Annotated in this window: 52 protein-coding genes and 1 other RNA gene (2 of these 53 cut by a window edge); 23 read left to right on the top strand and 30 right to left on the bottom strand. The window is 66.0% G+C overall.

What is annotated here, in order from left to right:
- Positions 1-46 carry the end of a peptide chain release factor 2 gene (gene prfB, locus NNX37_RS00785; protein WP_255790121.1) on the top strand. 1,073 nt of this gene lie to the left of the window's left edge, so the window shows 46 of its 1,119 coding nt (coding positions 1,074-1,119); the start codon falls outside the window, past its left edge; it ends in the stop codon at positions 44-46.
- Positions 47-99: 53 nt separating this feature from the next.
- On the opposite strand, the gene NNX37_RS00780 is transcribed toward prfB, so the two are convergent.
- On the bottom strand, positions 100-2,286 hold the full coding sequence (locus tag NNX37_RS00780; protein WP_255790119.1) for an acyltransferase family protein: 2,187 nt from the start codon (positions 2,284-2,286) through the stop codon (positions 100-102).
- Between the two features lie 165 nt (positions 2,287-2,451).
- Between NNX37_RS00780 and ftsE the strand changes: the two genes are divergently transcribed.
- The 7 genes from ftsE to NNX37_RS00745 all read left to right on the top strand — a co-directional run bounded on the left by ftsE (position 2,452) and on the right by NNX37_RS00745 (position 7,735).
- Positions 2,452-3,201 carry a cell division ATP-binding protein FtsE gene (gene ftsE / locus NNX37_RS00775; protein WP_255790118.1) on the top strand — a complete coding sequence of 250 codons (750 nt, stop codon included), beginning with the start codon at positions 2,452-2,454 and terminating at the stop codon, positions 3,199-3,201.
- Positions 3,198-4,100, top strand: a complete 903-nt coding sequence (gene ftsX / locus NNX37_RS00770; RefSeq protein ID WP_255790116.1) for a permease-like cell division protein FtsX — start codon at positions 3,198-3,200, stop codon at positions 4,098-4,100. Before ftsE ends, ftsX begins: the two co-directional genes overlap by 4 nt.
- A gap of 62 nt (positions 4,101-4,162) precedes the next feature.
- On the top strand, positions 4,163-5,554 hold the full coding sequence (locus NNX37_RS00765; RefSeq protein ID WP_255790115.1) for a peptidoglycan DD-metalloendopeptidase family protein: 1,392 nt from the start codon (positions 4,163-4,165) through the stop codon (positions 5,552-5,554).
- 44 nt (positions 5,555-5,598) lie between these two features.
- The gene (smpB, locus tag NNX37_RS00760) at positions 5,599-6,072 is read left to right on the top strand and encodes an SsrA-binding protein SmpB (protein ID WP_229950528.1); all 474 of its coding nucleotides are present in this window, start codon (positions 5,599-5,601) and stop codon (positions 6,070-6,072) included.
- A complete protein-coding gene (locus NNX37_RS00755) occupies positions 6,069-6,428 on the top strand; it encodes a hypothetical protein (RefSeq protein ID WP_255790105.1) in 360 nt (119 codons plus the stop codon). Before smpB ends, NNX37_RS00755 begins: the two co-directional genes overlap by 4 nt.
- Positions 6,429-6,492: 64 nt before the next feature.
- Positions 6,493-6,864, top strand: a transfer-messenger RNA (tmRNA) gene (gene ssrA / locus NNX37_RS00750).
- Between the two features lie 238 nt (positions 6,865-7,102).
- A complete protein-coding gene (locus tag NNX37_RS00745) occupies positions 7,103-7,735 on the top strand; it encodes a uracil-DNA glycosylase family protein (protein WP_255790104.1) in 633 nt (210 codons plus the stop codon).
- 97 nt (positions 7,736-7,832) lie between these two features.
- Here NNX37_RS00745 and NNX37_RS00740 read toward each other — a convergent pair whose 3' ends face one another.
- Positions 7,833-8,195: a hypothetical protein gene (locus NNX37_RS00740; RefSeq protein WP_255790103.1), complete on the bottom strand. Its 363-nt coding sequence runs from the start codon at positions 8,193-8,195 to the stop codon at positions 7,833-7,835.
- A gap of 77 nt (positions 8,196-8,272) precedes the next feature.
- The gene (locus NNX37_RS00735) at positions 8,273-8,773 is read right to left on the bottom strand and encodes a DUF1269 domain-containing protein (RefSeq protein ID WP_255790102.1); all 501 of its coding nucleotides are present in this window, start codon (positions 8,771-8,773) and stop codon (positions 8,273-8,275) included.
- 200 nt (positions 8,774-8,973) lie between these two features.
- Here NNX37_RS00735 and NNX37_RS00730 point away from each other — a divergent pair, with 200 nt between their 5' ends.
- Positions 8,974-10,680 (top strand): alpha-glucosidase, encoded by a 1,707-nt coding sequence (locus NNX37_RS00730; protein WP_407079900.1) that lies wholly within the window; start codon positions 8,974-8,976, stop codon positions 10,678-10,680.
- A gap of 6 nt (positions 10,681-10,686) precedes the next feature.
- On the opposite strand, the gene NNX37_RS00725 is transcribed toward NNX37_RS00730, so the two are convergent.
- From NNX37_RS00725 to NNX37_RS00700, 6 genes are all read right to left on the bottom strand, one after another.
- The gene (locus NNX37_RS00725; protein WP_255790100.1) at positions 10,687-11,778 is read right to left on the bottom strand and encodes a carboxylate-amine ligase; all 1,092 of its coding nucleotides are present in this window, start codon (positions 11,776-11,778) and stop codon (positions 10,687-10,689) included.
- 67 nt (positions 11,779-11,845) lie between these two features.
- On the bottom strand, positions 11,846-12,628 hold the full coding sequence (locus NNX37_RS00720) for a class I SAM-dependent methyltransferase (protein ID WP_255790098.1): 783 nt from the start codon (positions 12,626-12,628) through the stop codon (positions 11,846-11,848).
- Positions 12,629-12,630: 2 nt separating this feature from the next.
- The gene (gene hisN / locus NNX37_RS00715) at positions 12,631-13,440 is read right to left on the bottom strand and encodes a histidinol-phosphatase (protein WP_255790096.1); all 810 of its coding nucleotides are present in this window, start codon (positions 13,438-13,440) and stop codon (positions 12,631-12,633) included.
- Between the two features lie 101 nt (positions 13,441-13,541).
- Positions 13,542-14,657 (bottom strand): ribosome small subunit-dependent GTPase A, encoded by a 1,116-nt coding sequence (gene rsgA, locus NNX37_RS00710; RefSeq protein ID WP_255790090.1) that lies wholly within the window; start codon positions 14,655-14,657, stop codon positions 13,542-13,544.
- Positions 14,654-15,976, bottom strand: coding sequence for a 3-phosphoshikimate 1-carboxyvinyltransferase (aroA, locus tag NNX37_RS00705; RefSeq protein WP_255790089.1), 1,323 nt, complete (start codon positions 15,974-15,976; stop codon positions 14,654-14,656). Before aroA ends, rsgA begins: the two co-directional genes overlap by 4 nt.
- A gap of 5 nt (positions 15,977-15,981) precedes the next feature.
- Positions 15,982-16,530: a DoxX family protein gene (locus NNX37_RS00700; RefSeq protein ID WP_255790087.1), complete on the bottom strand. Its 549-nt coding sequence runs from the start codon at positions 16,528-16,530 to the stop codon at positions 15,982-15,984.
- Positions 16,531-16,841: 311 nt separating this feature from the next.
- Here NNX37_RS00700 and NNX37_RS00695 point away from each other — a divergent pair, with 311 nt between their 5' ends.
- Positions 16,842-17,525, top strand: coding sequence for a sigma-70 family RNA polymerase sigma factor (locus NNX37_RS00695; protein WP_255790086.1), 684 nt, complete (start codon positions 16,842-16,844; stop codon positions 17,523-17,525).
- Positions 17,522-17,782 carry a mycothiol system anti-sigma-R factor gene (gene rsrA / locus NNX37_RS00690; RefSeq protein WP_255790082.1) on the top strand — a complete coding sequence of 87 codons (261 nt, stop codon included), beginning with the start codon at positions 17,522-17,524 and terminating at the stop codon, positions 17,780-17,782. The genes NNX37_RS00695 and rsrA overlap by 4 nt, the downstream gene beginning before the upstream one ends.
- Positions 17,783-17,892: 110 nt before the next feature.
- On the opposite strand, the gene NNX37_RS16590 is transcribed toward rsrA, so the two are convergent.
- Both NNX37_RS16590 and NNX37_RS00685 read right to left on the bottom strand, forming a co-directional pair.
- Positions 17,893-17,967 (bottom strand): 50S ribosomal protein bL37, encoded by a 75-nt coding sequence (locus tag NNX37_RS16590; RefSeq protein ID WP_104061284.1) that lies wholly within the window; start codon positions 17,965-17,967, stop codon positions 17,893-17,895.
- A 130-nt stretch (positions 17,968-18,097) separates the two neighbouring features.
- The gene (locus NNX37_RS00685) at positions 18,098-19,279 is read right to left on the bottom strand and encodes an acyl-CoA dehydrogenase family protein (RefSeq protein WP_255790887.1); all 1,182 of its coding nucleotides are present in this window, start codon (positions 19,277-19,279) and stop codon (positions 18,098-18,100) included.
- A gap of 264 nt (positions 19,280-19,543) precedes the next feature.
- On the opposite strand from NNX37_RS00685, the gene NNX37_RS00680 reads away from it, so the two are divergent.
- The gene (locus NNX37_RS00680; protein ID WP_255790080.1) at positions 19,544-20,050 is read left to right on the top strand and encodes a MarR family winged helix-turn-helix transcriptional regulator; all 507 of its coding nucleotides are present in this window, start codon (positions 19,544-19,546) and stop codon (positions 20,048-20,050) included.
- A gap of 21 nt (positions 20,051-20,071) precedes the next feature.
- Here NNX37_RS00680 and NNX37_RS00675 read toward each other — a convergent pair whose 3' ends face one another.
- The 10 genes from NNX37_RS00675 to NNX37_RS00630 all read right to left on the bottom strand — a co-directional run bounded on the left by NNX37_RS00675 (position 20,072) and on the right by NNX37_RS00630 (position 35,648).
- A complete protein-coding gene (locus NNX37_RS00675) occupies positions 20,072-20,851 on the bottom strand; it encodes an enoyl-CoA hydratase (protein ID WP_255790078.1) in 780 nt (259 codons plus the stop codon).
- Between the two features lie 72 nt (positions 20,852-20,923).
- On the bottom strand, positions 20,924-21,871 hold the full coding sequence (gene mmsB / locus NNX37_RS00670) for a 3-hydroxyisobutyrate dehydrogenase (RefSeq protein ID WP_255790077.1): 948 nt from the start codon (positions 21,869-21,871) through the stop codon (positions 20,924-20,926).
- The gene (locus NNX37_RS00665; RefSeq protein ID WP_255790075.1) at positions 21,864-22,946 is read right to left on the bottom strand and encodes an enoyl-CoA hydratase/isomerase family protein; all 1,083 of its coding nucleotides are present in this window, start codon (positions 22,944-22,946) and stop codon (positions 21,864-21,866) included. The genes mmsB and NNX37_RS00665 overlap by 8 nt, the downstream gene beginning before the upstream one ends.
- Positions 22,946-24,445, bottom strand: coding sequence for a CoA-acylating methylmalonate-semialdehyde dehydrogenase (locus tag NNX37_RS00660; RefSeq protein ID WP_255790074.1), 1,500 nt, complete (start codon positions 24,443-24,445; stop codon positions 22,946-22,948). The genes NNX37_RS00665 and NNX37_RS00660 overlap by 1 nt, the downstream gene beginning before the upstream one ends.
- Positions 24,446-24,691: 246 nt before the next feature.
- Positions 24,692-26,476 (bottom strand): ABC transporter ATP-binding protein, encoded by a 1,785-nt coding sequence (locus NNX37_RS00655; RefSeq protein ID WP_255790072.1) that lies wholly within the window; start codon positions 26,474-26,476, stop codon positions 24,692-24,694.
- Entirely contained in the window at positions 26,473-27,516 is a 1,044-nt protein-coding gene (locus tag NNX37_RS00650) for an ABC transporter permease (RefSeq protein ID WP_255790071.1), read from the bottom strand. The genes NNX37_RS00655 and NNX37_RS00650 overlap by 4 nt, the downstream gene beginning before the upstream one ends.
- Positions 27,517-27,527: 11 nt before the next feature.
- The gene (locus NNX37_RS00645) at positions 27,528-29,033 is read right to left on the bottom strand and encodes an ABC transporter permease (RefSeq protein WP_255790069.1); all 1,506 of its coding nucleotides are present in this window, start codon (positions 29,031-29,033) and stop codon (positions 27,528-27,530) included.
- A gap of 138 nt (positions 29,034-29,171) precedes the next feature.
- On the bottom strand, positions 29,172-30,932 hold the full coding sequence (locus tag NNX37_RS00640) for an ABC transporter family substrate-binding protein (RefSeq protein ID WP_255790065.1): 1,761 nt from the start codon (positions 30,930-30,932) through the stop codon (positions 29,172-29,174).
- A 252-nt stretch (positions 30,933-31,184) separates the two neighbouring features.
- Entirely contained in the window at positions 31,185-31,784 is a 600-nt protein-coding gene (locus NNX37_RS00635; protein WP_255790064.1) for a GDSL-type esterase/lipase family protein, read from the bottom strand.
- Between the two features lie 63 nt (positions 31,785-31,847).
- Positions 31,848-35,648 (bottom strand): multifunctional oxoglutarate decarboxylase/oxoglutarate dehydrogenase thiamine pyrophosphate-binding subunit/dihydrolipoyllysine-residue succinyltransferase subunit, encoded by a 3,801-nt coding sequence (locus NNX37_RS00630; protein ID WP_255790062.1) that lies wholly within the window; start codon positions 35,646-35,648, stop codon positions 31,848-31,850.
- Between the two features lie 488 nt (positions 35,649-36,136).
- Between NNX37_RS00630 and NNX37_RS00625 the strand changes: the two genes are divergently transcribed.
- The 5 genes from NNX37_RS00625 (at position 36,137) to NNX37_RS00605 (ending at position 41,376) form a co-directional block, all read left to right on the top strand.
- A complete protein-coding gene (locus NNX37_RS00625) occupies positions 36,137-37,528 on the top strand; it encodes a hemolysin family protein (protein WP_255790061.1) in 1,392 nt (463 codons plus the stop codon).
- On the top strand, positions 37,525-38,589 hold the full coding sequence (locus NNX37_RS00620) for a hemolysin family protein (RefSeq protein WP_255790060.1): 1,065 nt from the start codon (positions 37,525-37,527) through the stop codon (positions 38,587-38,589). The genes NNX37_RS00625 and NNX37_RS00620 overlap by 4 nt, the downstream gene beginning before the upstream one ends.
- Before the next feature lie 96 nt (positions 38,590-38,685).
- Positions 38,686-39,675 (top strand): metal ABC transporter solute-binding protein, Zn/Mn family, encoded by a 990-nt coding sequence (locus NNX37_RS00615; protein WP_255790059.1) that lies wholly within the window; start codon positions 38,686-38,688, stop codon positions 39,673-39,675.
- Positions 39,672-40,502, top strand: a complete 831-nt coding sequence (locus NNX37_RS00610) for a metal ABC transporter ATP-binding protein (protein WP_407079899.1) — start codon at positions 39,672-39,674, stop codon at positions 40,500-40,502. The genes NNX37_RS00615 and NNX37_RS00610 overlap by 4 nt, the downstream gene beginning before the upstream one ends.
- On the top strand, positions 40,489-41,376 hold the full coding sequence (locus tag NNX37_RS00605) for a metal ABC transporter permease (protein WP_255790057.1): 888 nt from the start codon (positions 40,489-40,491) through the stop codon (positions 41,374-41,376). The genes NNX37_RS00610 and NNX37_RS00605 overlap by 14 nt, the downstream gene beginning before the upstream one ends.
- Here NNX37_RS00605 and NNX37_RS00600 read toward each other — a convergent pair.
- A complete protein-coding gene (locus tag NNX37_RS00600) occupies positions 41,373-41,804 on the bottom strand; it encodes a Fur family transcriptional regulator (protein WP_255790056.1) in 432 nt (143 codons plus the stop codon). The genes NNX37_RS00605 and NNX37_RS00600 overlap by 4 nt on opposite strands.
- Positions 41,805-41,934: 130 nt before the next feature.
- On the opposite strand from NNX37_RS00600, the gene NNX37_RS00595 reads away from it, so the two are divergent.
- The 3 genes from NNX37_RS00595 to NNX37_RS00585 all read left to right on the top strand — a co-directional run bounded on the left by NNX37_RS00595 (position 41,935) and on the right by NNX37_RS00585 (position 43,982).
- Positions 41,935-42,594, top strand: a complete 660-nt coding sequence (locus NNX37_RS00595) for an MBL fold metallo-hydrolase (protein ID WP_255790055.1) — start codon at positions 41,935-41,937, stop codon at positions 42,592-42,594.
- On the top strand, positions 42,594-43,460 hold the full coding sequence (locus tag NNX37_RS00590; RefSeq protein WP_255790054.1) for a sulfurtransferase: 867 nt from the start codon (positions 42,594-42,596) through the stop codon (positions 43,458-43,460). Before NNX37_RS00595 ends, NNX37_RS00590 begins: the two co-directional genes overlap by 1 nt.
- A gap of 93 nt (positions 43,461-43,553) precedes the next feature.
- Positions 43,554-43,982, top strand: a complete 429-nt coding sequence (locus NNX37_RS00585; RefSeq protein ID WP_255790053.1) for an HIT family protein — start codon at positions 43,554-43,556, stop codon at positions 43,980-43,982.
- On the opposite strand, the gene hrpA is transcribed toward NNX37_RS00585, so the two are convergent.
- Complete coding sequence (gene hrpA / locus NNX37_RS00580; protein ID WP_255790052.1) at positions 43,979-47,887, bottom strand: ATP-dependent RNA helicase HrpA; 3,909 nt, start codon at positions 47,885-47,887, stop codon at positions 43,979-43,981. The genes NNX37_RS00585 and hrpA overlap by 4 nt on opposite strands.
- A gap of 13 nt (positions 47,888-47,900) precedes the next feature.
- Positions 47,901-48,899 carry a helix-turn-helix transcriptional regulator gene (locus NNX37_RS00575; protein WP_255790051.1) on the bottom strand — a complete coding sequence of 333 codons (999 nt, stop codon included), beginning with the start codon at positions 48,897-48,899 and terminating at the stop codon, positions 47,901-47,903.
- Between the two features lie 219 nt (positions 48,900-49,118).
- On the opposite strand from NNX37_RS00575, the gene fabG reads away from it, so the two are divergent.
- Both fabG and NNX37_RS00565 read left to right on the top strand, forming a co-directional pair.
- Positions 49,119-49,892, top strand: a complete 774-nt coding sequence (gene fabG / locus NNX37_RS00570; RefSeq protein ID WP_255790050.1) for a 3-oxoacyl-ACP reductase FabG — start codon at positions 49,119-49,121, stop codon at positions 49,890-49,892.
- A 2-nt stretch (positions 49,893-49,894) separates the two neighbouring features.
- Positions 49,895-50,347 carry a MaoC family dehydratase gene (locus NNX37_RS00565; RefSeq protein ID WP_255790049.1) on the top strand — a complete coding sequence of 151 codons (453 nt, stop codon included), beginning with the start codon at positions 49,895-49,897 and terminating at the stop codon, positions 50,345-50,347.
- Between the two features lie 131 nt (positions 50,348-50,478).
- Here NNX37_RS00565 and NNX37_RS00560 read toward each other — a convergent pair whose 3' ends face one another.
- The 6 genes from NNX37_RS00560 to NNX37_RS00535 form a co-directional block, all read right to left on the bottom strand.
- On the bottom strand, positions 50,479-51,756 hold the full coding sequence (locus NNX37_RS00560) for an ABC transporter substrate-binding protein (protein ID WP_255790047.1): 1,278 nt from the start codon (positions 51,754-51,756) through the stop codon (positions 50,479-50,481).
- The gene (locus NNX37_RS00555) at positions 51,756-52,883 is read right to left on the bottom strand and encodes a branched-chain amino acid ABC transporter permease (RefSeq protein ID WP_255790046.1); all 1,128 of its coding nucleotides are present in this window, start codon (positions 52,881-52,883) and stop codon (positions 51,756-51,758) included. The genes NNX37_RS00560 and NNX37_RS00555 overlap by 1 nt, the downstream gene beginning before the upstream one ends.
- Positions 52,880-53,758 carry a branched-chain amino acid ABC transporter permease gene (locus tag NNX37_RS00550; protein ID WP_255790045.1) on the bottom strand — a complete coding sequence of 293 codons (879 nt, stop codon included), beginning with the start codon at positions 53,756-53,758 and terminating at the stop codon, positions 52,880-52,882. The genes NNX37_RS00555 and NNX37_RS00550 overlap by 4 nt, the downstream gene beginning before the upstream one ends.
- Complete coding sequence (locus tag NNX37_RS00545) at positions 53,758-54,522, bottom strand: ABC transporter ATP-binding protein (protein WP_255790044.1); 765 nt, start codon at positions 54,520-54,522, stop codon at positions 53,758-53,760. Before NNX37_RS00545 ends, NNX37_RS00550 begins: the two co-directional genes overlap by 1 nt.
- Positions 54,519-55,304, bottom strand: coding sequence for an ABC transporter ATP-binding protein (locus NNX37_RS00540; RefSeq protein WP_255790043.1), 786 nt, complete (start codon positions 55,302-55,304; stop codon positions 54,519-54,521). The genes NNX37_RS00545 and NNX37_RS00540 overlap by 4 nt, the downstream gene beginning before the upstream one ends.
- A gap of 103 nt (positions 55,305-55,407) precedes the next feature.
- On the bottom strand, positions 55,408-55,986 hold the full coding sequence (locus NNX37_RS00535) for a TetR/AcrR family transcriptional regulator (RefSeq protein WP_255790041.1): 579 nt from the start codon (positions 55,984-55,986) through the stop codon (positions 55,408-55,410).
- A 172-nt stretch (positions 55,987-56,158) separates the two neighbouring features.
- Between NNX37_RS00535 and NNX37_RS00530 the strand changes: the two genes are divergently transcribed.
- A protein-coding gene (locus NNX37_RS00530; RefSeq protein ID WP_255790040.1) for a DUF6176 family protein crosses the window boundary here: on the top strand, positions 56,159-56,330 show its 5' portion. It continues 332 nt past the right edge of the window; the window shows 172 of its 504 coding nt (coding positions 1-172); its start codon is at positions 56,159-56,161; the stop codon falls past the right edge of the window.

Below are 56,330 nucleotides of genomic sequence, written 5' to 3'. Positions count from 1 at the left end.
CGGCATCCGCTGGCGCGCGCACGGCAGCGTCTCGGCCCGCAAGTAGGCTGCCCGGCCCGCCGGACCGCACTGCCCGGCCCGCCGGACCGCACTGCCCGGCTAGAAGCCCAGCTTCTCCCGCAGCGGCAGGACCAGGGTCCGGGCGAAGGTATTCGTCATGTGGTTGTCCCGGTAGGCCAGGACGTTACCGATGACGGCCGGGCACCGCTCGTCGCCGCAGAAATAGTCCGTCAGATCGACGGTTCGGCTCCCGTCCAGCTGTTCGGCCGCTTCAACCAGGGGATCGTCCTGCCCGGCAAGGTCGGAGCGGAGCACGAAGCAGTCGTCCGCGCTGTCCTTTTCCACCACGCAGTCGGGGATGCTGGACTTCGGATAGGGAATGTCGGCGATGACGCCGATCCGGATGCCTGCGTCCTCCAGCGGCTCGAGCACCTCCAGATAGCCGTCCACGGCGCGGCGCCCGGAGTCCCAGCTCCAGCCGAGGGCGTGCTCGTAGCTGTCCGGCCGCATGGCCGACGTCACTACGAGTTCGGGTTTGATATCCAGGATGTCCCGGACCGTTTCGAGGTTCTGGGCGGCGCATGGCGCGTAGACATAGGTGTCGCTGTGCAGCGGTTCGGCATTGAACGGGCATCCGTTGCGGGTCAGGACATAGAGGCGGTAGCCGCCGTCCCTTGCAACAGCATCCAGCGGGGCCATGTACTGCGCCGCATGGGAATCACCCACCAGGACCATTGCCCGCGTCGCTTCGGGATCGCCGAACACACATTCCTCGTAGGATGTTTTCGCCGGATCGTAGGACGTGCAGGCTCTGTCGATATCCGGGACGTCCGCCAGCGCGGCCGCGGGTGCCGGCCGCAGCGGCTGATCCCCGGGCACAGCTGCCGGGTCCCGGGGATCGAAAGCCATGGCGCCGGGATAGGAGCCGGAATCGTAGTCCGCGGTCAGGTCAGTGATTTTCTGCTGGACCACTCCGTACGGCACGGCGGCAACGGCGATCGGAACCGTGATCAGGACCGCCGCCAGTGCATAAGTGCCGCGGTGCGTCCCCTTCTTCGCTCCGTGACGGCCCGCAGACCCGGTCTTATCCCGTAACCGGCGGAACGGTTTCTCGATGAACCGCGTGGACAGCACGGCCAAAAGGACGCTCGAGACGATGATTGCTGCGCCTTCCAAGAGTCCAGGCGTGTGTCCGAGGAAATACACGGTGAACACGGTGACCGGCCAATGCCACAGGTACAGGGAATAGGAAATGTCCCCGACGTACGCCACCGGACGCAGTGACTGCCACCAGCCGGCCGAGATCCACGGTGCGGCGGCGGCATCACCGCCCTGGCCGGCGATCAGGCACAGCGCAGCTCCTGCGGTGGGCACCAGCGCCACCCAACCGGGAAAGGACATCGCGGTGGAGAAACCGGCCGCGGCAGCGAAAATCACCAGGATTCCGGTCCATCCGAAGGCCGTGGAAAGCTGCCGCGGCAGGGTTCCTCCGGCGGCCGCGAGTGCAAGGATTCCGCCGAGGCCGAGTTCCCAGACCCTGGTGGTGGTGAAGAAGTAGGCCAGGCCGGGGTCCGACGTCGAGAACTGTACTGAATGGGCGAAGGACACCACGGAGAAGCCGCAGACCACCGCCAGTGCGGTAGCGGGCAGGCCTGCGCGGATTCCGAGGGCACGGACGGCGGCGGCGGCGCCGAGCAGGAGCACGGGCATCACCAGGTAGAACTGTTCCTCCACCGCGAGGGACCAGTAATGCTGAAGCGGGGACACGGCCGCCGTGGCCCCGGCATAGCTGGTGGTGCTGAAGGCCTGGTTCCAGTTCTGGACATTGAGGCTTGAGGCCGCAACGTCCCTGGCAACTGACTGCCACCGCCCCTCGGGGAAGAGGAGCACAGCTGCGCCCAGGGTTGCGAGCAGGACAGTCGCCGCGGCCGGAAGCAGCCGGCGGATGCGCCGGGCGTAGAACGATGCCAGGGCAATGGAAGAGGAGGCATTGAGTTCCCGGACCAGGGAACCGACAATCAGATAGCCGGAGATAACAAAGAAGACGTCGACGCCGACAAAGCCGCCCGGCAGGGCTGCCGGCCAGACGTGGTACACCAGCACCAGCACGACGGCGAGGGCCCGCAGGCCCTGGATGTCGCGGCGGATGCCGGCGGAACCGCCCTGGGTGCTGCGCAGGGCACGGCGTCCTCTGCTGGATGCCAGGGGATCGCCGGAGGTGCCCGGGAAACCCGGAACCTCCGCGGCGGCGGCACCGGGGGCTGCTACGGAGGAATCTGTGGGCACCGCAGGACTCTACCGCATCCGCTGGCCCGTAACCGGCGTGTGCAGTACGACACGCGATGTTAGGTTGTGGCTCACTCTTCAGAAGCTGGCTATAGTCGAGAAGCCGGTGCCCATACCCCGAACCAAGGCCCGTGTCTCCGGCCGCTCCATGGGCACAAAGTAGTGATGATCACTTTCGACAATGTCACCAAGCTCTATGACCGGAAATCCCGGCCTGCGCTCAATTCGGTCAGCCTGGATGTGGACCGCGGCGAGTTCGTTTTTCTCGTGGGCGCTTCCGGTTCCGGTAAATCCACGTTTATCCGGTTGATCATGAAAGAGGAGCACGCCACCAGGGGAACGGTCTACGTGGCCGGCGCCAACGTTGCGCGGATCCCCAGCTGGCGGGTGCCGCGGCTGCGCCGCGGAATCGGCGTCGTCTTCCAGGATTTCCGTCTGCTGCCCAACAAGACGGTTTTCGCGAATGTTGCCTTCGCCATGCAGGTGATCGGACGCAGCCGTGCCGTGATCCGTGACTCCGTTCCCGAGGTCCTCAAAACCGTGGGTCTGGAGGGCAAGGACAACCGCCTGCCGCACGAACTTTCCGGCGGCGAGCAGCAGCGTGTGGCCATCGCCCGTGCCATTGTCAACAAGCCGGGCATCCTGCTTGCGGACGAGCCCACCGGAAACCTGGACCCCACCACCTCCCTGGGCATCATGAAGGTCCTGGACCGGATCAACCAGAACGGCACCACGGTGGTCATGGCTACGCACGACGACGACATCGTCAATGCGATGCGCAAGCGCGTGGTGGAACTGCGCAACGGCAAGATCATCCGTGACGAACAGGAGGGCATCTACCTCGGTGAACCCGAGCCGGCCGGGGAAGCGGATAACCTGCAGCCCGACAGCCGGGAGAGCGGGGTGTCCGAATGAGGCTTGCATTTGTCCTGGGCGAAATCGGCTCCGGCCTGCGCCGGAACCTGTCCATGGTGGTCTCCGTGATCCTGGTGACCTTCGTGTCGCTGACCTTTGTGGGGGCGGCAGGGCTGCTGCAGCTGCAGATCGGCCAGATGAAGGGCTACTGGTATGACCGCGTGCAGGTTGCCGTCTACCTGTGCACGGACAATGACACGTCCGCATCCTGCGCTTCGGGTGCCGTCACCGACGAGCAGCGCGCCGCCATCGAAGCGGACCTGCAGGCGGACCGGTACGTGGAGAGTGTCGAGTATGAAGATCAGGACACAGCGCTGACCCACTTCCGTGAACAGTTCGCCAACTCGCCGATCGTGGACAGCATCACCGCTGAAATGCTCCCCGAATCCTTCCGCGTGAGCCTGGTGGATCCGGAAAAATACGAGGTCATCAATGAGGCTTTCTCCTCCAAGCCGGGCGTGGAGTCGGTCAGCGACCAGCGTGAACTGTTCGAAAAGATGTTCACGTATCTGAACCTCGCCTCCGTTGCGGCATTGTCCATTGCCGGCGTCATGCTGGTCTGCGCCATCCTGCTGATTGCCACCACCATCCGGCTCTCGGCATTCAGCCGGCGGCGGGAAACCGGCATCATGCGCCTGGTCGGCGCTTCCAAGGCCGTAATCCAGCTGCCGTTCGTGCTGGAAGGCGTGATAGCCGCCGTCATCGGCGCGGTCCTGGCCTCCGTTGCCCTTTGGAGCACCGCACACTTCTTTATCGGCGCGCTGGCCCGCCAGTACCCCACCACGGCCTTTATTTCATCGGAACAAGTCCTGTATCTGACCCCCCTGCTACTTGTTCTCGGGGCGCTGCTGGCTGGAGTATCCTCGCTGTTGACACTCCGCCGATACCTGAAGGTCTAGAGTCATGAGCACTGGGAAGAGAATGCTGAAGATCATGGAGAGTCTCGTCAATGGATAATGCTGTGCCTAAACGTAGTGGACGAGCGCCGGCGTCCCGGGCCCTGGCGGCGGTTGCCGCCGTCCTGACCCTGACGCTTTCCGTTGCGTTCAGCAGCACAGCCAGTGCCGACGAGCTGGAGGACCGCAAGGCCGCCATCGAAGCCGAAAAGGAAAAGGTCCACCAGGACTACGAGTACCTCGGCGAAGACATTGCCGAAACGGTGGCAAAGCTCAACGTCTATAAGGGCCAGCTCCCGGCCGCCCAGCAGCAGCTCGCCGACGCCGAAGCACGGGTTGACAGTGCCGCCGGCAAGGTCAGCGCCCTGAACGAACGCGTGGCCCTCGCCCAGGACACCCACGAGACCATCACCGCGCAGATCGAGAAGGACCGTGAAGACATCGCGGCCACCGAAAAAGCGATCGGGCAGATCGCGTCCCAGGCATACAAAAACGGCGGCGTCCCGTCCACCCTCTCGCTGATGTTCGGCGCCAAGGGTGCCGACAGCCTCAGCGATTCCCTCGGCATGGCGGAGCAGGCACTGAAGGGCCAGAACGCCGCCGTGGAAAAGCTGTCCGAACAGAATGCCAACAATGTGAACTCCGAGGCCCGGCTGGTAGCCGTGGCGGACGAGATCAACAAGCTCAAGGCCCAGGCCGAAGAAGCGCTCATGGCCGAGCAGTCCGCCCGTGATTCCGCAGCCGCGGAGAAGCAGAAAGTGGATGACCTCGTTGCCCAGGCCTCGGCCATGAACCAGGAGCTGGAAGCACAGAAACCGCGGCTCCAGGCCCAGATGGCCACCCTGGAAAAGGAAAGCGCGCAGGTCACTGCCGACATTGCGGAGAGGCAGCGGGTCCTGCTCGAGGAATACCGGAAGCGCGAACAGGCGCGGATCGATGCCGAGAACCGCGCGGCAGCCGAAGAAGCCGCCCGCAATAACCGTCCCGCCCCGCCGGCTGCCGTCGTTCCGCAGCCCAGCAGTCCGTCCTCCTTCGGCCTGCGGTATCCGGTAAACGGTGCCCCGGTCTCCTCCGGATTCGGCTGGCGGGCCACGCCGGCCGGGTCCATCGACTTCCTCGGCAACGGCGGTTACCTGCATTCGGGCATCGACTTCGCTCCGTCCTGCGGCACCCCGGTCTATGCCCCGGCAGCAGGCCACGTGTGGCGGGCAGATCAGGGCGGCGGGGAAATGATCGGCACCGGCAACCGGATTGTCCTCAACCACGGTGTGGTGGAAGGCAACGCCCTGGCGACAAACTACTACCACCTCAACAGTTTCGCGGTCTCCAGCGGTCAGTGGGTCAACCAGGGACAGCTGATCGGCTACGTCGGCAATACCGGCAACTCCACCGGCTGCCACCTGCACTTCGAGACCGTGCTGAACGGCGACCTTGTGGACCCGATGCGGCTGCTGTAGGCCTAGAATAGAATTTTCGTTTCAACCTACTAAGGAGTTGCCCCGTGCCTAAGGAAAGTGGCCGTAAGGTAGTGGCCACCAATCGTAAGGCCCGGCACGACTACGAAATCCTTGATACCTACGAGGCCGGCATGGTTTTGATGGGCACCGAGGTGAAGTCGCTGCGTGAGGGCAGGGCCTCGCTGGTGGATGGGTTCGCTACGTTCTACAACAACGAACTCTGGCTTGAGGCCGCGTACATCCCGGAGTACCTGAACGGAAGCTGGACCAATCACTCCGCCCGCCGCCGCCGCAAGCTGCTGCTGCACCGGGAGCAGCTGGAAAAGATCCTGCGTAAGACCAGCGAATCCGGCTTTACCATCGTGCCGCTGCAGCTGTATTTCCTGGACGGACGGGCGAAGGTGGAGATCGCCGTCGCCCGCGGTAAGCGGGAGTACGACAAGCGCCACACGCTGCGCGAGAAGCAGGACAACCGTGAGGCACTGCGGGCGATGCGGGAGAAGAACCGCGGCGCATGAGTGGAACCTTCTGGGAACCGCAGGGAGAAGAAGCCCAGGTAGCGTCCGCGCGGAAGCCGGTATGGACGTGGATCGTCACGGCCGTCGACCTGTTGATTGTCCTGGCCGTAGTACCGGTGGTGATCCTGGTGGTGGTTCCGTTCTTCGCGGCGTACTACCTCTACCTCGCCTCGATGCTGGTATGGATTGCGCCTGTCCTGGTTCTGGCGAACATTGCCCTGTTCGCGTGGGCTTTCCGCAGCAAGGCCCCGGGCATGACCGCGCTGAGTATTCTGTCGGTCCTCTTTGTCCTGATCTCGTGGATCCTGCTGGTGGTCTGGGGATCCCCCGTGGTGGTCTTTGGAATCCGGCTCTGAGTCCGTCCCGGCAGCATGCGCTATAATAAGTGTTCCGGCTTCGGCCGGATTGGTAACTCAATAAGGGGATGACCGGTTTCGACGATGTTTTGTTGAGACAGGGGAAGCGGGCCGAGGATACAGGGTTATCTCGTTAACGATCTCTGTAAACCAATAAGTGCCGAATCAAAGCGCACTGACTTCGCTCTTGCTGCCTAAGCAGTAAGGCATAGTCCGTCAGCCCGGGGATGCTCTCGCCCCGGTGCCTGGCGTCATTTAGAGGGCCACTGCTGAACACCTTCGCCGTTGGGGTGTTCGGGACTTTTAGACGGCTGGGTCCGGATCAGCCACTTGTCTGCGTGATGGCTGGGACCGAGAAAATCCGATGCAGACTGCGCCCGGAGAAGCCCTGACAAAGCGACATCGGACGGGGGTTCGATTCCCCCCATCTCCACTGAGAATCTCCAGCCGAAGCGGGGAGTGTCTACGGACGCTCCCCGCTTCGGTCGTTTAATCCGGAAACCTTCAGGAGAGTTGTTTCTCACACCTGCCGGGTTTCACCCGTCACGGAGCAGATTCCCGTACGCCCGGGCACGGGGCGTTGGTAAACTTTGATTTAGGCAGTACCCGCGCCGGCATGATCCGGAGCGGGCGGTATAACCGGTCGCAAGACCTCGTAGGAGACGCACCACTTTATGCAAAGCCCGGCACTCGAATCCCAGCATGATGACCTTTGGAACCGACGCTATGACCCCAATGTCGCCGAGGTGAACCAGCTTTGCGACGCCCTGGCTGAAATGAAGCCGGGAAGCCAGGTGCCCTACATCGATCCCATGCACGACATCGGGGAGTGCCGGATCGTCAGCCTGTTTTCCAATATCGGTACCGCCCACGAATCAGGGTTCATCACCGCGGGTGACAACGACGCCGTCGCACGGCTTCTCGGGGTGCACTGGCAGGCGGGGCTGCGGCCAGAGTTCGTGATGCCGTGGAACGCGTATCCCTGGCACGTACCGGGCGAACCCAACGGCAAGCTGACCAAGGAACAGGTCCAGGAAGGACTGCGGCCGCTGCTGCGCTTCCTGGCGCTCGTGCCCCGCGCCTCCGTCATCGTGGCGCACGGCACCGAGGCCCAGCGTCTGGCAGCACTGTTCCTCAAGACCGAGAACCGGATGATCTACCGCCGCAGCATCAAGGTCTACAAGGCGCGCGCACTCTCCGGCCGTTCCTTCGGTGCCACCGCAGAACGGCAGCAGGAAGCCCTGGACGACATGCGCGCCGCCTACACCGATGCGATGGCCCGCACCGGGCTGACCGCCTCACGCTAGCGCGGCCGGAGCTGCGCCGGCTGCCCCGGGACCGTCCCCGCCGCAGAGCGTTGGGGATGAGTCCTGGCGCCGGCGCCGCGGCTAGGCGTCGGAGGAGTTACCCTGCCGCGTCCACAACACCGATGAAACGGGAGCCGACACCGGGGTATTCGGTGCGCACCGCACCGGCGGGCAGCTCGGGAAGTTCCCGCACGCGGTGGTCCTCGCACGCGATGAAGGTGAACTCCGGCCACCACTTCTTCGGCCGGGCCGCCTCCGTGTAGCCGCAGACGGAACAGGAAAGCTGAACCCATACCGGCCGCTTTCCGGTGCGGTTGGCCCGGGACTGGACCAGCCACCCGGGCGGGTCGGCCTGCAGCCGTGCCAAGTCGGCGTCGTCCATCCGTGGGGGAATGCCGTGGCGCGTGGCCATTTCGAGCGGAATATCTAGGATCTGTGCGGCTTCGCGTCGTGTAATCATCGCCTTAAACGATACCGGGGCGGGCGCCACCCGGACTAACGCTGCCGTCCTCAGGTGATACCCGCCCCGTACGCGTCCTAGGCGGGAGATGACTCGAAGAACGCTTCCCGGAGGTTGGCTTCCTGGTCCTTCGAAAGGTTCGTGTAGATCAGTTTCGCCCCTGAGTAGTCCTTGAATGCCTCCGCAACCCGGTCCTCGACCGCGTTGCTGGACAGGACGAACAACGCCGAAGTTCCGGGCGTTACTTCGTTCCGCACCCGGGCGATGAAATCGTCGTTAATGCCGACGTCCACCATCGATCCCGACATTGCTCCGATGGCGGCGCCCACCGCGGCGCCGATGAGCGGAACAAAGAAAATGAGCCCAAAGAGGAGCCCCCAGAAGCCGCCACCCAGGGCGCCTGCCCCGACGAGGTTGTGTTCCTGGATGGTCTTGGGCTTCTTCCGCCCTTCGGGCCACGTCACGATGGCCTCGTCCTCGACATTGATGAGGCCCTGGGACTGCAGGCTGGCGAGTGTCTGCGTGGCGCGTTCCGCAGCATCCGCATCCGAAAACTTCCAAACGGTCAGTGTTGCCATGGCAGTTACTCCAAACGGTTGAGTTCGGGACAGGTCCGCACACGGGACCTGTCGGCAGCGCCAACGTTAGTGCTGCGTACCGGCGCGGACAAGGAAAACGGACGACCCGGGCAGAGGCTGCGCAGTAACCCCCGGCGACCCTGTGCGGGCTGCCGGCCCGGACGTATTATGCAGAGCACATGGTGAAAGGACGGATGTCCATGCCGGCTACCAACGGACCCGCCTGGTGGACCAACGCCGTCGTCTACCAGATCTATCCCCGCAGCTTTGCCGACTCCACCAGCGACGGTATCGGCGACCTCGGCGGCATCATTGAGCACCTGGACTATCTGGCGGACCTGGGCATCGACGTGGTGTGGCTGTCACCGATCCAGCAGTCACCGCAGTTCGACAACGGCTACGACATCAGCGACTACCGCCGGATCGATAAGATGTTCGGCACGGAAGAACAGTTTGACCGGCTGCTGGCAGGACTCCATGAACGCGGTATCCGCCTGATCATGGACCTGGTGGTCAACCACACGTCCAGCGAATATCCGGGTTTCCAGAGCTCCAGGTCATCCAGGATGTCACCGAAGCGGGACCGGTACTGGTGGCGGGACGCACGGCCCGGATTCGAGCCGGGCGAGCCGGGTGCCGAGCCGAACAACTGGCGGTCCTTCTTCGGCGGTTCGGCGTGGACCTTCGATCCGCTCACCCGGCAGTACTATCTGCACCTGTTCACGCCGCAGCAGCCGGACCTGAACTGGGAAAGCACCCGGGTGCGGGCCAAGGTGTACGCCATGATGAACTGGTGGCTGGACCGGGGCGTGGACGGATTCCGCATGGACGTCATCAACTTCATCTCCAAGCACCCTGCATTGCCGGACGGCGTAGTGGATCCTTCCGGCATCTGGGGCGACGGGTCGCCCTATTTCATTTCCGGGCCGCGCATCCATGAGTTTATGCAGGAAATGCACCGCGAGGTCTTTGACGGACGCAGCGGAGAATACCTGACCGTGGGGGAGACTCCGGGAGTGACCGTTGACGAGGCGCTGCTCTTTACCAACCCGCGGCGGCGGGAGCTGGATATGGTCTTCCAGTTTGAACACGTCAGCCTGGACCAGGGAATGGACAAGTTCGACTACCGGCAGCTGGACCTGACGGACTTGAAGACAAGCTGGAACCGCTGGCAGCGCGGGCTCGCAGACACCGGCTGGAACAGCCTCTACCTGAATAACCATGACCAGCCGCGCGTCGTCTCCCGTTTCGGCGACGACACCCGGTACCGGTATGAATCCGCCACCATGTGGGCCACCCTGCTGCATCTGCAGCGGGGAACCCCCTACATCTACCAGGGCGAGGAGATCGGCATGACCAATGCCGGGTTCACCTCGATCGACCAGTACCGGGACGTGGAATCGCTGAACTACTACGCCGAGGCCCTTGAACGGGGTGAGGACCGGGAACGGGTCTTGGAAGCGCTGCGGCGGATGAGCCGGGACAACGCCCGCACGCCCATGCAGTGGACGGCGGGAGAGTATGCGGGTTTTTCCGATGTTCCGCCGTGGATCGAGCCCGCTGCCGGCTATCCCGAGGTCAATGTGGAAGCGGACCGCGCCGCTGCCCGGTCCGTCTTCCGGTATTACCAGGAGCTGATCCGGCTCCGACATGAGTCGGACCTCGTTTCGCTCGGGGATTTCCAGATGCTGGATCCGGCCCATCCCACCCTGTTTGCGTTCCGGCGTACCCGGGGCGACCGGGCGCTGCTGGTCCTGGGCAATGTATCCGGCGAGGAGCTGGGGGTGCCGTCCAATCTGGAATCCGGCAGCCTTCTCCTGGGGAATTACGCAGACGCCGGCGACCGCCACCTGCTGCGCCCCTGGGAAGCACGGATCCTGGATGTTTCCACGTACACGGGCGGCTGAAGGCAGTTACTGGGCGGTCAGGCTGCGGCTGTACAGATCCGCCAGCTCCGCATAGCCGCCGGACCGGACTGCGGCGCGCTGCCGGTCGGCACCGGTGCCCATGCCCTGCAGCCGAGCCACACCCGAAGCCACAAAATCGGAGTCACCGGCGTCCTCCAGCGCCGGCGCAACGAACTCCAGCAGGGCGGACAGGTGCTCGGCCGCGGGAATGCTGCCGCCGGGATGCGACACGAGGTTCCCGTGCATGCCGAAACGGGCGGCCTGCCACAGTCCGACATCGAGCAGCTCCGGATCGGGGACAGCCACCGGTACGGATGACGGCACGGCCGACGCCAGCGTATCCACCAGTGCCCGCACCAGGGCCGCCAGCAGCAGGGTGTCCCGGGCCTCCAACTGGGCGTCGGCAATCCGGATCTCCACCGTCGGGAAGTTTTCGGACAGCCGGGCCGCCCAGCCGACGTGCCCGGCGTCGAGCACCACGTCGGTGTCCAGCAGCCCCTGAAGCCTCCGGGCATAGTCCTGCGCATCGGAGAAAACCGGCGGACAGCCCTGGACCGACCAGCGCCGGTAGTGGACCATCCGCCAGCTGGCGAAGCTGCTGTCCTGTCCGCGCCAATAGGGGGAGTTGGCGGCAACGGCACCCAGCAGGGCGAGCCAGGGGCGGAGTCCGTTCAAGACCCGTACACCGGTGTCGCGGGAGTCAATGCCCACGTGGATATGGGTGCCGTTGACGTACTGTTCGTGTGCCACGGCGCCGGTCAGGACGCCCATCCGCCGGTACCGGTCCGAGGAATTGAGCACGGGAGGCACATCGGCGATCCGCGGCGCCGCACCCGTGGCGGCTACGCGTACCCCCGCTGCCGCTGCCGCCGCTGCCAGCCGGGACCGGAACCCCAGCAGCGCGTCCAGGGCTTCGTGCCTGGTGGTGCAGATCCGGGTGGAGCTCTCTACCTGTGCGTCCAGCAGTTCGGCGGAAGTAGTGAACGAGCCATGCTCCGGGGTGATCAGCGCGCGCGTCAGTTCCTGGGCTCCGGTGGGAAGCCCGGTCCGGGCGTCCATCAGGAGGAACTCTTCTTCGATGCCGAAGGTGAAAACCATGTGCATTTCTCCCTGCACCCATCACGCCGGATTTCGACAATTGTATGTAGGCGGGAGAGCCGGCGCATCAGGCCGTCCGTACCGCCCGCCAGGTCAGCGTGAGGTACGGCAGGTCCAGCACGTCCCCGGGGGCGTGGCCCAGGTGTTCGTACAGGTACCAGGACAGGTTCGTGGTGAGTTTCTGCCGGGCGGCGGGGCTGGCCGAAAGATAGAACGCCCGCGACCGGGCCAGCTCGAACAGGTCTTCGGGCGTCATTGGCTGCGTCCAGGCCACTGTAGAGGACTCGTCCAGTCGAAAGCCGGGGCCGGGCTCCGGCCGGAAGCCCGGCCGGAGGACATCGCCGGCATGGATGATGCGTGAATAGCGGTGGACCCACGGCACGCTCACGTCCAGCTGGTTCCACACCAGGCCGACGACGCCGTGCGGCCGCAGGATGCGGTCGAACTCCCGGCCGGCTGCCGCCGGGTCGCACCAGTGCCAGGCCTGGGCCACGGTCACGGCGTCCAGGGAGGACGGGGGAAGGCCCGTATCTTCGGCCGTGCCGACCTTCACCGGAACCTCCGGCAGCAGCCGGGACAGCTGCTCGAGCATGTCCCGGGACGGGTCCACGGCGACGGCATTCAACCCGGCGGCACGCAGTTCACGGGTGTACTTTCCGGTGCCGGCGCCGACGTCGGCCACGTCCCGTACCGCAGGGGAGTCCGGGCCGGCGGGACGGTCGAACAGCCAGCGCACGGCCTCGGCGGGATAGCCGGGGCGGATGCGGTCATAGTGTTCCCCGCCCGCCTGGTAGCTGTCCGCCAGCTGCCGGCGGCGCAGTGCCTCGAGCCGGGGTCCGGAAATGCCCACAGTTACAGGAGGTCGTCCAGATCGGGATTCAGCCGCTGCAGCACTTCGCTGTGGAGCGTCCCGTTGGTGGCCAGGGCGTTACCGCCGAACGGCCCGTCTTCCCCCTCGAGGGAGGAGAAACGGCCGCCGGCCTCGGTGATGATCGGTACAAGGGCAGCCATGTCATAAAGGTTGAGCTCGGGCTCACAGGCAATGTCCACGGCGCCTTCGGCCACCATGCAGTAGGACCAGAAATCGCCATAGGCACGGGTGCGCCATACGGACTCGGTCAGGTCCAGGAACTCTTCGAGATTGCCGCGGTCCTTCCAGCCGCCAAGGCTGGAGTAGGACATTGACGCGTCGGACAGCCGGGACACGTTGGAGACATGCAGCCGGGTCGCCGCGGCCAGGGACCGGCCCATGTAGGCCCCGGTACCGGTGGCTGCCCACCAGCGCTTGCCCAGCGCCGGGGCGCTGACAAGACCGACCACCGGGACGCCGTCGTCGACCAGGGAGATCAGGGTGGCCCAGACGGGGACGCCGCGGATGAAGTTCTTGGTGCCGTCGATCGGATCGATGATCCAGCGCCGCGGGCCGGAGCCGCTGGAACCGAATTCCTCGCCCAGGACGGCGTCACGGGGACGGGCGCGGGAGAGCTGCCCGCGGATGGCATCTTCGGCGGCCTTGTCGGCATCGGTGACCGGGGTGAAGTCCGGCTTGGTCTCGATCTTCAGGTCCAGGGCCCGGAAGCGGGACATGGTCTGGTCATCCACGGAGTCGGCCATTACGTGGGCCAAGCGCAGGTCATCGTTGTAGTTCTGAACGAACGGCATACTGTCCAACTTATCCTTAGTCGGCGGGCACATCCCCGCATTACACCCGTTAGCGGGCGATGTCCTGGTAAATCCCGCGGCCTTCGACCGGGCGGGGAAGGCTATTGCTCGCCAAGCTCCTTGGCGGAGGACTTGTTCTCCGTGCGGGTGCCGGTACCCAGCAGCCGGCGCAGGGAGGCAAGCCGTGCGGGTCCGGCGGGGCCGGCGTGTCCGCCTTCCACCCACGGGTCCAGCCCGCAGCCGACGGCGACCGAATCGTGCCGGCAGCCGCGTTCGCAGTCCGCGGTGCCCGGCTCCAGGTCGGGGAAGGCCTGCAGGATCCGGTCCGGGTCCACATGGGCCAGGCCGAAGGAGCGGATACCCGGGGTGTCGATGATCCAGCTGCCTGCCGGTGAATCGCTCAGCCGCAGCGCCAGGGCGGAGGAGGAGGTGTGCCGGCCGCGTCCGGTGACGGCATTGACGCCGCCGGTGGCACGGGCGGAACCCGTCAGGGCGTTGACGAGGGTGGATTTGCCGACGCCTGAGGGGCCCACCAGGACACTGACGTTGCCCTTGAGTACCTCGTGGAGGGCCTCGATCGCGGTGCCCTGCAGGCGGGCGGACAGGCCGTCGTCGGAGCGCGCGTCGATGCCGGACGCGTCAGCTGCGGCGGTGCGGCTGATGATGACGTCCATGTCCAGGTGTTCGTAGTTGGCCAGCAGGTCGGCCGGGTCCTTGATGTCCGCCTTGGTGATGCACAGGACGGGGGAGATCCCGGCGTCGTACGCCGCCACGAGGGCGCGGTCGATGAAGCCGGTGCGGGGTTCGGGGTTGGCCGCGGCCACCACGATCACCAGCTGGTCGGCGTTGGCCACCACCACGCGTTCCACCGGATCCGTGTCGTCGGCGCTGCGGCGCAGCAGGGTTCGGCGTTCCTCGACGCGGACCAGCCGGGCGAGGGTATCCGGGGCGCCGGTGACGTCGCCGACCAGTGCCACCAGGTCTCCGGCCACCACCGGGGTGCGCCGCAGTTCGCGGGCACGGGCGGCAATAACGGTGCGTTCGGCGTCGGTGTCTTCATCCACCACGGCGGTATAGCGGCCGCGGTCCACGGTGATGATCCGGCCGATGACGGCGTCGTCATGGGCGGGGCGGTCCTTGGTGCGGGGCCGGGAGCCCTTTTTGTTGGGGCGGACGCGGACGTCGGACTCGTCCCAGCCGCTGGTGCTGCGTGTCATGGTCTGGCTCCCGCCGATCGGGTCAGCTGCTGCCAGAGTTCGGGGAACTGGGGCAGTGTCTTGGCTGTGGTGTCAATGTCTCGGACGACGACGCCGGGAACGGCGAGGCCGATCAGTGCGCCGGCGGTGGCCATCCGGTGGTCGGCATAGGTCTCCCAGGTGCCGGCGTGCAGTTCCGCGGGCCGGATCACCAGACCGTCCGCTGTTTCCTCCGCGTCTCCGCCGAGCCGGCGGATTTCGGTGACGAGGGCGGCCAGCCGGTCGGTTTCGTGGCCGCGCAGGTGGGCAATGCCGGTAAGGGTCGACGGCGAGTCGGCCAGGGCGCAGACGGCGGCAACCGTGGGGGCCAGTTCGCTGGTGTCGGCCAGGTCTGCGCCGGTGATGCGGCCGGTGCCGGTGACGGTGAGGGTCCCGTCCGCCAGATGCACGGAGGCTCCGAGCGCCGGGAGGATGGTCCGCCATTTGTCGCCCACCTGGGTGGTGGAGGCGGGCCAGCCGGTCATCCGGACCGTCCCGCCCGTAACAAGTGCCGCGGCGAGGAAGGGGCCGGCGTTGGACAGGTCCGGTTCAACCACGGTGTCGAAGGCGGCTACGGGGCCGGGAGCCACACGCCATTCGTTCGGGACGGAGTCATCAACGTCCACTCCGACGCCGCGCAGCACCGAGACGGTCATGGCAATGTGGTCCGGGCTGGGCAGTGTGCTGCCCCGGTGGACGAGGTGCAGTCCGTCATCGAAGCGCGGTGCTGCGAGCAGCAGGGCCGAGACGAACTGGGAGGAGGCTCCGGCGTCGATCTCCAGGCGGCCTCCGGCGATGCGCCCGGAGCCGGTGACGGTGAAGGGAAGGGCCCCGGTGCCGCCGTCGTCAACCCGGACGCCGAGGGCGCGCAGGGCGTCGATGACGGCGCCCATGGGCCGGGTACGGGCATGCGGGTCACCGTCGAACGCGGTGGTGCCGCCGGCGAGGGCAGCCAGGGGCGGCACGAAACGCATCACCGTTCCGGCCAGGCCGCAGTCCACCCGGCGCGTACCCGGGGCTGCTGCGGGGAGGGGATCAACCAGCAGGTCAGGGCCGAAGGCGCCGTCGCCGCTGATCTCCGTAACTGTTGCTCCGAGGCTCCGCAGGGCGGAGACCATCAGCTCCGAATCCCGCGAATGCAGGGGTGCCCGCAACCTGGACCTGCCGTCCGCAAGGGCGGCCAGGACCAGATATCGGTTGGTCAGCGACTTCGAACCCGGCACCGAGACGGTTGCGTCCACGGGCGAGGTCACGAAGGGTGCCGGCCAGCTGGCCGGCACCCCGGCATTCGGAGCACTCATTGCTGCTAGGAACCGACGATGTCCGAAGCGGCGTGGGACACGGCCTTGAGCTGCTTGCGTGTGCCCTTCGAAACCGACTTCGATACTGCCCGGGTCCTGCGGCTGGTATCCGAGGCCAGGTGGCCGGCACGCCAGGCCAGGCCCGGACGGCCGTTGGTGTCGACGGCGGCGAGCAGGACGCCGCCGATGAGGGAGAGGTTCTTGAGCAGCTGGTTGCGCCGTTCCTTGCGCTCTGCGGCGGTGGAAGCCTCGGCGTTGCGGTACTCCACCACGGAGTTCAGGGCGGCGGTTCCGGCCAGCAGGAGGGATGCCAGACGGGCGAACTTGCCCATGCCGAGCATCGAGGCAGCGCCTACCTGCGTGTAGCCGACAACCTTGGCTACGAGAGCGGGGTTGGACGTGAAGGCTGCGGCCGAAGGAACGGTGCTGCCGATCTTCTTCAGCGTGGGGGTGAGCTGTTCAGCGGTCTGGTCAGCATTCCGAAGGCGCTCAACGCCTACGGCTACGAAACCGGTGGCGAGCAACGGGCGGGCAATCAAACGGACTATCGACATAAGTGCACTCCTGGGAAATTCATCAGTGACGCGTACAAAAACGGCATGTGGTGCTGCTTCCACCTTAGTCTGGCATTTTGCGGCAACGCACACGTGCGCGTTCGCGTGCCGCCCGGGTCCGCCTGGCCGTTGCCCGGGGGAGGGGCGGGAATAGGGGGCCGGGCGCCGTCGTTGGAACGGGTATCAGGATGTGCTTTGTCGACAGTCAGGAGAAATGCATCGTGCCAGCCGCCACGCTGACTACAGCGCGGAATGTCCGCGGGCCGAAGCTACACGTACGGGTTCCGGCCCGCACCGTAGACTGGGAGGTGATGAGAACTGATGCGCCGGAAGGCAGCCCCCACGTGGAAGACTTCGAGCTCGATGTTGCCACCGAAACGGATGAGGCACGCAAGCTTCGCTTTGAGCAGGACGCCATGCAGTATGTGGACCAGCTCTATTCGGCGGCCATGCGCATGGCGCGCAATCCCTCCGACGCGGAGGACCTGGTGCAGGAGGCCTACACCAAAGCGTTCTCCGCTTTTCACCAGTACCGGCCGGGGACGAACCTCAAGGCCTGGCTGTACCGGATCCTGACCAACACGTACATCAACCTCTACCGGAAGCGGCAGCGGGAGCCCCTGCAGGCCAACTCCGACGGTGTTGAGGACTGGCAGCTGGCCCGCGCGGCGGAGCACAGCTCCACCGGACTCCGGTCCGCTGAAGCGGTCGCGCTGGACCACCTGCCGGATTCCGATGTCAAGGACGCCCTGCAGTCCATTCCGGAGGAGTTCCGGCTTGCCGTCTACTTCTCCGATGTGGAGGGGTTCGCGTACAAGGAAATTTCAGAAATCATGAACACGCCGATCGGCACCGTGATGTCGCGGTTGCACCGCGGGCGCAAGATGCTGCGCGAGCTCCTGGCGGAGTACGCACATGAACGCGGCATCAAGGGCAAATTGCCCGCAGCCGAAGCCGCCGGCGCATCAACCAAGAAACAGGGGAATGAGCTATGAGCGATTGCCAGAGCCTGGGCGATTGCGACGACGCCCGCATCGAACGGCTGTACGAATACCTGGACGGCGCCCTGTCCCACGACGACCTCGTGGAAATCAAGGAGCACCTCGACGGGTGCCCGGAGTGCGCCCAGGAACATGACCTGGAGTGCGTGATCCGTTCAGTCGTGAAACGGTCCTGCACCGAGGCGGCGCCTGAGACGCTGAAGGCCAGCATCCTCACGCGCATCAGCCAGATCCAGACGGCAGACCACTAGGATTTCCGATGCGGCGTAACAGTCGCAGACGTAAAAGAACCCCCGGCACCAATTGGTTCCGGGGGTTCTTTTTGCCTGACCAACTGGTCACGCGGCTACCTAAGCTCTGCTTAGGCGTTGGGACGCTTACCGTGGTTAGCGCCGCCGCGCTTACGGTCACGACGCTTGCGTGCACGCTTGCTCATAGCTGCCTCCTTCGATTCTTGAAAGTTCTGCCCTCCAGTGTCCCACATGCCTCACGTGCACGCCTAACGCGCGCCGGCCGTGCGGCATCGGGCCGGGACAGCCGGTGCGGCGGCGCAATTTCCCGGCCGCCTAGACGAATGCCGATTTCCCGGTCACGGCCCGCGCCACAATCAGGGAATTGATCTCGTAACTGCCCTCGTAGGTGTAGAGGATTTCAGCATCGCCGAACAGCTTGCCCATCTCATAGTCCGTGCTGATCCCGTTGCCGCCCAGCAGGGACCGCCCCATGGCCACCGATGCCCGGGCCAGCCGGGTAGTGGTGGATTTGGCCATCGCCGCCTGGACCATCTCGAGCTTGCCGTCCTGCTGGATGGTGGCCAGCTGGGCCATCAGTGCGAGCGAGACGGAGGCATTGCCCAGGATTTCCGCCAGCTGCTGCTGGATCAGCTGGAACCGGGCGAGCTCCTTGCCGAACTGCTTCCGGCTCAGGGCATAGGAACGGGCGACGTCGAAGGCGGCCAGCTGAATGCCGGCGGCCTGCCAGCCCACCCAGGCACGCGAATCGCGCAGCAGTTCATTGGCTTTGGAAAAATCGGTGGCACCCGGCAGCAGGTTGGCTGCCGGAATGCGGACTTCGTCGAGCACGATGTCCGCGTTCTGCATGATCCGCAGCCCGATCTTGTTCGCGATCTTTGTCGCGGTGTAGCCGGGCCGGTCCGTCTCGACGAGAAAGCACTTAATCTGCTGGTCGGCGGCGTCCCTCGCCCAGACGAGGGCAAAGTCGGCGATGGTGCCGGCGCCGATCCAGCGCTTGGCGCCGTTGATCACCCACTCGTCCCCCTCGCGGCGCGCCGTGGTGGCCAGCCCCCCGGCTATGTCCGATCCGTGCTCCGGCTCGGTCAGGGCGAAGGCTCCGATCTGCGTGAGGGCGGTGAGTCCCGGCAGCCAGCGCGCCTTCTGCTCCTCGGAGCCGAGCTGGTTCACCATGCCGACGATCAGTTCGTTGTGGATCCCCACCAGTGCGGAGAGGGAAACGTCGGCCCGCGCGACCTCCGCGTACATCAGTCCCTTGAACAGCTTCGAGGTTCCGTCCGTCTGCAGCCCGCCGAGGCCGTATTTCCCCAGCTCCGCGACCAGCTCGAAGGGGAATTCCTCCCGGTTCCAGTAGTCGATCGAAGCCGCCCGGATCCGGGACTGGAGGAAGGTCCGGACCTCCCGGTACCGGACCTGTTCCTCAGGAGGAAGCAGGTCGGCGATGTACATGAGGTCAACGTCCGGGAACGGCGGGACCGCCGCGGTGTTCTCCTCCATGAGGTCCTGACCGGTGGCACGTCTTTGTGGCTGCACGGGCGAACATCCCTTCGTCATGACCCGGCAGAAACGAACCGGCTCTTCCAAACCCTTGGACGTCCAAGTATATTGCAGGGTGACGGGGATCACTATCCGGCCGGTTTCGGACGGGGTCCGGAGCCCTGACGACGGCGGCTTCGCCGGCAGGCGGGCGAAGCGGGCCTGCCGTCACTGATACAGCTAGGCTGGGGCCCATGACTGCCAGATCGGGAAGCCGGAGGTGCCGTGGCAACGCCGCTGCCGCGTGATCCCATTGCGGACGCCAGAGGAAACTGGGAACGGCACGGCTGGTCCGAGGTCGCCGCACCGATGGCTGCCGTTACAGCCATCATGCGGACACAGCAGATCCTGCTGGCCCGGATCGAGGGGGTCCTGAAGCCGTTCGGGCTGACGTTTGCCCGGTACGAACTCCTCACTCTGCTGAGCTTTGCCCGCAGCGGGGCACTGCCCATGAACAAGGCCAGCGCGCTTCTCCAGGTGCACCCCACCTCGGTGACGAACGCCGTCGACCGCCTGCAGGACGCGGGACTGGTGATCCGGTCTCCGCATCCCACAGACGGGCGAACCACCCTGATCGGGCTCACCCGGGAGGGACGGACGCTGGCCCGGCAGGCGACTCTGGCACTGAACTCGGCGGTGTTCGCACAGTCCGGATTCGGAGAGCAGGATATAGACGAGCTGATCCGGATACTGGGCAGCTTCCGCAGGAATGCCGGCGACTTCAGCGGCTGACCCCGCGGTGGGATGTGCCCGTCAGCGGTGGGTGAAGTCCGGTTTGCGCTTCTCGACGAACGCCGACATGCCTTCCTTCTGGTCATCTGTGGCGAACAGCGAGTGGAAGACGCGCCGTTCGAAGAGCACCCCCTGGGCGAGCCCTGTCTCGAACGCCGCGTTGACGGCTTCCTTGGCAACCATGGCCACCGGCTTGGATTTGGAGGCAATCACCGCCGCAGCGTTCAGGGCTTCCTCCACCACGTCCGCAGCCGGCACCACGCGGGATACCAGGCCGGCACGTTCGGCTTCCGCGGCGTCGATGAAGCGCCCGGTCAGGATCATGTCCATTGCCTTGGATTTTCCGACGGCGCGGGTGAGCCGCTGGGAGCCGCCCATGCCGGGGAGCACTCCGAGATTGATTTCCGGCTGGCCGAATTTGGCGTTATCTCCGGCGATGATGAAATCGCACATCATCGCGAGCTCACAGCCGCCGCCCAGGGCGAATCCGGACACGGCAGCTATCACCGGAATGCGCAGTCGGGTCAGGTCTTCCCAGCCGCGGAACCAGTCCGCCGCATACATGTCCATGTAGCCCTTGGACTGCATTTCCTTGATGTCCGCCCCGGCGGCGAAGGCCTTGCCGGATCCGGTGATCACGACCGCCCCGACCGCGGGATCGGCGTCCATGGCGGTCAGGGCGCCCACGAGTTCGTCCATGGTGGCCTTGTTGAGTGCGTTCAGCGCCTCGGGCCGGTTGAGCGTTACGAGCCCCACCCGGCCACGCTGCTCTACGAGAATGTTGGTGTACTGCTCCGTCATGTCCGGCCCCTCGGCTGCTGGTTCAAATCGTGCTGGTCAAATCGTGGTGTGCAAAGTCGTGAATGCGGAAAACTAGTGCGCGGACTTGTCCCGGATATCGGTGATGATGCCGGAGAAGTCCCGGCCCGCGCCGCCTTCGGCAGCAAAGTCATCGTAGATGGCAGAAGCGAGCGGTCCCAACTGCGCGGCGACCCCCGTGCTTTCCAGCGCATTGAGGGCCAGCTTCAGGTCCTTCGCCATCAGGGCTCCGGCGAATCCCGGCTGGTAGTCGCGGTTCGCCGGGCTGGCTGGCACCGGACCCGGCACGGGGCAGTTGGTGGTCAGCGCCCAGCACTGGCCGGAGGCCGCGGAGGCAACATCGAACAGGGCCTCATGGGTCAGGCCCAGCTTTTCGCCGAGCACAAAGGCTTCGCTGACCGCGATCATCGAGATGCCGAGGATCATGTTGTTGCAGATTTTGGCGGCCTGGCCTGCACCGTGGTCTCCGCAGTGGACCACGCGCCGGCCCATCACCTCGAGCATCGGATGGACTGCTTCGAAATCCTCCGGCAACGCGCCCACCATAAAGGTCAAAGTGCCTGCCTCGGCGCCCACGACGCCGCCCGAAACCGGTGCGTCCACCGCCCGGTGGCCGGCAGCCACGGCGAGTTCGGCCGCCTCCCGCGCCTCGTCCACGTTAATGGTGGAGCAGTCCAGGAAAAGCGTGTTCGGGGCGGCAGCGGCGAGCAGGCCCGGCTCGCCGCCGGTGCCCCGGTAGGCGTCCAGCAGATGCTTGCCGCTGGGCAGCATGGTGAGGACGACACCGGCGCCGGCCACCGCCTCCGCAGCGCCGGCGGCTGTGGCAATGCCGTTCGCCTGAGCGGTTTCGAGGGCGGCGGGCATCAGGTCGAAGCCGGTCACGGAGTATCCGGCGTTGACGAGGCGAACGGCCATCGGCCCGCCCATGTGGCCCAGTCCGAGGAAGGCGACCGGAGCGGTCCGCTCCCCGGAGCCCGGCGCCGGAGTTGCTGGTTCAGACATTGTTGTGCTCCTTGGAAAGTCTCAGTTCACGGTTACCCAGCGGCGCAAAATACGATTCGACGTCCTCGTCGCTGACCTCTGCCAGCGTGGCGGGCTGCCAGCGCGGGGAGTAGTCCTTGTCCACCACCTGGGCGCGGATGCCCTCCCTGAAATCGGATCCGGCGAGGAACCGCAGTCCCACCCGGTACTCCTGTTCCAAGGCTTTCTCCAGCGTCAGTCCCTTCACCCGGCGCAGGGATTCCAGCGCCACTTTTACTGCCGTTGGTGACTTGGCTGCTATCGCCTCGGCGGCCTTGGCCGCCTCCTCCCGGCCCTGCCCGTCGAAGGCCCGCAGCCGGCGCACAATCTCCCCGGCGTCGTTCCCCGTGTAGCAGGTGTCAATCCAGTCCTGCCCTGCGAGTCCGGACGGCGGTGCCGCCTCTGCGAAGCGCGCGACGGCGGCCTCCACCGCCTCGTGCTCCAGGGCAGCGGCAAAGTTCGCCAGCTTCGACGACGGAATGAAGAAGTCCGCGAAGCCCAGGAACACTGCATCGGCGCCGCTGAGGTGGGCCCCCGTGAGTGCTGCATGGGTGCCGGTTTTCCCGGGTGCGCGGGAGAGCAGCAGGGTTCCGCCGACGTCGGGCACGAAGCCGATGGTGGTCTCCGGCATGCCCAGCCGGGTGCGCTCCGTGACGATCCGGACGGATCCGTGGGCGGAAATTCCGACTCCTCCGCCGAGGACGAGACCGTCCATCAAGGCCACATACGGCTTGGGGTAGTTCGAAATGAGCAGGTTGAGCGTGTATTCCTCCGCCCAGAAGGCGGCTGTGGCGTTGCCGCCGTCGAGCATATCGCGGTAGATGGCCACGATGTCGCCCCCGGCGCACAGCCCCCGGTCGCCCGCGCCGCGCACCAGGACGGCCGCCACCGCGTCGTCGTCGGCCCAGAGCCTGAGCTGCTCCAGCATGGCCGAGGCCATGCCTGCCGTCAGTGCATTAACCGCCCGGGGCCGGTTGAGCGTTACCACCCCGAGCCGGCCGCGGCGTTCGAACAGCACCTCCGCAGAGGCAGGCCTGCCCGGGACCATGGCCGCCATCAGCTGCCTTCCGGCATCACGAAGCTGGCGCCGGTGCGGATCCCCGACGGCCAGCGGGTGGTGACCGTCTTGGTCTTGGTATAGAAGCGGAAAGCGTCTGCGCCGTGCTGGTTGAGGTCGCCGAATCCGGAAGCCTTCCAGCCGCCGAAAGTGTAGTACGCGATGGGGACGGGAATGGGGACGTTGATGCCCACCATGCCGACCTGGACCCGGCTGGCGAAGTCACGGGCGGAGTCGCCGTCGCGGGTGAAGATGGCCACGCCGTTGCCGAACTCGTGCTCGTTGCACAGCCGCAGGGCCTCGTCGTAGTCCTCTGCGCGGAGCACGCTGAGCACGGGCCCGAAGATCTCTTCCTTGTAAATCGTCATGTCCTTGGTGACGTTGTCGAAGAGGGTGGGTCCCACCCAGAAGCCGCCCTCATAACCCTCTACCGTCAGGCCGCGTCCGTCGGCCAGCAGGGTGGCGCCCTCATCCACGCCGGCCTGGATGTACCCTTCGATCCGTTCCTTCGCGGAAGCCGCCACGACCGGGCCGAAATCCGAATCCCCGGCGAGGCTGTGGCCGACCGTCAGGTCCGCGATCCGCTCCTGGAGCTTCGCAACGAGTGCGTCGCCGGTCGCCCTGCCGACCGGGACGGCCACGGAGATCGCCATGCAGCGTTCACCGGCGGAGCCGAAGCCGGCACCGATGAGGGCATCAGCGGCCATGTCCAGATCGGCGTCCGGCATGATGACCATGTGGTTCTTCGCGCCGCCGAAACACTGGGCGCGTTTTCCGTGGGCAGCGGCAGTGGCATAGATGTACTGCGCAATCGGCGTGGAACCGACAAAGCCGATGGCAGATACCCGCGGATCCTCCAGCAGTGCATCCACTGCTTCCTTGTCGCCGTTGACCACATTGAAGACGCCGGCCGGAACGCCTGCCTCCGTAAAGAGCTCGGCAAGCCGCAGCGGCACGGAAGGGTCCCGTTCGGAGGGCTTGAGGATGAAGGAATTGCCGGCGGCCAGGGCGGGGCCGGACTTCCAGAGCGGAATCATGGCGGGAAAGTTGAACGGCGTGATGCCGGCTACGACGCCGAGCGGCTGGCGCAGCGAGTGGACATCGATGCCGGCCCCGGCGTTGTCCGAAAACTCGCCCTTGAGCAGGTGCGGGGCGCCGGCAGCGAATTCCACTACCTCGATACCGCGCTGAATGTCGCCCTTCGCGTCGGGGAGGGTCTTGCCGTGTTCGGAGGACAGCAGGGTGGCCAGTTCCTCCAGATTTTGGTTCACCAGGTCAACGAACTTCAGCAGGATCCGGCCGCGCCGCTGCGGGTTCATGGCCGCCCATTCCCGCTGGCCCTTTTCCGCGTTGGACACAACGTTGCGGACTTCCTCGGTGCTGGCCAGGGGCACCCTGGCCTGCACCTCGCCCGTGCAGGGATCGTAGACGTCGCTGAAGCGCCCGGAGGTACCCCCAACATGCTGTCCGTCAACGTAATGGGATAGCTCGCGAACCATAATGGAATGCTCCTTTGCACCGTGGAATTTCGAAGCCGCACCACGGCTGGGTGTGAGCCGGGACACTGTCTTCCCACCCCAACATAGTCGGACATCCAACTAAATTCCAGACTGCCGGTACGGCGGATACCGCGGGCCCGGCCGCATCTTTACCATGACACCCCGGGAACGACGACGGCGGCGCCGTGGGGAAGAAAGGCCTTCCGCCACTGACGCCGCCGCCGCAGTTGTTCCTCCGGGGTTACTTTATTCGCCGCTTCCGGCCGCCAGCAGCGCATTGCGCTGCTCGCGACGGTAGGCCTGCTCCGCGGGGTCCGGCACCGGGGCCGCTGCCAGCAGGCGGCGGGTGTACGGATCCTGCGGGTACTTCAGGACCTGCTCGGTGGAACCCTGCTCCACCATCCTGCCCTTGTTCAGTACCGCAATGTGGCTGGCCAGGATCTCCACCACCGCCAGGTCGTGGCTGACGAACAGGCAGGCGAAGCCGTACTCCCGCTGCAGTTCCTGCAGCAGTGCCAGGACGCGTGCCTGCACGGACACATCCAGCGCCGACGTCGGCTCATCGGCAACGAGCAGGGACGGACGCAGTGACAGGGCCCGGGCAATGCCCACGCGCTGGCGCTGGCCGCCGGAGAGCTCATGCGGATACCGGTTGCGGAAGCTCTTGGGCAGCTGGACGTCGTCCAGCAGGTTCTCCACCCGCTTATCCAGCTCGGCCTTCGAGAGCTTCTCGTGCAGGAACAGCGGTTCGCCGATGCTCTCACCGATGGACATGCGCGGGTTCAATGATGCCGCCGGGTCCTGGAACACGATGGCGAACTTCCGCCGCAGCGGGCGCATCTTTTTCGGGGAGAGGCCGGCGATGTCCGTCCCGTTGATCCGGACACTGCCCTCGGCCACCGGCAGCAGGCCGGTGACGGCGCGGCCGATGGTGGACTTGCCGGAGCCGGATTCGCCCACCAGGCCCATGACTTCACCCGGCATGATGGTGAAGGCGACATCCGACACGGCACGGAAGGCCGGCTGGCGGAACCGTCCCGGATATTCGATGGCGACATTCTCGAGCTGCAGGGCAGGCGTCTGCGAGGACGTCGGTTCGGCAACCTCCTCGGAGGCCTTCAGGACCGCCCGGGGCGCCTCGGTAATCTGCAGGGAGCCGTCATCCTCCACCTCGACCGCTGCCAGCACGCCACCCACCTTCGAGCCCAGGTGCGGGACGGCGTCGAGGAGTGCCTTCGTGTAGTCCTGCTGCGGGGCGCCGAAGAGGTCCGCTGCGGAGGCCGCTTCAACGATCCGGCCGTTCTGCATCACGATGACGTTGTCGGCGAGGTCGGCCACCACACCCATGTCATGCGTAATGAGCAGGATGGCGCTGTTCAGGCGTTTGTTGAGCTTGCGCAGCAGCTCAAGGACTTCCGCCTGCACGGTAACGTCCAGGGCGGTGGTGGGTTCATCGGCGATCAGCAGGATCGGGTCATTGGCAATCGCGATGGCGATCATGGCCCGCTGGCGCTGCCCGCCGGAGAACTGGTGGGGGTAATTCCCGTACCGGGTTTCCGGGTCCGGGATCTCCACCATGCGCAACAGCTCGATGGCGCGTTCCTTCGCCTCGGCCGGGGAGGCGTCCGTGTGCTGCTCGATGATCTCCTTGACCTGTTCACCCACTGTCAGGACCGGGTTCAGGGCGGTCATGGGTTCCTGGAAGATCATGGCAATGTCGTTGCCGCGGATCCTGCGCAGTGCCGACTGCGGGGCACCGATGAGCTCCTTGCCGAGCAGCTTCGCGCTGCCTTTGGAGCGCCCGTTGCCGGGCAGCAGGCCGAGCAGCGCCATGGAGGACATGCTCTTGCCGGAGCCGGACTCGCCGACAATGGCAAGGATTTCCCCGGGGTACACCCGGTAATGAACGTCTTCGGCGGCCATGACCCATTCGTTGTCGACACTGAAATCGACGCCGAGTCCGGTGACCTCAAGGATGGGGGAGCCGGTCCCCGTTGCCGGGGCGTCGCTGTATACCGGGGTGGAGGTCATTGCTTGTTCCTTGTCTGTCGGGGATCGAACGCATCCCGGAGCCCGTCGCCGATGAAGTTGACGGCGAGGGCAATGGCCACAATGAACACGCCCGGCCAGAGGAAGACCCAGGGGCGCACGGTCATGGCGGAGCGGTTGTCATTGATCAGCTTGCCCAGCGAGGTGTCAGGTTCCCGCACGCCCAGGCCCAGGAAGCCCAGGGCAGTTTCGAGCAGGATGGCGCCGGAGATGGCCAGCGTGGCCGAGACGATGATGACGCCTACTGTGTTGGGCAGGATGTGCTTGAAGATGATCCGGGCCGAGCTTGCACCCACTGACTTGGCTGCCTCGACGAATTCCTTCTCCCGAAGGGAAAGGAACTCGCCGCGGACAATCCGGGCGAGCCCGGTCCAGGTGAGCATGCCCAGGAAGACGGCGAACACCACGATGCCGGCCTTGGCCACGATCGTGGACAGCACTGCCGCGACCACCAGCAGGGGGATGGTGATGATGACGTCGGTGAAGCGCATCAGGACGGCTTCGACCCTGCCGCGGTAGTAGCCGGCCAGAGCGCCGACGACGGTGCCGATGGCGGTGCCGACAATGCCGACAATGAAGGCGATGATCAGCGAGATCTGCGCCCCGCGCATGGTCATGGCGAAGTAGTCCCGGCCCAGGGCGTCCTGGCCGAACGGGTGGTCGCCCAGCCCGGTCCAGGACAGGGTGGGCCTGCCGCCGTCGGCGGTTTCCTGTACTTCGGAGAAAGTGTGCTGCCACCAGCCCGGAATGTGCAGCGGGCCGATGTTGAAGCCGATGGAGGAGAACGCCAGCACCACAATGAAGACCAGGCTGATCATTCCGCCCATGGCGCCCTTGTGCCGCAGGAAACGTTCACGCACCAGCTTGGACTGGCTCTTGGCCTCGGTGATCTTCGGTTCAGCGACGATCCCCCGGGTTGCAGGGGAGTCCGCCGTGACGGTCCGCTGGCTCTCCAGCGTCATGGCCGTCAGCTCCGGACTGCTTTCCTTCGGCCCGTCCGCAGAAATCTTGTTGTCAGTCATAGTTCTACCAATCAGTTCAGGCTGATGCGCGGATCGAGGAACGCGTACGCGATGTCAGCCAGCATGTTGAAGGTCACCGCGGCCACGCCCGTGACGAGGAAGAACGCCATGATGACATTGGGGTCCACGTGCTCCAGGCCGTCGGTGAACATCTTGCCCATGCCGTTCCAGCCGAACACCGATTCGGTGACCACGGCGCCGCCGAGGACACCGGCGAAGTCGAAGGCCATCAGGGTGGTGATCGGGATCATTGCGTTGCGGAACGCGTGCTTGACCACGACGGTCCGTTCGCTGAGCCCCTTGGCCCGTGCGGTGCGGATGTAGTCCTGGGTCATCACGTCCAGCTGGCTGGCGCGGGTGTAGCGGGTGTACATGGCAAACGAAATCAGCATGATCGCGATGGTCGGGAGCACCAGGTACAGCGCGTAATCGAGATTCACTTCCCAGAAGGTTCCCTCGAGGTTGGGCGTGGAGGAACCGGTGGTGGGAATGGGCCGGCCTCCGGTCTTGCGGGACAGCGTCGGGTAGGCGTGAAGGAGCGCATCCAGGAACACGATGGAACCGATCAGCAGGCCGACGACGGCGGTAAGCTGCCGGGTCTGCTTCGCGTACGGTCCCCCCACGAAGTGCCCGATGGCAGCGGAAACGACGACGGTCACCAGTGCCAGGCCGGCAATGGTCAGCCAGTCGGGGTCTTTCATGATGCCCATGGTGAGCAGGTAACCGACGAAGCCCGCGGCAGCAGTGGCGAGGGCAGCGTAGATAATCCGCCGGCGCCGGAAGCCGGCGAACAATGCCGTGATTCCGAGGGCGATGGCGAAGGCACTTACCAGGATGCCGACAGGACCGAAGCCGGGGGTCTTGAACCAGCCGCTCATCAGCAGCAGCAGCATAGTGACGGAGGTGGCCACGGAAGCGACAGCGAAGACCTGCAGCCGGCGGCGGCGGTCTCCGCCGATAATGATCATCCAGATCAACCCGGCGACCAGCCCCAGCAGCACTATGCCCAGATAGGACATGGTCGGATTGCCGAGCCAGGTGTTGAGGCTGATGGCCAGGTACTGCTTGAGGAGCGTGGAGAGCCAGAAGAGCGGCATGGAGAAGAGGAGGAAGGCGACGAACGTGATGGAGTAGTCGAACACGCTGTACTGCCGCAGTGCGGTGACGACGCCGATGAGTACGCCGAGGATGATCGCGAGCACCGTTGCCACGACCACCAGGCGGAAGGTGGAACCGACGGCGGATTCCAGCTGGGCGATTACGGGGTTGCCCACGCGGTCCAGGCCCAGGGTGCACTGGGCGCCGCCGGGAATGATGCAGCGGCCGATTTCCTGCAGCCAGAGCAGGTAGCGCATGTAGACGGGCTGGTCCAGATGCATGGCTTCGGTCCGGGCAGCTATCCGGGATTCCCGGTCCGCGTTGCGCAGCTCGGCCAGATCCCAGAGCGGATCGCCGGAATTCACAGCCAGGACAAACATCAGCGCGGTGGCGGCCAGAAGGATAAAGAACGAGGTCACCGCTCTTTTAAGAATGAAATAGAACACCGTGGGGCTCCTTGGGGTGGGACTGAAGAACGCCGCGGACACAAGCAGGGGGATGGGCAGACTTGGTGTCTGCCCATCCCCGCTTATGCTGCGGCTAGCGTGGTGCTGCGGCTAGACCTGCTTTGTCCACTTGTAGGCATTCCAGGTGATGCCGTTCTGGCTCGGGTTCAGTTCCACATTCTCCAGCTTGGAGGAGTGGGCAACCACGGCGGAGTTGGCGTAAAGGACCACGTTGTAGACCTCGGCGGCGAGGATTTCCTCCGCCTTGGTCTTCAGTTCCTTGACCTCTTCTTCGTCAGTGGAGCTGGCGATCTGGGTCCAGAGCTCGTCCAGTTCGGCGTTGGCGAACTTGCCGTAGTTCTGCTCTCCGTCGGAGACGTAGATGGACTGTGCGCTGGCGGCCAGGCCGGAACCGGCCCAGGCGAACAGGACGGCGTCCCAGGCTCCGGGCTCAGCGAGCTTGGCGCTCCAGTCGGCGTCCGGGGTCGGAACGATCTCGAAGCCGGCCTCCTTGCAGGAGGTCTGGATCAGGGTGACGATGTCGGCGCGGAGCTGGCTCGTGGCGGAGAACATGAGGCGGACCTTCACAGGTTCGGTCTTGCCTGCATCGGCGAGCAGCTTCTTGGCGCCCTCGATGTCCACTTCGTCATACTCGCTGGCGGACGGAGCACCTTCGAGGACCTCTTCGTAGTCCTCCTGGCCCGGCTGGTATTCGCGCAGGTTGTCCACCGTGGCGTTCTCATCGATGGGCTTGGCGAATTTCTCGACAATGTCCTCGCGGGGAACACACTTGGCGAAGGCCTGGCGAACGGCCAGGTCCTTGAAGACGCCGTTTTCCGACTGGTCCAGGTCAATGTGGCTGAAGGTCAGTTCGGGGCCGGTGAGCATTTCGACGGTCTCGCCGATGTTCTGGATGCTGGTCTTCGTGTCAACGGTTGGGCCGGACGGCTCGATGACATCGACCTCGCCGTTTTCCAGCGCCTGAACGGCTTCGGTGTCTGCGATGGCCTTGAAGACAATGGTTTCCGTCTGGCCCTTGCGCGCTTCGCCCCAGTAGTTCTCGTTGCGCTTGAGGGTCAGGGTGCCGTCCGTGGCGTTGTCCAGCACATACGGACCGGAGGACGGGATCAGTGCGGCATCAGGGAGCGCGGTGAGATCGGCTTCGTAGTTCCAGCCGGTGTTCCAGAACTCTGCCATCGGAGTCAGCGCGGCGGTGTCGTTCTCCTGGATGGCCTTGATGAGGGCTTCACCGTCGTTGTCGGTGCTCATCTTGCCCTGCTCTGCCGCGACGTGCGCCGGCATGATCGGACCGATCATCATGGCTTCCCAGTCCGCGTACGGGGTATCGAAGACAATGTCGAACTCTTTGTCGCCGGCTTCGCCCTCGATCATCTTGGTCTGCGAGAAACCGTTGGTGGAGGACGGCTGGAAGATGTTCTCGCCGTCGGCGCCCGTGACCTGGCCGGAGAATGCCGCCCAGTTCAGCAGGACGTCGTCGAAGTCAATGGGGGTGCCGTCGGACCACTTGGCGTCTTCATTGATCTCGTAGTGCACGGTCAGCGGATCGTCGCTGGTCTTTTCGAAGGTGCCGAACTCTTCGTCATGGATCACACCGTTGGGGCTGTACTCGACAAAGTTGCTGTGCACCAGGTTGTCAACGTAGCTGTTGTACGAGCTGTTGGTGTTGGCAGTGCTGGAGTTGTAGGCGTCGGGTGCCTGGCTGATGGCGATGTTGATGGTGGACGCGATGTTCTCGGTTGTTGCCTCCGAGCTTTCTTCGGTCTCGGGGGTGCCCCCGGCGGAGCCGCAGGCACCCAGGAACAGGGCCCCCACGGAGAGTGCGGCAAGAGCTGCCGTGCGCTTAGTACGCATCTGTAGTCCTAACTGGTGATGAGGAGTCAGGAACCACCAATGATGGCCCCCCAAAGCGGCCGTGATGACCGCCACATGTGGAGCAACACTAACCACATATTGTTTCCACTGTGAGACAAGTTACACGTTGTTAACTGATCGTTATGCCGCCTCGGGCGTCCGGCGCGGCTAATCCGCGCCGGTATAAGCAAAAAAACCCTCCCGGCTGTTGCCGGGAGGGTTTTTTGCAGGGTCCTTTTATGACGCCGGGTTTTAGTTCATGTCGGGCAGGTCCAGCCACTGGTACCAGCCGCGGTGGAGCACGAGCCAGGCCATCAGGCCGTAGCCGGCCTGGCCGGGGGTTCCGCCGTTGGAGGCCAGGTCGGTGCGCCACTGTTCGTGGTTCAGCAGCGGGTTGAGGGTGTCAACGTACACATGCTTCCGCCGCGTGGTCACGTCGCCGAACGCTGCGGAGAGATCCGCAAGCTTACGGTTCCGTTCGGGGTCAAGCCCCGGGGGCGGGCCCACCACGAAGACCTTGATGCTCATCTGCGCGGCACCGTCCAGGATGTTTGCCAGGTTCAGGCGGCTTCGCGCCGTGCTCAGGTCAAGGTCAAGGTCCCGGTCCGACAGGCCGATGACCAGACGGTTCTCGCAGCCGTGTTCGAACCGTCGTCCTGCCTCGGAGAGCCAGCGGTTGGCCAGCGCCTCGGTGCCCTCGTTGGGTGCTGCCAAGCTGTAGGCCTGGAGGTTGACGTTCTCGGGCGATGTCCGCGCCAGGACACGTCCGAGCCAGCCGAGTGCGCGCGGATCCCCGTGTCCGGCCAGCAGCTCATCACCTACAGCAGCAAGCCGAATTCTGCGTTGTTCCACTAGTCACCTTCTCAAATCAAAAAAACAGGGTGGGACGCCGAAGCGCCCCACCCCAAACCTAGCCTACTGACGTTCGAAGGCTTTCTTCACGAGGATGTCCTGCTCCACTGCGTGGCGCTTGGCCGAGCCCGTAGCGGTGGATGCCGACGCCGGCCGTGAGACCAGGCGCAGGCGGCCGTCGAGGTGCTGGGGCAGGTTGAGGCCAATGAAGGGCCACGGCCCCTGGTTGGCCGGTTCGTCCTGTGCCCAGACGACATCCGCATTGGGGTACTTCGCCACGGCGGCCTGGATTTCCTCCACGGGGAGCGGGTAAAGCTGCTCCACGCGGACGATGGCCGTCTTCTCGTCGCCGGTCTTCTGGCGGTTGGCCAGCAGATCGTAGTAGAGCCGGCCGGAGACGAGCAGCACGCGGTCGACGGCGTTCGCGTCCAGTTCAGCGTGCTCACCGATGACTGGCTGGAACTCGCCGTGCGTGAACTCCTCCACCGAGGTTGCCGCTGCCTTCAGGCGCAGCAGCTGCTTGGGGGTGAAGACCACCAGCGGCTTGCGCGGACGACTGTAGGCCTGCCGGCGCAGCAGGTGGAAGTGCGAGGCGCCCGTGGTCGGGTTGGCAACAATCATGTTGTCCTCGGCACACATCTGCAGGAAGCGCTCGATCCGGGCGGACGAGTGGTCCGGCCCCTGGCCCTCGTAGCCGTGGGGGAGCATCAGCACCAGCGAGGAACGCTGGCCCCACTTCTGCTCGGCTGAAGAGATGAACTCGTCAATGATGGTCTGTGCACCGTTGACGAAGTCACCGAACTGGGCCTCCCAGAGCACCAGGGCGTCCGGGCGTTCCACTGAGTAGCCGTACTCGAAGCCCATGGCCGCGAATTCGGAGAGCAGGGAATCATAGATCCACAGCTTCGCCTGGTTCGGGTCCAGTTCCGCCAGCGGCACCCACTCGTCCCCGGTGGCACGGTCGTGGAAGACGGCATGGCGCTGGGTGAACGTTCCGCGGCGGGAGTCCTGCCCTGCGAGCCGTACGGGAACGCCTTCCATCAGCAGGGAGCCGAACGCGGCAATTTCGGCAAAGCCCCAGTCGATGTTGCCCTCGCGGGACATCTGCTCGCGCTTTTCCAGCAGGGACTTCAGCTTCGGGTGGACCGTGAAGCCTTCCGGCACGGCCACGTGGGCCTTGCCGATGTGTGCCAGGACCTCGGGGGACACCGCGGTGCTTGCCGGCTTGATGATCGTGGTGCCTTCCTGCTGTGCAGCAGGGCGCTCAAGATCGGAAACCGCTTCGGAATCCTTGGTGATCACCGGGATGGGCGAGGTCTGGGCAGCGTGGGTCTCGGCGAAGACGCGCTCGAGGCGGCCCTGGTAGTCGCGCAGTGCCTGCTCTGCCTCGTCCTGGCTGATGTCGCCGCGTCCGATCAGGGACTCGGTGTACAGCTTGCGGACGGAGCGCTTGGCTTCGATCAGGCTGTACATCATCGGCTGGGTCATCGACGGGTCGTCGCCCTCGTTGTGGCCGCGGCGGCGGTAGCAGACCATGTCGATGACAACGTCCTTGTGGAAGCGCTGGCGGTATTCGTAGGCCATCTGGCCTACCCGTACAACCGCTTCGGGATCGTCTCCGTTGACATGGAAGATCGGCGCCTGGACCATCTTCGCGACGTCGGTGGAGTAGACCGAGGACCGCGAGGAGGTCGGGGAGGTGGTGAAGCCGACCTGGTTGTTGACGACCACGTGGATGGTGCCGCCGGTGCGGTAGCCGCGCAGCTGGGAGAGGTTGAGCGTTTCCGCCACCACACCCTGGCCTGCGAATGCGGCGTCGCCGTGCACGAGGATCGGGAGTACCGGGAACTCGTCGCCCTTGTCCAGGCGGTCCTGCTTGGCCCGGACAATGCCTTCCAGCACGGAGTCTCCGGCTTCGAGGTGGGACGGGTTGGCCGCAAGGTAGACCTTGGTCTGCTTCCCGTTGTCCGAAGTGAAGGTTCCCTCGGTGCCGAGGTGGTACTTCACGTCACCGGAGCCCTGCACGCTGCGCGGATCCTGGGTGCCTTCGAATTCACGGAAGACCTGTGCGTAGGTCTTGCCGGCGATGTTAGTCAGGACGTTGAGGCGGCCGCGGTGGGCCATGCCGATGCCGACTTCCTCGAGGCCGTCGTCGGCTGCACCGGAAATGACGGCGTCCAGCAGCGGAATCAGGGATTCGCCGCCTTCGAGGGAGAAGCGCTTCTGCCCGACGAACTTCGTCTGCAGGAACGTCTCGAAAGCCTCGGCAGCGTTGAGCTTGCTGAGGATGCGCAGCTGCTCTTCGCGGGTGGGCTTCGTGTACTTGGTCTCCAGGCGGTCCTGGAACCAGAGGCGTTCTTCCGGATCCTGGATGTGCATGTACTCGATGCCCGAGGTGCGGCAGTACGCGTCCCGCAGCACCCCGAGGATCTTGCGGAGTTTGAGCATCGGCTTGCCGCCGAAGCCGCCCGTGGGCCACTCGCGGTCCAGGTCCCACAGCGTCAGGCCGTGGTTCAGGATGTCCAGGTCTGCATGCCGGCGCTGCACGTACTCCAGCGGGTTCGTGTCCGCCATCAGGTGGCCGCGGACACGGTAGGCGTGGATCAGCTGCTGGATGCGGGCAACCTTGTTGATCTGCTCATCCGGGTTGACCTGGATGTCGGGGCTCCAGCGGACCGGCTCGTACGGGATCCGCAGGGATTCGAAGATCTCGTCGTAGAAGTTCTGCTCACCCAGCAGCAGCTGGTGGATGATGCGCAGGAACTCGCCGCTGCCGGCACCCTGGATGACACGGTGGTCATAGGTGGAGGTCAGCGTGATGATCTTGCTGATGGCGTTGCGGGCCAGGATCTTCTCGTTGGCGCCCTGGAACTCGGCCGGGTACTCAAGGGCACCTGCACCGATGATCGCGGCCTGGCCCTTGGAGAGGCGGGGCACCGAGTGCACGGTGCCGATGCCGCCGGGGTTGGTCAGGGAGATGGTGGTGCCGCGGTAGTCGTCGGCCCCGAGCTTGCCGCTGCGGGCACGCTTGACCAGGTCTTCGTAGGCGTGCCAGAACTCCGAGAAGTTCAGCGTTTCGGCCTTCTTGATGTTCGGCACCACGAGCAGACGGGTGCCGTCCGGCTTCGGCATGTCAATGGCGAGGCCGAAGTTCACGTGTGCGGGCTGGACAGCCACGGGCTTGCCGTCCACCTCGTCGTAGAACACGTTCATGGAGGGGAACTGTGCGGCAGCGCGGATGATGGCGTAACCCAGCAGGTGGGTGAAGGAAATCTTTCCGCCCCGAGCACGCTCCAGGTGGCTGTTGATGACAATGCGGTTGTCGATCAACAGCTTGGCGGGAACCGCACGCACGGTGGTTGCCGTGGGAACGCTCAGGCTGAGGTCCATGTTGGTGGCAATCGCCTTGGCCGGACCGCGGAGTACGGTGACCTTGTCCTCTTCCGCAGCCGCCGCGCTGGGCTGGGTCTTGGGCAGCTGCGCAGGAATGGGCGCTGCCTTGGGCTCGGTCTTCGCAGCCGGAGCGGACTCGGCCTTGGCCGGTTCCTTGGCTACCGGCGGCTTGCCCGACTGCTGCGTTGCAGCGGGGGACTCGCCTGATGCCTTGGGCGCGTTGGGAGCGGTTGTCTCGGCCTTCACCACCGGCAGCTTGCGCGTGGCCGGCCGGGTGTCCTCGGGAGCGGCGGCTTTGCCGTTGGATCCGTTGCCGGACTGGGAGTCTTCTGCCTTGAAGGATTCGAAGATGCTCCACCACTTCTTGTCAACGGAGTCCTTATTCGACAAATACTGTTCGTACAGTTCATCGACAAGCCACTCGTTGCCGCCGAATTCCTCCGGCAGGCGGTGGTTGGATTGGTCTGGCACTAGATATACGCCTCTTCCATGAGTTGCCGTTCGCCGTGATGGCACCATGTTCTGAGCGCTTCCGCCTCAAGTACTGGTGCGGCCCGGTGCGCAGTGACCGAGACTTCATGCCAGTCTAGTGACATAGGCGAAGATGTGGCCAATCCCGCACCCCTGTGTGAAGCGCCGGGCAGGCTTTGCCCGGCGGTGCGCGCGGCTGACCGGCGGAAAATGCTGCTGTGGCGGGGCGGGAGCAAACCTGTAAACTGAGTTTTCTATGGACAGTTTCTCTAGGCGCCGGCCTGCGTCACGGACTGCGGTTGCCGCAGCCCCTGCGCCCCGAGCCGGCAACGCCCGCATCCCCACGGCCCCGCGTCAGCCTGCCGCTTCATTGGAGCCTTCCAGTCCGGCTCCGGCCGACCACCCTCCGTCTGAACGGTTTCGTGCAGGGTTTCCTTCCCTTGGTCCAAAGCAGCGGCAGCCCGCCCCGATGACGGGGGAGTGCTGAGATGGAGTGGCTCTACCTGCTCTTTGGCCTGCTGCTGATCCTCGGTACCGGATTCTTCGTAGCCGTGGAATTCGCCTTGGTGGCACTGGACCAGCCGTCCGTCCGGCGGGCCGTGGAGAACGGCGACAAAGCGGCTGAACCGCTGCTGCGCTGCCTGACTACCCTCTCCACCCAGCTCTCGAGCTGCCAGCTGGGCATCACCATGACCACCCTGCTGACGGGCTTTGTGATGGAGCCCTCCGTCGGCCGGCTGCTGGAGGGCCCGCTCGCGGCCCTCGGGCTGCCGCCCGTGGCCGTCACGTCCGTCTCCGTGACCGTGGCGATGATCCTGGCGACTTTCCTGTCCATGCTGCTGGGTGAACTGATCCCCAAGAACATGTCCATCGCCATGCCGTTCCGCATCGGCAAGGCACTGGCCCGGCCGCAGCTGGCGTTCACCGTGGTCTTCAAGCCCGCCGTGCTCCTGCTGAACGGTTTCGCCAACAAGATCCTGCACCTCTTCGGCCTGGAAGCTAAAGAAGAGGTCAGCGGAGCGCGCACCCCGTCGGAGCTGTCCTCCATGGCACGCCGGTCCGCGGAGATGGGCACCCTGGACAAGGGCACCGCCGACTTCCTGTCCCGGACCTTCTCCTTTGCGGGCCGGACCGCCGCCGACGTGATGACTCCGCGCATCCGGCTCGAAACGATCGATGCAGAGCAGCCCGTGGCAGACGTCATTGAGGCCGCCCGGCGCACCGGCTACTCCCGCTTCCCGGTGCTCGGGGATTCCCCCGATGACATCCGCGGCGTGGTCCACGTCAAGAAGGCCGTGGCCGTACCCCGCAGCCGGCGGGCTACGCTGCCCGCGGCTGCGATCATGAGCGAAATTCTCCGGGTGCCGGAAACGGTCCACCTGGACTCGCTGCTCTCCGAGCTGCGCAATGCCAACCTGCAGCTCGCCGTCGTCCTGGACGAATACGGCGGCACCGCCGGAGTCGCCACCCTGGAGGACCTGGTGGAGGAGATCGTGGGCGAAGTGTCCGACGAGCATGACAAGGCCAAGCCCGGAGTACTGCAAAGCGCCTCCGGTGCCTGGTTCTTCCCGGGCATCATGCGGCCGGACGAAGTGTCCGCCCTGGTCCCGCTGCTGCGGATGCCCGACGAAGCCGGCTACGAAACCGTGGGTGGATACATCATGGCCGAACTGGGCCGCATCGCCGAAGCGGGTGACCGTGTGCCCGTTCCCGGCGGCGTGCTGGAGGTCGAGCGCATGGACGGGCGGCGGATTGACCGCGTGAGCTTCATTCCCGCCGAAGCGGGTGCCGCCTCCGGGCAGCAGCCGGAACACATTGAAGACGAGGACAGCGCCGAACGGTCCGCGGAGCGGCCGGCACGCAGGGAAGGCATCCGATGAGCGACGTGGCTGGAATCTTCTGGCTGGTGGTCCTGCTGCTCGGCAACGCCTTCTTCGTCGGCAGCGAGTTCGCCGTGATGTCTGCGCGCCGCAGCCAGATCGAGCCCTACGCCGAGGCGGGGTCCAAGCGCGCCAAGACCACGCTGTGGGCCATGGAGCACGTCTCCCTGATGCTGGCCTGCGCCCAGCTGGGCATCACGGTCTGTTCCCTCCTCATCCTCTCGGTGGCCGAACCTGCCATCCACCACCTGCTGTCGACGCCGCTGAAGGCCGTGGGCCTCCCGGTCGAAGCAGCGGACGGCGCCGGGTTCCTGATCGCGCTGCTGCTGGTCACCTTCCTGCACGTCACCATCGGCGAAATGGTCCCGAAGAATATCTCGGTATCCGTCGCGGACCGTGCCGTACTGCTGCTGGCCCCGCCACTGGTCTTCATTTCGAAGCTCGTCCGTCCGGTGATCGGCAGCCTCAACTGGCTCGCGAACCACGCCCTGCGGCTGATGGGCATTACCCCCAAGGACGAGGTTGCCTCCGCGTTCACGCTCGAGGAGATGCAGTCCATCGTGGAGGAATCCACGAAGCACGGGACCGTGGACGACGATTCCGGCCTGATCTCCGGTGCACTCGAATTCTCGGGGCAGACCGCGGGAACCGTCATGGTGCCCCTGGACGAACTCGTGAGCCTGGGAACGGACTCCACACCCGCGGAATTCGAGCGGGCGGTGGCCCGGACCGGTTTCTCCCGGTTCGTCCTTGTTGACGACGCCGGAAACCTCACGGGCTACATGCACCTGAAGGACGTTATGTCCATCCCGCTGGAGGCCTATGAGCGGCCCATCACGGAGAACAAGGTCCGCACCCTGGCCAACCTGCGCCTGGATGACGAAATCGAAGATGCCCTGGCCGTTATGCAGCGGACCGGATCCCACCTCGCCCGGGTACTGGCGCCGGACGGAACCACCCGCGGCGTGCTGTTCCTGGAGGACATCATCGAACAGCTTGTCGGCGAGATCCGGGACGCCACCCAGGCCCAAGGCTTCCGCCGCACCGGCGAGAGCCTCTAGATGCGAATGATTCGCGTTTAGGCTATGCTGAAAAAGCTTCGGCGGTGCCGGGGCCCGGAATTCTGCAACCAACCGCCTAACCTGGGATCGAACCTTATGCACCGCTTGCCCGTCCGCTTGGCCGGAACCTTCCTAGCCGCAGCAGCGCTGGCCCTGACGGGCTGTGCCGGCGGTGACGGCGGCGAAACCGAGGGCAGCGACGGCGTCGTTCGCGTGGTGGCATCCACCGATGTCTACGGCAACATCCTTGCCGGGATCGGCGGGGACAATGTCGACGTGACGGCCCTGATTGACCGGCCCAGCCAGGATCCGCACTCCTACGAGGCCACGGCCCGGGACCGGCTGGCGGTGTCGAAGGCGGACCTGGTGGTGCTCAACGGCGGCGGCTATGACTCCTTCCTGGAGAAGCTCGCAGCCGACGAAGGCATCCCCGCGGAGAACATCCTCAACGCCGTCGAGCTTTCCGGCCTCGAGGACTCCGGATCCGCCGAGGGCGAAGAGCACCACGCCGAAGGCGAAGAGCACCACGCCGAAGGTGAAGATCACCACGGCCATAGCCACGGCTCCTTCAACGAGCACGTCTGGTACAGCCCCGACGCCATGCAGCGGCTCGCGGACGCCGCAGCCGAACGCCTCGGCGAACTGGACGCCGGCGCCGTCGAGGAGTTCCGCAGCAACACCGCCGACTTCAACGAGGGCATCGCGGACATCAACGCCGCCCTCGCCGCGCTTCGGGAATCTTCGGGAGGACGCGACGTCGCCCTGACCGAACCGGTGCCCGACTACCTGGTGGAAGCCGCGGGGCTGCACAACTCCACGCCTTCGGACTTCACCGAAGCCGTGGAGGAAGGCGCGGACGTTCCGCCGCAGGTGCTGAAGGAAATGCAGAACCTGGTGAGCGGCGGCTCGATCGCCTTCCTCGGCTACAACGAACAGACCTCCACCTCCCAGACCGAGGCGGTACGCCAAACAGCACTGGACACAGATGTTCCCGTGGTGGACTTCTCCGAAACCCTGCCCGAGGGGCTGGACTACCTGGAGTGGATGGCCGCGAACACCGCTGCCATGGAAAGCGTGCTCCAGTGAACCGTTCGGGGCCGCCCACGCCCGTAGTGCGCCTGCGCGATGCAGGCCTGTCCTACGGGGACCGCACCCTGTGGAAGAACCTGGATCTGGACATCAATGCCGGTGAATTCCTCGCCGTCCTCGGCCCCAACGGCTCAGGCAAAACGAGTTTCCTGAAGGTCCTGCTGGGACTGCAGCCGCTCACCGGAGGCACCGTCAGCATCAACGGCCGCAACGTGCAGCGGGGCAGCAAGGACATCGGGTACATCCCGCAGCAGAAATCCTTCAGCCCCGGCACACCGCTGCGCGGCCGGGACCTGGTGGGACTCGGCGTCGACGGCGACCGCTGGGGTCTGCGGCTGCGCGGAAAGCCGGTCCGGCAGCGCGTGGACCGGCTGCTCGAGCAGGTGGGAGCCACCTCCTACGCGGATGAACCCGTGGGGCGGCTCTCCGGCGGCGAGCTGCAGCGCCTGCGCGCGGCCCAGGCACTGGCCACCAACCCGGATCTGCTGCTCTGCGACGAGCCGCTGCTCTCCCTGGACCTGCACCACCAGCAGGCCATCAGCTCCCTGATCGAGCGGCGCTGCCATGACGACGGCGCCGCCGTCGTCTTCGTAACGCACGAAATCAATCCGATCATCGAATACGTGGACCGCGTGCTGTACCTGGCCGGCGGGCAGTTCCGCACCGGCACCCCCGCCGAAGTCCTGCGCAGCGATGTGCTCTCGGAAATGTACGGCAGCCGCGTCGAAGTCCTGCGCAGCCACGGCCGGATCGTGGTCCTGGGCATCCCGGACGCCACCACCCACCACCACGGAGAAAGCGAGGGCGATCTTGGACCTGCGTAGCTTCTTCGATGCGGTTTTTGATTTCAGCGACTACGGCGAGCTGCTTCCGCTTGTCAGCAATTCCATCTGGGCCGCGGCAATCCTCGGCCTGGTCGGCGGGCTGATCGGAACCTTCGTGCTGATGCGGGACCTGGCCTTTGCCGTGCACGGCATTGCCGAGCTCTCTTTCGCCGGGGCGTCCTTCGCCCTGCTAATTGGCGTGAACGTGGTGGTCGGTTCGCTGGCCGGATCGGTGGCCGCGGCCGTCCTGCTGGCAGTCATGGGGCTGCGGGCGCGGGACCGGAACTCGATCATCGGCGTCATCATGCCGTTCGGGCTCGGCCTGGGCATCCTGTTCCTTGGACTCTACGAGGGCCGTTCCGCCAACAAGTTCGGGCTGCTGACCGGCCAGATCGTCGCCGTGGACACCGTGCAGCTGAACCTGCTTGCCGGTGTCGCCGCCGTCGTCGTCGCCGCCCTGCTGTTCATCTGGCGGCCGCTGACCTTCGCCAGTGCGGACCCGGACCTGGCCGAGGCGCGCGGCGTGCCGGTGCGGGTGCTGTCCATTGTCTTTATGTTCCTGCTGGGCCTGGCCGTTGCCCTGTCCATCCAGGTGGTGGGGGCCCTGCTGGTGCTCTCGCTGCTGATCACGCCGGCGGCGGCAGCCCTGCTCGTGACGTCCTCGCCGCGCCTGGTGGTGTTCCTCAGCGTGCTCTTCGCACTGGCCTCCTCGGTGGGCGGCATCCTGCTGGCACTGGGCGGCCGGATTCCGATCAGTCCGTACGTCACCACCGTGTCCTTCGCGATCTACCTGGTCTGCCGGGTCATCCGCCGCATGCGCGGCGGGCACCGGCGCCGGGAGCTCAGCGCGAACACGCCTACAGCCGCCGCTTAGCCTTTACGGGCGCTGCACTCCGGGCACAGCCCGAAGACCTCAACGGTGTGCGCCACCTCGGTGAAGCCGTATTTGGCGCCGAGGGCTGCGGCCCAGCTCTCCACCGCAGGGGCCTCCACCTCCACGGCCTTGCCGCACTCCCGGCAGACGAGGTGATGGTGGTGGTGCTCGACGGCGCACCGCCGGTAGAGCGCCTCGCCGTCGCCGCCCCGCAGCACGTCCACGAGGTTTTCATCCGCCATGGACTGCAGGACCCGGTAGGTGGTGGCCAGGGAAACCCGCTCGCCGCGTTCCTGCAGCAGCCGGAAGAGTTCCTGGGTGCTGACGAAGTCATCGAGTTCATCCAGGGTGCGGCCTACTGCCAGCCGCTGGCGGGTGACACGCTGCTCCGGTGCGCGTTTGGACGTCCGGGATGTCTCGGATGACACGGATGTTCCTCCAGCGGGTGGGACGGCAGGCGGGCGGCACTGCGCCTGCGGGTGGATAGACCCCTAAGATTATCAGCAGCACCGGTGGCCCGTCCTGCACGGCCGAACGCCTCCGGAGTAGGGTGGCGCTATGAAAATGACGAAGTTCACGCACTCCTGTGTCCGTTTCGAGCAGGGCGGGCACGTCCTGGTGCTGGATCCCGGCACCTTTTCCGAAGTTGAAACGGCGCTGAGGGAAGCGGACGCCGTCCTGATCACGCACGAGCACGCAGACCACCTGGACCGTCCGCGGGTGCTTGCCGCAATGCAGGAGCAGCCGTCGCTGGAGCTTCACGCCCCGGCGGGCCTCGCGGCACTCCTTCGCAGCGAAGCTCCGCCGGAGGTGGACGGCCGCATCCACGACGTCGAACCCAACACCAGCTTCACCGTCGCCGGGTTCGGCATCCAGTCCTTCGGCGGCCAGCACGCCCTGATTCATCCGCTGATTCCCGTCGTGGCCAACATCGGCTACCTGGTGGAAGGCCGGGTCTACCACCCGGGGGATTCCTTCGTGGTCCCCAACGGCCTGAAGCCGCGGACCGTGCTGGTGCCGATCCACGCACCCTGGTCCAAGGCGGGGGAGGTCATCGACTTTGTCATTGCCACCGGAGCAGAGCGGGCCTACCCCATCCACGAGGCGCTCCTGAATGACCGCGGCCTGGGCATGGTCGAGGGGCACGTGACCCGGTTCGGCAAGATCTACGGCACCGAGTTCCGGCACCTGGACGCCGGGGAAACCGTGGACCTGTAATGGAGATCCTGATCTCCGCAGCGCAGCTGCACGAACGCCTCCGGTCCCCGCGCCCGCCCGTCCTGCTGGACGTGCGCTGGACCCTGGGCGCCGCCGACGGGAGGGAGAAGTACCTGCGCGGACACCTGCCCGGAGCGGTCTACGTGGATATGGATACCGAACTCTCGGCGCCCGCCGTTCCGGCGGAAGGGCGGCATCCGCTGCCGGATCCTGCCGCCTTCGCCGCGGCCGCCCGCGGCTGGGGCCTGAATGACGGCGACACGGTGGTGGTTTACGACGACGCCGCCGGCACCTCCGCGGCCCGCGCCTGGTGGCTGCTGCGGCACGCGGGAGAGACGGACGTTTACCTGCTCGACGGCGGCCTCGCCGCGTGGCGTGAGGCCGGACTGCCGCTGGCAAGCGGTCCGGTGCAGCCGGAGCCCGGGACGGCATACCTGTCCTGGGGACACATGCCGGTGGTCGGCCTGCCCGAGGCGGGCCGGGTGGCGGCCGAGGGAACCCTCCTCGATGCGCGGGCGCCGGAACGCTACCGGGGAGAGACCGAACCGGTGGATCCCCGTGCAGGCCATATCCCGGGCGCCGTCAACCGGCCTTCCACCGACAACCTCGCCGCGGACGGTACCTTCCGCAGCCCTGCTGAGCTGCGCGCCTCCTTCGAGGCCCTGGGCGTCCGGCCGGACCGGCCGGTGGCGGCGTACTGCGGATCGGGCATTTTCGCCGCCCACGAGGTCGCAGCCCTGGCGCAGGCCGGCACGTCCGCGGCACTGTATCCGGGCTCCTGGTCGCAGTGGTCCAGCACGCCGGGCACGCCGGCGGCCGTTGGCGCGGATCCGGGCCGGGCCGAAAACCCGCCGCAAAAGGGGTAGCGTCGAATCATGTTTACCGGCCGACCCGTTCCTCCGCCGCTGCGGGCGCCCCTGCCCGCCGCCGCATCAAAGGGACAACCTGAAGGAGCACCCATGCCTACACTCTTTACCCGGATCATCAACGGCGAAATTCCCGGACATTTCGTCTGGAAAGACGACGACGCCGTTGCGTTCCTCAGCATCGGTCCGCTCAGCGACGGCCACACCCTGGTGGTTCCGCGCGCGGAGATCAACAAGTGGACGGACGCACCGGTGGACCTGATGCAGAAGCTCACCACGGTGGCCCAGGCCATCGGCCAGGCGCAGGTGTCCGTCTTCGGCTCGGAGCGGGCCGGCCTCAGCATTGCCGGCTTCGAGGTGGACCATCTTCACCTGCACGTCTGGCCGGCCAACTCGCTGCAGGACTTCGACTTCAGCCGGGCCGAGTCCAATCCGGATCCCGGGCGGATGGCGGCCAACGCGGAAAAGCTGCGCCAGGGCCTGCGCGACGCCGGGCACGGGGCCTTCGTCCCCGAGGCTTAGGCCGGAGCCAGCGCCGAGTTCAGGGCGGTCCGGATCCGTTTCTCCGAAACGGTCCGGGCCGTTCCCAGTTCCTGCGCGAAGAAGCTGATCCGCAGTTCCTCGATCATCCAGCGGACCTCCGCCAGTTCGGGGGGAGTGCCGCGACCGGGCGCCAGCGCCGCCACGGCGTCGTCGTACTCGTCCTCGAGACGGTGGACCACAGCCATGGACAGCCCGTCCCGCTGCACGTTGCCCGGCAGCTTCTCCAGCCGGCGTTCAATGCCGGCCAGGTAGCGCGGCAGGTGCATCAGCTGCGCGTAGCCCGTGCGGGCCACGAACCCGGGGTACACCAGGGCGTCGAGCTGCGCCCGGATGTCATTCAGGGCACTGATCAGGGCCAGCGACGTGGTGCCCTTCAGGGCCTTGGTGATCCGCCGGGTGCTGGCCAGGATCTTCTCCACGATCGCGGTGACGGTGAAGACGGTGTCGATCAGTTCGGCCCGCACGGTTTCATACAGGGCGTCGAACTCGGCCCGCGTCCACGGGAGCTGCTCCGGGGTGAGCTTGTCCACCGCGGCCAAGGTGCAGTCCTCGATCAGCGCAGCCACACTTCCGTGCGGGTTCTGGCTGAAGGTCAGCTTCTCGGTGTTGCTCAGGTGCTCCAGCACGTACTTCGCCGGGCTGGGCACGCGCAGCACCAGCAGCCGGATGACGCCGGCACGCATGGCGGCCTGCTGCTCGCCGGCGCTTTGGAAGATCCGCACGCCCGCGGTGCTGCCCTCGTCCACCAGTGCCGGGTATCCGGTCACCGTATGCCCGGCCACCAGCCGCTGCACCTGCTTCTCCAGGGTGCCGATGCTCCACTCGGTCAGTCCGGTCCGTTCCGCCACGGAGGAACCGTTGCCGGCGCCGCCGGAACCGTTGCCGTCTGCGGCAGCTGAGGCCTTGCCCTTGGGGCCCTTGGGTCCGCGCGGCTGCACGGTGGACGGTGTGGCGCCGAGGGATTCCGCGATGGCCCGGCGCGTGGCGGGGGCGAGGGACTCCTGCAGTGCGGCGAGGTCCTTGCCCTCGTCCAGCACCCGGCCGGAGGAATCCACCACGGTGAACGTCATCCGGAGGTGGTCCGGGACGGCATCCCAGTTCCAGGAACCGGGCGGGATGATCGATCCCTTAAGTCGGCGCAGCACCAGTTCCAGGGACGGCTCCAGCTCGTCCGAGGCCGGGTCGAAATCAGCGGCCAGTGCCGCGGCCGCCGAGCGTGCGACGTCGGGCGCCGGAACGAAGTTCTTCCGGATCGCCTTGGGCAGGGACTTGATCAGGGCCGTAATGAGCTCGGCGCGCAGGCCGGGGATCTGCCAGGCGAACGGTCCGGGGGTGAGCTGGTTCAGGAACAATACCGGCACTTCCACCGTGACGCCGTCGTTGGCAGTGGGCACGCCGGGAGTGAACTCGTAGGTCAGCGGCAGCTCGAAGGAACCGTAGAAGAAGGACTTCGGGAAGTCCTTCTCGTCGAGTCCCTCGGCGTCATCGGTGCGCAGCGCGTCCGGGTCGAAGTCCAGCAGTGCCGGATCCTCGTGCCGGGCATGCTTCCACCATTTGTCGAAGTGGCGTTCGGAGACGACGTCGGCGCCCACCCGCTCGTCGTAGAACTCGAAGAGGGTTTCGTCATCCACGCGCAGCCCGCGGCGGCGGACCCGGTTCTCCAGCTCCTCAACCTCGGCCAGCAGGGCCTGGTTGCGGTGGAAGAACTTATGGTGGGTACGCCAGTCGCCCTCCACGAGGGCATGCCGGATGAACATTTCGCGGGACAGCACGGGGTCGATGCGGCCGTAGTTGATGCTGCGCTGCGGCACCACCGGAACGCCGTAGAGGGTGACTTTCTCATAGGCCATCACGGCCCCGCGGCTCTTGGACCAGTGCGGTTCGCTGTAGGTGCGCTTCACCAGGTGGCCGGCAACGTCCTCCACCCAGAGCGGATCAAACTTCGCCGCCACCCGTGCCCACAGGCGGGAGGTTTCCACCAGCTCGGCAGCCATCACCCAGTCCGGGGACTTCTTGAACAGGGCCGAGCCGGGGAAGACCGCGAAGCGTGTGCCGCGGGCGCCGGTGTATTCACGCTTGCGCTGGTCGTAGAGGCCGATATGGCTGAGCAGTCCGGCCAGCAGGGACATATGGATTTCCCGGTACTTGCCCACGGGGTCCACCGGTTCGGGGGCAAGCGTGATCCCCAGCGGCTTGGCCAGCTGGCGCAGCTGGGCAAACAGGTCCTGCCATTCGCGGATCCGCAGGAAGTTGAGGAACTCGTTTTTGCACATCCTTCGGAAGGCCGAGGAGGATAGTTCCTTCTGCTTTTCCTCCACATAGCGCCACAGGTTCAGGTACCCGGTGAAATCCGAGTTCTCGTCCACGAACCGCTTGTGCATTTCCGCGGCCTTCTGGGCCCGGGCCGGATCGTCCTTGGAGGGGCGTTCGCGCGGATCCTGGATGGTCAGCGCGGCCGTGAGCACCATGACTTCCTTGGTGCAGCCGCGGTTGCCCGCCTCGACGATCATCCGGCCCAGCCGGGGGTCCACCGGCAGCTGGGAGAGCTTCCGGCCCACCTCGGTGATGCCGCCCTGGGGATGCAGGGCACCGAGTTCGCGCAGCAGCACGGCGCCGTCGTTGATGGCCTTGGAATCCGGGGGCTGGACGAACGGGAAATCCGCAACGTCCTTGGGCCCCTTGGCCACGCCCATGGCCGCCATCTGCAGGATCACGGCGGCCAGGTTGGTGCGCAGGATTTCGGGATCGGTGAATTCCGGCCGGGACTCGAAGTCCTCCGCCGAGTACAGCCGGATCGCGATGCCGTCGGAGACACGGCCGCAGCGCCCCGAGCGCTGGTTGGCGGAAGCCTGGGAGATCCGCTCAATCGGCAGGCGTTGGACCTTCGTGCGGTGCGAATAGCGCGAGATGCGTGCCGTACCGGTATCAATGACGTATTTGATGCCGGGGACCGTCAGCGAGGTCTCGGCCACGTTGGTGGCGAGGATGATCCGCCGGTTCCGGCCGGGGGAGAAGACCTTGTGCTGTTCGGCCAGGGAGAGCCGGGCGAACAGCGGCAGGATCTCGGTGTTGGCCAGCCGGGGGTTGCGGGAGACGGAGGAACGCAGGGCGTCGGCGGCGTCGCGGATTTCCCGCTCGCCGGAGAAGAACACGAGGACGTCGCCGGGCGCCTCGCGGGAAAGCTCGTCGACGGCGTCGCACACGGCGTCCACCGGGTCCCGGTCCTCTTCGAGCTCGTCCTCGATGCCCTCTTCGTCGCTGCCGCCGTCGGCCGGCTGGTTCAGCGGACGGTAGCGGATCTCCACCGGGAAGGTCCGGCCGGAGACCTCGATGATGGGGGCCGGAGTGCCGTTGAGGGCGAAGTGCTCGGCGAACCGCTGCGGATCGATGGTCGCCGAAGTGATGATGACCTTCAGGTCCGGGCGCGCCGGCAGCAGCCGGCGCAGGTACCCGAGGATGAAGTCGATGTTCAGGCTGCGCTCGTGGGCCTCGTCAATGATGATGGTGCTGTACTTCTTCAGCATCGGATCGTGCCGGATTTCCGCCAGCAGGATGCCGTCGGTCATCAGCTTGACCTTCGTCTTCCGGCCGGTTTCCCCGGTAAAGCGGACCTGGAAGCCCACTTCCTCGCCGAGTTCGACGTCGAGCTCGGAGGCGATCCGCTCGGCCACGGTGCGCGCGGCCAGGCGCCGGGGCTGGGTGTGCCCGATCAGCCCGTGCTCGGCCAGACCGAGTTCCAGGCACATCTTCGGAATCTGCGTGGTTTTTCCGGAGCCGGTTTCGCCGGCGATGACGGTGACCTGGTTGGCGGCAATCGCTGCCATGATGTCTTCGCGGCGCTCGGAAACGGGCAGCTGTTCGGGATAGGAAATTGTCAGTGCCATGATTGCCACCAGTCTAGTGGCTTGGCCGGACGGTCTTTCCGGATTCCGCCGTGGGCGGGATTTCGACGGCGTGCTGCAGCAGGGAGGCGGCACGGCGGGCCCGCTCGCGCATCTCCGGGGGGTCGATGATTTCGAACGGCACGCCCCAGGTGGTCAGGGTGATCAGGGGCAGGTCCAGGGAATCCCAGCCGCCGCGCACGATGGTGTGCCCGGGGCCGTCGGCTTCGACACTGGCCACGTCAGGAGGCACCTGTTCGGCAACCGCAGCCAGCGGGGCGGCCAGCCGCACCACCACGGTATAGCGGTAGGGGTTGCGGGTAATGGATTCCTGGACGTAAACGGCCAGGTCCCGGGCCGGCAGGGGCCGGGGTGTGAACCGCTCGCGCTGCGCGGGCGTGCTGGTGCAGCGGTCCACCCGGAAGGTCCGCCAGTCGGCGCGGTCCAGGTCCCACGCGACGGCGTACCAGCGCCGCCCGGTGCTGACCAGCCGGTAGGGCTCCACCAGGCGCCGGCCGGAGCCGCCGTCGGCCGCGGTGTAACGGAAACTCACCACCCGGTGCTCGGTGATGCCGGCCGAAAACGCGGTGAGAATTTCCGGGTCCACGCCCCCCGGCGGGCCGGACAGGGTGGACACCGACTGCCGCAGGGCCGAAAACTGGGGCCGGAGGCGCCCGGGCAGGACCTGCTCCAGCTTCGCCAGCGCCCGCACCGAGGCTTCCCCGATTCCGGTCACCGGGCCTGTGGCCACCGCGGTGAGGCCCAGTGCGACGGCGAGGGCCTCGTCGTCGTCGAGCAGCAGCGGGGGCAGCTGCGCACCGGCACCGAGCTGGTAGCCGCCGGCAATGCCCGGGGACGCGGAGATGGGATATCCGAGGGTGCGCAGCTTGCCGATGTCCCGGCGGACCGTCCGTTCGGTGATGGAGAGCCGCTCCGCGAGCGCCGCGCCGGTCCACTCGCGCCTCAGCTGCAGCAGCGAAAGCAGCTGCAGGAGCCGCGCGGATGTCTCCAACATGGAATCCAAGCTACGCGCCCATCAGGACGAAAGCTGTCCTGATGGGGAACTAATCCGGCCGGCCGGGTCAGAATGCCGATCCGTCCCAGGGATGTCCCGCTGAGTACCTTCCGGGGGCAACCTTCCGTCCCCTCGTTGCGCCCGTACCGTCCGGTCGGTACCCTCGGCGAAAGAGACGCAGCACACAGTCGGTGGGCTGCCGCCACCGGCAGGAGAGACATGACCGAGGTCCCAGCACCGTATGACCAGCGCACCGCCGTCGTTACCGGAGCAGGACGCGGGATCGGTGCCGCCGTCGCCCTGCGGCTCGCAGCGGACGGCCACCGCGTGGCCGTCCTAGACCTGCGCGAGGAGGACACAGCCGCCACTGTGGAGGCCATCAACAATTCCGGCGGCAAGGCTGTGGGTGTCGGCGCGGACGTAGCCGATGCTGCCGCCGTCGAACAGGCAGTGGCCCGGATTGCCGGGGAGCTTGGCGCGCCCACCATCCTGGTCAACAATGCGGGCATCCTTCGGGACAACCTTCTGTTCAAAATGACGGACACGGACTGGGATGCCGTGATGGGCGTGCACCTGCGCGGGGCGTTCCTCATGAGCCGTGCCGTGCAGGCCCACCAGGTACAGCAGAAGTGGGGACGCATCATCAACCTGTCCAGCACTTCCGCCCTCGGCAACCGGGGCCAGGCCAACTATGCCGCAGCCAAGGCCGGCATCCAGGGTTTCACCAAGACGCTCGCGATTGAGCTGGGCCGGTACAACGTCACCGTCAACGCGATTGCGCCCGGCTTCATCTCCACCGATATGACGCGGGCGACGGCGGAACGCGTCGGGGTGCCGTTCGAGGACTTCGTGGCACATGCGGCGAAGGAGATTCCCGTGGGCCGGGCCGGGACCCCGGCGGACATTGCCGCTGCGGCGTCCTTCTTTGCCCGGGAGGAGGCCTCGTTCGTTTCGGGACAGGTGCTCTACGTTGCCGGCGGACCGAAGGCCTAGCGGTGGCCCGCTTCAGCTCGGTTGAAAAGCTTGCCGGTGCGGTGGGCCAGGTGGAGACCAGCGAGTGGGTCCTCATTGACCAGGACCGCATCAACCGGTTTGCCGACGCCACCGATGACCACCAGTGGATCCATGTGGACCCCGAACGGGCTGCGAATGGCCCGTTCGGCGGGACCATCGCGCACGGGTACCTCAGCCTGGCCCTCCTTCCGGCGCTTGCCTCCGGCCGGTTCCGGGTGGACGGCATGGTGATGGGAGTGAACTACGGGCTGGACCGGGTGCGCTTCCCCCATCCCGTGCCGGTGGACAGCCGGGTCCGTGCACGGTCGGAAATCGTGTCGGTTCAGACCGTGCCCCAGGGAGTGCGGGTCACGCTCCTCGTCACCATTGAGATTGAGGGTGTGGAGAAGCCTGCCGCCGTCGCGGAGTCCATTTCGCTGTACGTGTTCGAGTAGCGGCATCCGGCTACGCAACCCCGTTGCAAGACCCCGGCTACATAACCCTGTTGCACAACCCGGCTACACAAAGAGGGCCCGTCCGGCGGGACGGGCCCTCTTTGTGAGCGGCCAGGTTTGGGCTGCAGAGGTTACTCCGGCAGGCCGTCGGCCGGCATGGCCGGCCGTTCCTCGGTGTATTCCTCGACCTCTTCGCCGGTGACGACGTACGGGGTACCGAAGTAGGACTGCACGCCGTTGTCCACCCGGGTCAGCATCGCTCCGGTGTATCCGCGGTGGCTGTCCTCGCCGAACCCGAGCGGTGTGTGGCCGTTGCCGGTGACGTTCCCGGACCCGAGTGCTTCCATGAGGGACTCGCGGGTCGGGTTCTCCCCGGCTTCCTTCAATGCCTCGACGAAGAGGTAGCCGATGGACATTCCGAAGATCGTGTTGCCGTCAAAAGGTGCTCCGGCGTTGTATTCCTCGTTGATCTCGGAGAACTTAGCGGTCCATTCGTCCTCCGTGTCCGAGTAGGCGGGGAGGTAGTTGGCGCTGACGAAACCCTGCAGCAGCTTGTTGGTGTTCTCGCCCAGATAGCCGGACAGGGTGTTGAAGTCGCCGCCGGCGGAGGACGCCATCCACTGCGGGAAATACCCGAGTTTCGCGGCGGTCCCCACAGCCTGGGCGCTGAAGCCGTTGATGGTGGCGAGGAAGTTGACCTCGCAGCCGGCTTCCTTCATGGAGCTGATCTGCGCGGCGATATCGGTGTTCGCCGTGGAGTAGACCTGGGCATCTGCGAGCCCGTCTTCCCCGAGCACCGCTTCCAGGCCGGCCTGGAACTCCTCGCCGAAGTCGTCATCCTGGCCGAAGAAGCAGTAGGTCTTGTCCGGGAATTCTTCCTGCGCGTAGGTGGCCAGGATCCGTGATTCGGTGGGGTAGTCCACCATGAAACCGTAGGTGTAGGGGTAGTCCTCCGGCTGGTTCCAGGTGGGGCTGCCGGAGGCAACGAAGAGATCCGGCACCTCGTTGTCGTTGACGAAATCCAGGACTGCACTGTGCGGCGGGGTGCCGAGTCCGCCCACCAGGGCAAAGACCTCGTCCTGCAGCACCATTTCGCGGACTGCGGTCTGGGTGTTGGCCGGGTTGTAGCCGTCGTCCTTCACGATGTACTCAATGCTGCGGCCGTTGACGCCGCCGTGGTCATTGACGTAGTCGAAGTACGCCTTGGTGGCCGGCGAAATAGTGGAGTAACCGGCGGCTGCCGGTCCGGTCAGCGGCTGGTGCGTGCCTACGGTGACGGTGGTGTCGGTAATCCCGGGTACATCCTCCGCGGCGGCCTCGCCCCCTTCCTCCGGAGCGGCACAGGAGGCAAGGCCGAGGGCTGCAGCTGCAAGGACGGCGGTACCCAGTCGGAGCTTGGAACTGATCATCATTGACCTTTCGGGGTTGCCGGTAGCTGCCCGTGCGGGGCGGGTATCCGGGTTGGTGGTGTTGCTGTTGACGGTGGTGCGGGTTTCGGGGACGAAAGCGGAGGGGAGACGGCGCGGGGTGGCCGTATCCGGCGGCCGATCCGCACCAGCAGGCCCTGGATGCCCTGCGGCGCAAGCAGCACCACGAGGATCAGGACCAGTCCGAAGATGGCCACGGCAAGGTTGCCGTCCAGCCGCTGGGCCAGGTCCGCGGACAGGTCGAGCCGGGCCGTGGCGGTGCTGATCAGGTGCGGCAGCGCAACCAGGAGCAGGGCTCCCCAGACGGCGCCGGTCAGGGAACCGATACCGCCGACGACGGCGGCCATCAGCAGGAACAGGGAGAACACCAGGGAATACGCTCCGGGGCTGGCGCTTTGCGTGGTGTAGGCCAGCAGACCGCCGCCCATGCCCGCCGCGGCCGAGCTGATGACGAACGCGGTGACCTTGGTGCGGGCGGGGTTGATGCCGGCCAGTGCTGCCGCCACGGGGTTGTCCCGTACGGCCCGCAGGTGGCGGCCGAAGCGGCCGTGCAGCAGGTTCGCCAGCAGGGTCAGGACCAGGACGGAGCAGACCACGGCGAGCCACGCCTGCCAGGCCTCGTTGGACACGGTGCCGCGCAGCGCCGTCGGGCGTTTCTCCACGGTGATCCACAGGCCCTGGTCACCGCCGAGCACTGAGGAGAAGGTGCTGGTGACCGCGGGCAGTGCCACGACCAGTGCCATGGTGAAGCCGGCGAGGTAGGGGCCGTGGAGCCGGCCGGCAGCCAGGCCGATGACCAGGCCGAGGACGGCGGCACCGAGGACCGCTGCGGCCAACGGCACCAGGAGCAGCAGCGTTCCTTCCGTGCCGGCGTCGGCCATTGAATTGGCAGTCAGTGCGTAGCTGTAGGCACCGGCGGCCATGAGGGCTGCCTGTCCGAGGGAGAGCTGGCCGCCGGCGCCCGTCAGCAGGGTGAGCCCAGCAATGCCGCACAGATAGGCGCAGACAGTGGCCAGCTGGTAGGAGGTGAACGAGGGGACGACGAACGTGAGGCCGATCAGGATCACCGCTGCCGCGGCAGCCAGAAGGTACCGCTTCATGACGCTCATGCCGTGCGCTCCTTAGCCATCGAGAAGATTCCACCGGGGCGGATCAGCAGCACGGCCAGCAGGAGGACCAGGATGGCGATCGGCGCCAGGGTTGCACCCCAGTAGCCACTGACCCAGCTGAGCAGCACGCCGACGGCCAGCCCGCCCAGGACGGCGCCGGCGGGGGAGTCCAGGCCGCCGATAACGGCCACGGTGAACGCGTAGACAAAGACCGCGTCCGCCGCGTGCGGATTGAGTCCGAGTTCCGTGGGGATGACCAGCAGGGCGGCGAGCGCACCGAGGGCCGAAGACATGGCCCAGCCCAGGGTGAGCATCCGCGAGGTCCGCACCCCGAGGAGCCGGGCCAGGTCAGGGGCGAAGGCGGAGGCCCGCAGCCGCAGCCCGAGGGGAGTCTTCGTGAACAGCAGGACCAGGCCGCCCACCAGCACCGCTATGCAGGCGAACACAAAGAGGTCATGGGAGGAGAAGACGGTAATGCCGAAGATTTCCACCGGGTCCGAGCTGAACGGGGTCACCATGGTCCGGTAGTTGTTTCCGAACACCATGCCCAGGACGGCCTGGATCAGCATCAGCAGGCCCAGCCCGGCAATGACCGGGTTCAACGCGGAGCCGTTGCCGACGAAGCGCATCACGCCGCGCTCCACCAGGGCACCGATGAGGAAACCCGCAATAAGGGCAGCGGCGAGTCCTGCCCAGTAGCTCCCGGTGAGTGCGGTGACGGTGAAGGCGATGTAGGTGGCAGCCACTGCCATCGCGCCCTGCGCAAAGTTCACGATCCGGGCCGCACGCCAGATCAGGACCAGCGACAGCGCGAAGGCCGCGAGGACGGCGCCGCGGGCGAGGCCGTCAAAGGTCAGGAAGAGGAATCTGTCCATTAGAACCCCAGGTAGGTGTGGCGGAGGTCGGTGTCTTCGGCCAGCTCGGCCGCCGGACGTGAGGCGACAACGCGGCCCAGGTTAAGGACGACTCCGTGGTCCGCGACGGCGAGAGCGCTGCGGACGTTCTGCTCGATCAGCAGGACGGTCAGCCCGGTGTCGTCACGGAGGCGGCGGAGCATGCCCAGGATTGATGCCGTCACCTTGGGGGCAAGGCCCAGCGAGGGCTCATCGAGGAGCAGGAGTGCAGGTGCGGCCATCAGGGCCCGTCCCAGCGCCAGCATCTGGCGCTCGCCGCCGGAGAGCTGGTGTCCGGCAGCCTTCCGACGCCGGGCGAGGGGCTCGAAAAGCTCGTACATCTGGGTGAGCACCTCGGCGGCTGCCCTGCGGTCCTTCCGCCACAGTCCGCCCAGGCGCAGGTTCTCCTCCACTGTCAGTTCGGTGATGACGCCCCGGCCCTCAGGCACCAGCGCGACGCCGTGGCGCACCATGTCCTCGACCGGCACCCGGGTCAGGTCCGTTCCACCCTTTCCGCCCTCTCCGCCCTTTCCGCCCTTTCCGCCGGCTCCGCCGGTGAGGCGGATGCTTCCGGCCGAGGGCCGCAGCTGGCCGGTGATGGTGCGCAGGAGGGTGGTCTTGCCGGCACCGTTGGCTCCGACTACCGCGGTGATGGATCCGTCCGCCACGGCAAGGTCAATGTCATGGAGCACGCGGACGGCTCCGTAGCCGGCGGTGACGCCTTCCAGTACCAGTCCGCCGGTCATGCCACCTCAACCCCTAGATAGGCATCAGCGACGGCGGGATCGGTTCCGATTTCGGCAGGTGTGCCTTCGGCGATCAGGCGGCCGAAATCCAGCACGGCGATGCGGTCGCAGACCTCCATGACCAGGTCCACGTGGTGTTCCACCAGCACCACCGAGCACCCGTCCCCGGGTACGGTGCGGATGATCGCTGCCAGTTCCTCGATGTCGTCGTGGCCCAGTCCGCCGGCCGGTTCATCCAGCAGCAGCAGCTTCGGTTCGCTCACCAGGGCACGGGCCAGGGCCACCTTCTTGCGGATGCCGTAGGGCAGGGTGTCCGGGAGGGCCGGGGCGTAGCGGGCGACGCCGAGTGCCTCCAGCGCTTCCATCGCTCGTTCCGCGAGCCGGGCTTCTCTGCGGACGGAGCCGGGCAGGGCCAGGAGGTCGAGTCCGCTGCGTGAGCCGGCTGCCAACCCTGCCGTGACGTTCTGCAGCACCGTCAGGCCGGGGAACAGGCCAAGCCCCTGCAGGGTGCGTGCCACTGCGGATCGGGTCAGGCGGTGCGGTTTCGGAGTGAACCCGTGTCCGTCCAGCTGAAGGCTTCCCTCCGCGGGCGGGAAGACTCCGCAGATCACGTTGAAGAGGGTGGTCTTCCCTGCCCCGTTGGGGCCCATGATTCCCACGATTCTGCCGGCCGGGATCTCCAGGGACACGGAATCGAGGGCGGTAAGGCCTCCGAACCGGACCGTGATTCCGTCCAGCCGCAGACGTGGTGGTTCCGACCGGTCGGTATGTTGCTCCTGCATGAGTACTCCATCGTCTCTGCTCTTACCTTGAATACGGCGCGTGGTGCGGTATTGCGGTAGTGCGGGAGGTGCGGTGGTGCGGGTAGTAAAGGAGGTGCGGTGGTTACTTTGCCTGCAGTCCGGCCAGGTAGAGCTCGGTCAGCTGAGCAGCCGCCTGTTCGCGGCTGATCGACCCGCCGGGGGAGTACCAGTACGAGAGATAGTGCGGGTCGGAAAAGAAGTTGGCAGCCAGCACGGGGATCGGCAGATCCGTGCGGAAGACGCCGTCGTTCTGGCCGCGAACGAGGAGGGCGGTGAACGTATCGTTGTATTCGCGGCGCCGCCGTTTCACTTCCTCCTGGCGGTCCTCGCTGAGCATGTGCTGGGAGCGGAAGAACACTGATCCTTCGCGGATCCAGTCGATGGACGTCATGACCACGTCCTCGCAGACCAGACGCATGGTTTCAACTGCCGGCAGCCCCCGCCCGATAATCTCGGTCAGGTGCTGGCGCTGCAGCGTCAGGATGCGGTCATAGATGTCGAAGAGCAGGTCATCCTTGGAATTGAAGTAGTGATAGAGCGCCCCCTTAGTAACGCCGGCTGCATCCACGATCTGCTGCACGCTGGTCTTTGCGTAGCCCTGCCGCGCGAAGAGCTCCACGGAAGTCCGTGTGAGTTCTTCCTTGATGTTCAGGGTCTTCATGCGGCTGGTGTCCGGGTTTCTCGTGGTGTGGCCTGAGCCGGCGCGGGAACCGACCGGTTGGTATGTGCGAACACCATAACCCGGGAGGGGGCAGCCCGCGCAAGGGTTTTGCGGAAACAATTCCGGCGGGGCGTGGAAGTCGGCTCTCGTGGGTTCCGCTACCGTCGTGGGCATGACCTCACCCACATATCCGTCTCTCCCGTTCGTGCCGTCCGCTCCGGATTTCTCCGGCTGGCCCATGCCGGCGTCGGTGCCTGCGGGGATGCGGATGGAGCTGAGCAGGGCACGGCTGCTGGATTCCCGTGAGTCCTTGTTCGACGACTGGATGGCGATGCTGCACTCGC

Source organism: Arthrobacter zhaoxinii, from assembly GCF_024385505.1.
Taxonomy (GTDB): domain Bacteria; phylum Actinomycetota; class Actinomycetes; order Actinomycetales; family Micrococcaceae; genus Arthrobacter_B; species Arthrobacter_B zhaoxinii.
Note: the sequence above shows the minus strand (reverse complement) of the source record. Positions and strands in the feature narration are given on the sequence as shown.

Excerpts from the sequence above, each read along its gene's own strand:
- ftsE (WP_255790118.1), top strand. The coding sequence starts at position 2,452 with ATGATCACTTTCGACAATGTCACCAAGCTCTATGACCGGAAATCCCGG.
- ftsX (WP_255790116.1), top strand. The coding sequence starts at position 3,198 with ATGAGGCTTGCATTTGTCCTGGGCGAAATCGGCTCCGGCCTGCGCCGG.
- NNX37_RS00755 (WP_255790105.1), top strand. The coding sequence starts at position 6,069 with ATGAGTGGAACCTTCTGGGAACCGCAGGGAGAAGAAGCCCAGGTAGCG.
- NNX37_RS00745 (WP_255790104.1), top strand. The coding sequence starts at position 7,103 with ATGCAAAGCCCGGCACTCGAATCCCAGCATGATGACCTTTGGAACCGA.
- NNX37_RS00740 (WP_255790103.1), bottom strand. The coding sequence starts at position 8,195 with ATGATTACACGACGCGAAGCCGCACAGATCCTAGATATTCCGCTCGAA.
- NNX37_RS00735 (WP_255790102.1), bottom strand. The coding sequence starts at position 8,773 with ATGGCAACACTGACCGTTTGGAAGTTTTCGGATGCGGATGCTGCGGAA.
- NNX37_RS00730 (WP_407079900.1), top strand. The coding sequence starts at position 8,974 with ATGCCGGCTACCAACGGACCCGCCTGGTGGACCAACGCCGTCGTCTAC.
- NNX37_RS00725 (WP_255790100.1), bottom strand. The coding sequence starts at position 11,778 with ATGGTTTTCACCTTCGGCATCGAAGAAGAGTTCCTCCTGATGGACGCC.
- hisN (WP_255790096.1), bottom strand. The coding sequence starts at position 13,440 with ATGCCGTTCGTTCAGAACTACAACGATGACCTGCGCTTGGCCCACGTA.
- rsgA (WP_255790090.1), bottom strand. The coding sequence starts at position 14,657 with ATGACACGCAGCACCAGCGGCTGGGACGAGTCCGACGTCCGCGTCCGC.
- aroA (WP_255790089.1), bottom strand. The coding sequence starts at position 15,976 with ATGAGTGCTCCGAATGCCGGGGTGCCGGCCAGCTGGCCGGCACCCTTC.
- NNX37_RS00700 (WP_255790087.1), bottom strand. The coding sequence starts at position 16,530 with ATGTCGATAGTCCGTTTGATTGCCCGCCCGTTGCTCGCCACCGGTTTC.
- NNX37_RS00695 (WP_255790086.1), top strand. The coding sequence starts at position 16,842 with ATGAGAACTGATGCGCCGGAAGGCAGCCCCCACGTGGAAGACTTCGAG.
- rsrA (WP_255790082.1), top strand. The coding sequence starts at position 17,522 with ATGAGCGATTGCCAGAGCCTGGGCGATTGCGACGACGCCCGCATCGAA.
- NNX37_RS00685 (WP_255790887.1), bottom strand. The coding sequence starts at position 19,279 with ATGGAGGAGAACACCGCGGCGGTCCCGCCGTTCCCGGACGTTGACCTC.
- NNX37_RS00675 (WP_255790078.1), bottom strand. The coding sequence starts at position 20,851 with ATGACGGAGCAGTACACCAACATTCTCGTAGAGCAGCGTGGCCGGGTG.
- mmsB (WP_255790077.1), bottom strand. The coding sequence starts at position 21,871 with ATGTCTGAACCAGCAACTCCGGCGCCGGGCTCCGGGGAGCGGACCGCT.
- NNX37_RS00665 (WP_255790075.1), bottom strand. The coding sequence starts at position 22,946 with ATGGCGGCCATGGTCCCGGGCAGGCCTGCCTCTGCGGAGGTGCTGTTC.
- NNX37_RS00660 (WP_255790074.1), bottom strand. The coding sequence starts at position 24,445 with ATGGTTCGCGAGCTATCCCATTACGTTGACGGACAGCATGTTGGGGGT.
- NNX37_RS00655 (WP_255790072.1), bottom strand. The coding sequence starts at position 26,476 with ATGACCTCCACCCCGGTATACAGCGACGCCCCGGCAACGGGGACCGGC.
- NNX37_RS00650 (WP_255790071.1), bottom strand. The coding sequence starts at position 27,516 with ATGACTGACAACAAGATTTCTGCGGACGGGCCGAAGGAAAGCAGTCCG.
- NNX37_RS00640 (WP_255790065.1), bottom strand. The coding sequence starts at position 30,932 with ATGCGTACTAAGCGCACGGCAGCTCTTGCCGCACTCTCCGTGGGGGCC.
- NNX37_RS00625 (WP_255790061.1), top strand. The coding sequence starts at position 36,137 with ATGGAGTGGCTCTACCTGCTCTTTGGCCTGCTGCTGATCCTCGGTACC.
- NNX37_RS00620 (WP_255790060.1), top strand. The coding sequence starts at position 37,525 with ATGAGCGACGTGGCTGGAATCTTCTGGCTGGTGGTCCTGCTGCTCGGC.
- NNX37_RS00615 (WP_255790059.1), top strand. The coding sequence starts at position 38,686 with ATGCACCGCTTGCCCGTCCGCTTGGCCGGAACCTTCCTAGCCGCAGCA.
- NNX37_RS00595 (WP_255790055.1), top strand. The coding sequence starts at position 41,935 with ATGAAAATGACGAAGTTCACGCACTCCTGTGTCCGTTTCGAGCAGGGC.
- NNX37_RS00590 (WP_255790054.1), top strand. The coding sequence starts at position 42,594 with ATGGAGATCCTGATCTCCGCAGCGCAGCTGCACGAACGCCTCCGGTCC.
- NNX37_RS00585 (WP_255790053.1), top strand. The coding sequence starts at position 43,554 with ATGCCTACACTCTTTACCCGGATCATCAACGGCGAAATTCCCGGACAT.
- hrpA (WP_255790052.1), bottom strand. The coding sequence starts at position 47,887 with ATGGCACTGACAATTTCCTATCCCGAACAGCTGCCCGTTTCCGAGCGC.
- NNX37_RS00575 (WP_255790051.1), bottom strand. The coding sequence starts at position 48,899 with ATGTTGGAGACATCCGCGCGGCTCCTGCAGCTGCTTTCGCTGCTGCAG.
- fabG (WP_255790050.1), top strand. The coding sequence starts at position 49,119 with ATGACCGAGGTCCCAGCACCGTATGACCAGCGCACCGCCGTCGTTACC.
- NNX37_RS00560 (WP_255790047.1), bottom strand. The coding sequence starts at position 51,756 with ATGATCAGTTCCAAGCTCCGACTGGGTACCGCCGTCCTTGCAGCTGCA.
- NNX37_RS00555 (WP_255790046.1), bottom strand. The coding sequence starts at position 52,883 with ATGAGCGTCATGAAGCGGTACCTTCTGGCTGCCGCGGCAGCGGTGATC.
- NNX37_RS00550 (WP_255790045.1), bottom strand. The coding sequence starts at position 53,758 with ATGGACAGATTCCTCTTCCTGACCTTTGACGGCCTCGCCCGCGGCGCC.
- NNX37_RS00545 (WP_255790044.1), bottom strand. The coding sequence starts at position 54,522 with ATGACCGGCGGACTGGTACTGGAAGGCGTCACCGCCGGCTACGGAGCC.
- NNX37_RS00540 (WP_255790043.1), bottom strand. The coding sequence starts at position 55,304 with ATGCAGGAGCAACATACCGACCGGTCGGAACCACCACGTCTGCGGCTG.
- NNX37_RS00535 (WP_255790041.1), bottom strand. The coding sequence starts at position 55,986 with ATGAAGACCCTGAACATCAAGGAAGAACTCACACGGACTTCCGTGGAG.